The following is a 56,316-nucleotide window of genomic DNA, read 5'->3' on the forward strand; positions in this document are numbered from 1 at the left end:
TGTGCGGCGGCTGTCGCGGGATTTCTCTGCTGTTCCTGGTGGCTGCCGTACCATACGACGCCGCCGGCGGTAGCGGCCCCGATAACGATAACGGATGACAGAACAGCAAGCTGGGTGCGGCGGGTTTTCAGGTTTTCGTTCAGACTCATGAGCGCGGTACTCCATCATCTGAAAACACAATCCAGGCATACCCCTTCACCACCGGCATAAAGCTGGTTTTGCGAGAGCATGACGGCCCGGACCCCTTTACGCCAGAAGTCACGCTCACGCAGGCTCTGGGTAATACTGCCGGGATTGTTCATGCGGAAACGGACAACCCGCAGGTGGTTGCCCACAAACTGGCGCTCGGGTGTCAGACGGACGGATGTGGCTGGCGTGTACGCCGTCATGCGGCTGACGGGATACTCCACATAGTCGTCAGGCACCTGACCGTTCACCACGGCGCGGGACAGGGCAACCAGTGTTTTTTCATAGGTCTGCCCTTCTTCCCATGCCTTCGCGTCGTCGTTCTTACGCAATGGTGGTGACATGGGGGTAAAGCGCAGGGTCTTGCCGTTACCGGCCTGTGGTCTGACATTCAGGCTCAGCGATGAGCCGTGGTCAGTCTGTATAAACAGCGTGAAGTTCTGCGCAACAAGCGGCGACAAAATGAGTGCGCCGTCTTCCGTTGTGCTCTGGTCATAGGCTCCGGATGGCCCGCTGATGCTGGTAATCAGTTCCCCGTCGATAACAACCTTGCTGGGGTTGTTATTGCTGAGAGTGACATTAAAGGCGGCGTCGTTCTCAAACGGGATGGCGGCGGGGGCGGTAGCGGCCCGAAGGCCGCTGGTGAAGATTCCCGATGCCAGTAACACAGCAGCAGCTGCCGGTGAAATACGAAGTTTCATGGGCAGTCCTGTCAGTTGGTTGGGGGGTTCTGCTGAAGCTCCTCGAACGAATGAAGATGAACAATGCCGTTCTTGTAGCTGATTTTAAGACGGTAGGTTTTTGCCTGGTCCTTCAGGGGCGTGGTGATAGCACCATTGGTGGTGGCGGATTTCAGTGTGCCGCTGAACTCCACGGAGCCATCGGACATGACACGAATATCCTTCGTATCAAAGCGGGTGGTGATGCCCCCTTTCTTGATGCGTTCAGCTTCAATATCCAGTGCTTTCTTCAGTGCATCCCGTTCGGTGGAAGGGACAAAACCGAGCAGCATATTCTGGTTATTGTCGATATTTTCCGGACTCACATTCAGCCGCCAGTATATAAATGAAGAGGCGAACATGGTCATGCCGGAAGCATCAGCGCCGACAGCGTCAGAGGTAAAGGGTTGGTTATAAGTCATAGGCGTGGTGACCGTTTTCTGGGTGGTGGCGAAATGCCATGCCAGTGAACCTGTCAGCACATTCCCCATGCCACTGAGAACTAATAATGAGGCAAGACCAATAAACGCATAACTGAGTTGTTTATCGCGTTCGCCTTTTATTTTCATTTTCATGGGAATTACGCCCTCCAGTGTCGGAAACTTGAATCAGGTATCTGTCGGAAGGAAATTTTGAATAAGAGCGAAGGGAGATGCCAGTAACAGAAATTAAGTAACCAGAAGGACCCCTGCCCTTTTTTCAGGTATCTGACTAATGCCCACAACAGGCCCGCTATGATGGAAAGTTCCGTAGACATATTATTGAGCACGCCGAGAATAACCAACGGCGCGACAATAAGGAGTTCATCGAGGGGCAAACCAAAATAGCGGTCCTGCTGATTGAGAGTTTCCGGGAAGTAATATTTATCTTCTTCCCCATTCATCATCAGCTCGCAATAGCAAAGGCAATGCGGGTGAAGATAATACAAATAACCAGACCGAGGAAAACGAGGGGAGAGCGGACTTTAATATAGGTGAATAAGGCAATAATAATTTCGGCAATATAAAACCACTTCACAATTGACGAACCAGAACCGAACGTGGAGCTCACTGTTGCTTGTTGAGAGGCGAGCAGGTCAGTACCAGAGGCGAGTACCGGGTGAGCGACCATAAGTGAAATTAAAACCAACCCTCCGTTTTTGATGAATTTTTTTAACTGGCGATTTTCACGAGCCTTTCGAAATAAAGACGCTACCGCCCATCCCTTTTCGACATTAAGGGCATTACCTTGAGTGAACATGCTTGTTTCTCCGGATGTAAACAAAGTTGATGTGAGTAAGTGTTTGTTTACTCACGCGATATTGTCCCATGACCCTAAAAAAAAAAAACTGTGAACAATGTCACATAAATGTAAATAATTCGGATTTATCTGAATATGGTTGTGCGTAGGCTTTGCAATCAAGGTTGTTGTTGTGTTGCTAGTGAGATCTACACCTATGAAAGTTAAAGAGAAAATGTGGGAAGGTCGTGGGCGACCTCGAAAGTTCCGTCCTGGCGAAGCTGTGGAGTGGCGGCTGCGAGCGCCGGATAATTTGCTTATGGAATTACGAATATGTGCCCGGGCAGGGAAAAGAAGCGTTAATGATGAAATTATCGCAAGGTTGTTATTGTCACTTAATTACCATTCAGAGAAGCCAGTCATTAAAACTGCGGAGGGCGAACGCCTGATATCGCTGGCGGTGAAATTTGAGTTATGGCTGGGTGAATTACTCGATAGTGAGAAATGTCAGGGTGATACAGAAAATAAAACTGAATCACCTGAAGAGCGGCTGTGGATGTGGCGTGAAGGCGAGCGAGTATTGCTTCCGGGGAAAACGACCGGTTACAGCATGCGCATTCCTGACAATCTCGCAGAAGAAATACGAATAATGGCGAGAGTTCACAAGCGCAGTCTGAATGACGAAATGCTGACAAGGTTAATGAACACGTTGGGTTATTTTACTGAGCGGATACTTGACCAGAATGAGGATGGTCAGGCACTGAAAGTACTGTGTATGGAGTTTGAGGTGTTTTTAAAAGAGAAAATAGCAGCGGCTGAAAAAGAGGCGTTTCCATGGGATAAATCCAACCCATCCTGATTTATTGTGGCCGGTATCCTTCCGGCCCTTCGGTGTTACCCTTCATTATTAACGAAGTGTCGGGATTCCGCTTCGTCTTCTGCTGTATTTATGCTGTTTAACAGCATATCAAGGGTATCTTCCAGTTTAGCCTCGCCATCTTTTCCTGTCATTTTCAAGTACATCTCTGCGAGTAATGTTGCAATAAGTACTGTGCCCTCTCGTGAGCCGGCGGCTTTTCGTATAAGGTCTCTTTGATATCCTTCCAGATCGAATTGATGGCCATCATCACTATCTCTTTTATAAACTAATAATCCTAGACGTATTAGTTCATTGCACGTTGCTGAGATGTTTGCTTCCCCGGGGTTCGCGCCGTTCTGTAAATCCTGTTGAACGATATCACGGACCTCTCGCTCTATTTTATCTTTAAGGTAAATCCCTACTCTTCCCATATTAATGACCTTACTGAGATGGTGTCGGAACCGACACTAACTTAATTATTTTTAAAACTGGTGATACCGCAGGATACAGTGTCATCAACGTCCTGAGTCAGTGACCTCACTGGTTATACAGTAGTAGGTTTGTACACCAATATGTCTCACAGTGTGACACTGTACGATATTTAATACAATGATGTTCTTACACATCTACAATTGTACGATACATGTAATACATGTCGACACCAACAGGTATTCTAATCCTATGATGTGATAGTGTCGGTATGTGCGATAAAACACCTCCAAACATAAAGTTTGCTCCTTTTTTTTAGATGTATCCACCTGATTTATAAGTAAATATCTGCAAGACGAAGTCTTGCGTGGGGTGTGGTGTTTTAAATGGTTAGCAAAGAGCGGCTGGTAATAAGTGAGATTGTTCTTACATGATATATTCTGGCGTGCGGGTTCTCCGCTAAACAGGAGCGCTCACGCGCGTCTGTAGTGAATTATCTTGATAAAAACGATGGCGGCGGGTATTTTTTATTTGCCTGGTCTGTCGTCTGATTTAACACCTTTCCCGTGGGTATCCTGATAATGAATAAATTACCATTGCTACTGCTTCCTCTTGCATTATCCTGTGCTGCTGCTCCACAAATGTGTTTCGATCAGGCCGGGCATGACTTCAGGATCGATCCATTGTTGCTCATGGCTATATCCATTAAAGAGAGCCACCTCAGAGCTGATGCCGTCAATAAAGACAACCGGAATAAAACAGAAGATGTCTGCGGGATGCAGGTGAACAGTTCACATTATTCAAAACTGAACAGTTTTAATATTGACAGAAAAAGGTTACTGAGTGATCCATGTATTTGTGTCTACAGCGGTGCCTGGGTACTGGCGCACAACTTCAGGTCATATGGACGTAACTGGGACAGTGTCGGAATATATAATACAGGTCCGTCGCAGAAACTGATTGCACAGCGCAAAAAATATGCCGATGAGATAAAGAGTATTTACAGAATTTTGTTGGCGAGAAAATCACTGACAGAGCAGCCTGGTACAGTGGGGGAATACAGTACAGTGCCGGGTAATAAGGCCAGCATGCAAACACCAAATTAATGATATAAAAAACCCCGGCTAACCGGGGTGTTATTTTTCAGTCTTTGATTTTCGCCATCTCTTCCGCCAATTTCCAGAGTGCTCGATTTAATTTCACATCACCATCAATTCCGGTCACGGGTCTTGTTCGGGTCCGTTTTCCCTGAGCGGTAATACCGGGCAAACGCCCCTTAATTAGATTTTCCTGCACCCGGTTAAAAGTGGTCCAGATATCACTTTTGCGATCTTCAAAACGGCGCGGTTCCAGAATCTGGGTGGCGGTAACGGGCTGGCGTTCTTCGCCGTATTTATAGTCCAGGGCGGCGGCGGCAAACAGGCGTTGTTCGGCGGGATTAAGATTAATCGTTTTCATCTCCGCCATATTATCGCCAATGTCGTCAAATGTTTTCAGGACTTCAAATGCGCCCTCGATAACCTGACCAACAATATCCCCTTTATGCGGCACACGAATTTCTCCGAATGTATCTCCGCACACCATGCCATTCATGCATACAAATCTGAACATTCCCGGGATCATCTGATAACTTGACGAGCCATCATGGCTGTTAAGTAAAATAATTTCCGGGACTTCAGTTCCGGTAATTGTGTCACGACGGCGCAGACGTAACATATGTTTAGTATGTTCCTGCTTATCAATATTACGCACACGCGTCTGACAGGCAAAGAACGGCTCAAAGCCTTCTTCACGCAGTTTATTAAGCAGGGTAATAGTAGGAATATAGGTGTAGCGCTCGGAACGGGAATTATGTTTATCACCGCTAAATACACTCGGAACATATTTTTCAAGTTCATCATTCGTTAATGCACGGTCACGACGAATAACGTTTGCAGCGCGAAAACGGGAGGCCAGTGTGGTCATTTTATTTCTCCTTTCAAGTCGTTTAATGGCAGGTTTTCCCTGCCGTTATTAAATCTGAGGTTTATTTCGCTATGCCGGTTAGCACGGCCAGATATCCGCTTTCGGGTATCGCTGCCGCCAGTGGCCAGCCATTTTGCGTCCAGACGATCACCGTTTCGCCGCCGTCCTCACGAACAGCAATATGCAGATCGCCTTCCGGTGTCGGGACAAAAATACCCGGTTGTTTCTGCCCCTCGCTGTTGACCATCACGTACAAAAACAGGTCGGTCAGGTGAGGCATGGTGAATTTTTCCCCGCATCTTTCGGAAGATTCAGGAGCGGCGGTCTTGACGTTTTGTGTATGCATTCTGGTCTTATCCTCTTCTGGTGGTTAATCCATCTCTCGGTGAGTTCTCTCGCGGCAAAGGGCAAAGGAGCGACGGCGCTGGACGGAAAACAAGGGCGAGCACCGCGAGTGCATTTCACCCTTGTTTTCTGGCCGGAGACGGTGCTACGAAAAGCCCTCCGCGTGAGAGCTGGCCGGGGTGATGGCTCACCAGAGCAGCAGACAGAATGCATACACCCGACACGACGGAACGGCGTGGCGGCTTTAAAGCGACGGTTCACCGGCGCGGTGAAGGCGTGGGCCAACGGCCCGCAGCAGGGGTTGACCTTGCCGTTGCCATCAGACCCTAGCGAAAGCCCGAAACCCGCAAGGGATTCGGCGGAGACTGGCCGCTGCCGTGCAGCTGCCCGTCGGAGTGGGGCTGACGACCCGGCCGGAACGGACGGAGAGCCGAAGGGGGCCATTGCCCTGACGGGGTTATGATGGAAGAGAATAACCATCAGATACGGCCACCATGAGAACCGTCACAATCGGGAAAACATCAGGAAGGTAAAAACGGATATATGACCCATACCCGGAAAGACAACGCTGGGAACGGGAGAGAGCAGCGCGTCAGCGCTGCCCTTCTCCTGCCGTTCGCACCGCTGGTGCGCGAGTTTTTAACGGCGCTTCAGAACAGGTGCAGCCTTCAGGTCGGTCTGTTTTCAGGAGCCTGACCCCTTGCCTCCTGAAAGCCGCCCCGTCAGGAGCGGCGTGTTTCAGATCAGGCCAGGCCCAGTGCCGGGTAAACACTTGGCGTGTTGCCGTTACCGGAACCGTCACCATATCCTGCGTTAACGGTGGTCATGAACTGCTGCCAGTGCTCCAGCTTGAGCACCGGAACATGAGCAGGTTTTCCGCTGCGTAAGGCATTTACAAACTGGTTAGCCTGTGCAACTATTTGTGGGTCAAATGTCATGGTTTCATCTCCATGTGGGTTTTGATAGCCGGTTTGACTTTCGACGGAGAAACCGGCACGAGAAAGCAGGCGTAAGCCTGCTTTTTTAATGCCCGGAAAATGACGCACTCCCGGTCAAAACTTCTGTTTCTACCCGCGCCAGCACCTGTGCATGTGACAGGGTGCAGACGTCGCGGAACTCAAAAAAACGCCCTTCGGTTCGGACAAAAATGCTGGTGACATCCCCGGCGTACATCTCCATGGATTTGAACGACTCCCCTTTATTCGTCCGGCACCAGTCCATCGGCGGTAATACTTCAAGCTGATCGATGTAACGTTCCCCGGTGATTTCCAACACCGGAGTACGGTACTTTTCATTTTGCAGGTCGATAAGTTCGGCCACACTCATCACGGCCATATCGGGGTAGTTTTCCTGCAACGCGCCCAGGGTTTTCTGGCCCCATTCTGTGACCCATTCGCCGCCCAGCCACTGCGCGTGGCACCAGATATCGGCGGTGGTGGTGCGCACAAACGCCATCGGAACGGCATTCTGTGGGGCGGTGTCCTGGGGGGTGCAGTTCAGATTCTGTGACATGGTTGCTTCTCCTTTCAGGTTAAGCGGTGGCAGCCTCACGCCGCCACCGGGTAATAAATCAGTCTTCCGCAGCCAGTTGGGACATCAGGATGTTGTAATCCACCTGAGCGCGTTGTTCTTCTGCCAGTGTCAGCATGTAACCCCGTTTTGCCGCCGCACCGATAAACACAGGGCGGTCTTTCAGTGGCAACTGTGCCAGGTAGTCCAGTGCATTTCCCAGCAGGTGGGACTGATAAATCTCGTAGAACTGACCGCAGCGCCGACCCGCCTGTTTCTCCAGCCGCGCCAGTACCACATCCGCCCGGATCACGTCATGCGGATGGCAGGAATCGATATTGGTGATAAAACCGTCAGTGCGCAGGAGTGAGTTTTTACTGGTCATCATTTTTTCCTTCCGGTTCATGACTGACGAAACAGCGCAGCCACCGCGCCACGAATGAAAGATACGCAGGCATCCAGTCGGGTAAACCGTTCGCCATAATGTGCGTTTGCCTCTTCAGCGCAGGCCACGTTGCAGTGAGCTTCATCGAGAACCCGCACAATGTTTTTCCCCCATCTTTCGGAAGATTCAGGAGCGGCGGTCTTGACGTTGTGTGTGTTCATGCTGGTTTACTCCTCTGGTGGTTATGTCATCTCTCGGTGAGTTCTCTCGCGGCGAAGGGCAAAGGAGCGACGGCGCTGGACGGAAAACAAGGGCGAGCACAGCGAGTGCATTTCACCCTTGTTTTCTGGCCGGAGACGGTGCTACGAAAAGCCCTCCGCGTGAGGACGCGGCCGTGAGATACCCCACCGGGCACACAAACAGCATGAACACACCCGACACGACGGAACGGCGTGGCGACATTAAAGCGACGGTTCACCGGCGCGGTGAAGGCGTGGGCCAACGGCCCGCAGCTGGGGTTGACCTTGCCGTTGCCATCAGACCCTAGCGAAGCCCGAAACCCGTAAGGGATTCGGCGGAGACTGGCCGCTGCCGTGCAGCTGCCCGTCGGAGTGGGGCTGACGACCCGGCCGGAACGGACGGAGAGCCGAAGGGGGCCATTGCCCTGACGGGGTTATTTTTTGGGGTAATGGCACTCTGGTAGCAGTAGTAAAAAACGGTTACCCGGCATAAGCAAAAGTGCCGGAGCCAGAGCATCAGCAGCCCTCAGCAAGGTATGTGTCAGGGGAAAAATCGGAAACATCAGGAAAAGAGGCGAAGGGAGAAAGCGGGTGCGCCGCAGGCGCATCCCTCCTGCTCCGTACCCCGCAGGGGTACACCTTCTGTTGGTTTTGCGGTCGCACTCAGAAGGAGAAAGGGCTGCCAGTATGGTTAACTGACAGCCCTTCTGAAGGCGCTTGTGGCAATAGCCAGAACAACATCATCCCTGTAAAGGTGGGGATTGCTCCCCACCTCCGGGTTGCTACTTACTGGATTCGTAGGCAAGTACGGCAGCGACCTCCCGTTGTCCGTCCTTTAAACGAATTTCGCAGAGCGATTTTCGGGTGAGGTAGGTGAATATCAGCAGTGTGAGGCACACTATTAATACGCACCAGACAACGGTATTTCGCGGCAGTTTCATAGCCTTCTTCTCCTTGCGCAGAGCGCGGTAAGAAGCTATCCTGATGTTGTCGAGACATAGGATTGAGCCTCTGGGTGTACTGACCCCCAAAAGTTGGACTGAATAATCGAGGCATCTCAGAAAGAGTCCATGGTATACATGGGCTCTTTTTTGTTTCCTGTTAAAGCTAAATAACGTGTCCCGCAATCGAATTATCCATTTCGTTGCTTATTACTTCACCCGCTTCCCTGCTTCATCAATAACCTTTTCGCCATCTTCTTTCGTGAATGCACTTTGCTGAGGTTCCGGAATAATTTCCAGTACCACCTCTGAAGGTCTGCACAGGCGGGTTCCTGCAGGTGTGACAACAATTGGCCGGTTGATAAGAATTGGATATTGCAGCATTAATTCTATCAATTGCTCATCGGTAAACCTGTCTTCTGCAAGTTCCAGTTGCTCATAAGGCTCAACATTCTTACGCAGCAATGCACGTACCGTAATTCCCATATCTGAAATAAGTTTAATAAGCTCATCGCGGGTCGGGGGCGTATCGAGATAATAAATTATCGTCGGTTCGTTGCCGCTGTTACGGATCATCTCCAGCGTGTTGCGTGATGTGCCACAGGCCGGGTTGTGATAGATGGTAATGTTGCTCATATCAGTATCTCATTACAAAGTGACAGAGAGCCGCCACGCCAGCGCGGCCAGAGTGACAAACAGCACCGGCACAGTCATGACAATGCCGGTACGGAAGTAATATCCCCAGGTAATCTTTATATTTTTCTGGGCAAGCACATGCAGCCACAGCAGGGTTGCCAGACTGCCAATCGGGGTGATTTTCGGGCCTAAATCGCAGCCAATCACATTGGCATAAATCATTGCCTCTTTGACGACGCCGGTCGCCGTACTCCCGTCAATCGACAGCGCGCCAATCAGCACCGTCGGCATATTGTTCATCACTGATGAGAGAAATGCCGTCAGGAAGCCGGTGCCGAACGTCGCTGCCCATAACCCCTTGTCTGCCAGCAGATTCAGCACGCCAGACAGGTACTCCGTGAGCCCTGCATTGCGCAGGCCATAGACCACGAGGTACATGCCCAGCGAGAAAATGACGATCTGCCATGGCGCACCGCGCAGGACTTTCCCGGTGTTGATGGCATGGCCTCTTTTCGCCACCACAAACAGCACTGCTGCGCCAGCCGCCGCTATCGCACTGACCGGGATCCCCAGCGGCTCCAGAACAAAGAAACCGACAAGCAGCAATAACAGGACAATCCAGCCCGCCCTGAAGGTTGCCGGATCCTTGATCGCACTTGCAGGCGTCTTCAGCAGCGAAACGTCATACGTTGCCGGAATATCCCTGCGGAAGAAGAGATGCAGCATGATCAGCGTGACCGCAATCGCTGCCGCATCCACGGGGATCATAACGGAGGCGTACTGCGTAAAGCCCAGACCGAAGAAGTCCGCAGAGACGATATTCACCAGGTTAGAAACAATGAGCGGCAGGCTGGCCGTATCTGCAATAAACCCTGCAGCCATGACAAAGGCCAGTGTCGTGCCCTGGCTGAACCCCAGTGCGAGCAGCATCGCAATCACAATCGGCGTCAGGATCAGCGCGGTGCCGTCATTGGCAAACAACGCAGCAACAGCGGCACCGAGCAAGACTATCCAGGTGAAAAGCAGGTGACCACGTCCGTTACCCCAGCGGGAGACGTGCAGTGCGGCCCATTCAAAGAAGCCGGACTCATCGAGCAGCAGGCTGATGATGATGACCGCAATAAATGCCGCTGTCGCGTTCCAGACGATATTCCAGACAACGGGAATATCAGCGATATGGATGACACCGGTTCCCAGCGCCAGCACTGCCCCGATACTCGCGCTCCAGCCAATACTCAGGCCTCTGGGTTGCCAGATCACCAGTACCAGCGTCAGTAAAAATATACACCCTGCCAAAAGCATCTCAGACCCCATCATATATGATTTTGTAAATATGTTTTCCTGCTTCAGCAGGAGGTGCAGGCTGATTTGTCCAGCCATTCACGTACATCCTCGCGCAGACACTGCCAGGTCGTCGTGATTGTCTCTGCTGCCCACGCCGGTATATGGGGTGACAGACGATAGTGGATCCATTTGCCTTCCCGATGGTCAAGAACCAGCTCAGCCTCGCGAAGAATAGCCATATGTCGCGAAATTTTGGGCTGTGATTCGGAGGTGGCCGCGCAGATATCGCAGACGCACAGTTCACCGGACTCCCGGAGAAGCATGACGATGGCGAGCCGTGTCTCATCCGACAGGATTTTGAAAAGCTGGACAGGTTGTAGCATTTATCACTCCATTCCCTTTAGAATACACATATGGTAAATCATATATATTAACTTTGAAATCATCTGTTCTCTATGGAGGAGAAAAATGGAACAATTTCCTGCCCTGAACACCGAATGCTTTGATCAACACATCGCTGAACGCCTGCACCTGCAGGAGCCACCACGGATTCTGATCCTGTATGGCTCAGTAAGGGAACGCTCTTACAGCCGCTTTGCCGCGGAAGAAGCCGGTCGCCTGCTGACGGCGATGGGCGCGGAGGTAAAGCTCTTTAACCCTTCCGGTTTACCTCTGCCGGATGATGCACCGGACACGCACCCTAAGGTCACCGAACTACGCAGCCTGGTCAGATGGTGTGACGGGATGGTGTGGAGTTCACCGGAGCGGCATGGGGCAATGAGCGCGGTTATGAAGGCACAAATCGACTGGATACCCTTAAGTGAAGGCGTAGTTCGTCCTTCACAGGGTAAAACGCTTGCGGTAATGCAGGTTTGCGGCGGTTCGCAGTCCTTCAATGCCGTGAACCAGATGCGCATTCTGGGGCGCTGGATGCGTATGTTCACTATCCCCAACCAGTCCTCAGTGGCCAAAGCGTGGCAGGAATTCGATGAGAACGGACGTATGAAACCCTCTTCCTGGTATGACCGTATCGTCGACGTCACCGAGGAATTATTTAAGATCACCCTGCTCCTGAAAGGGCAGACTAATTATCTGGCTGACCGATACAGCGAACGTAAGGAAAGTCATCAGGCACTGTCCGCACGGGTAAATCAGGCCAAAATCTGACAGGGGAACATAGTAACCATGGTTGGCCTCTTCAGGATAACAGCCAGTGAGGCCGGCCATGCTCGTACCCTATCATATCTTTTACATCTCGGGCGCATCTGCCCCGCATGGGGTTGTGATATAATTCCCGCGCCATTGGATTCGTAAGGGATAACAGTGAAAGGCGCACATAAAAATCTTTCCTTTAATGGAAAAAGCTACTGTATGAAGCACCTCGCGCCTTTGACGTTTATGGCAGAAATCGCCAATATCCCTGACCCCGTACAGATAACAATCAACTACAGCAATCATGTCTTTTCTGACCAGAAAGGAAACGGACCGGAAATTCCACCGGATCGATTTTTCTGTGCTGACAGATATGCTGCCAGCCTTAACCTGCCGCAGATGCTTTCAACAAATCTGCTGACCTCCTACGTTGTTCCCCATATCAATAAGGGAAACAATGAGATGTATCATTATATGGAGGTTAATGACTATGCGATCTTCTTTGACTTGCGTAAGGACAACGGCCACCCGAACGGCTTAAAGCTTTATGTTGTATCAGCTTATGAAGTCAATCAGTGGGGACGACACTCCATACCAAAGAGTAGGCCCATGAAATTTGCATATGTCGCACATCTGCGACTGAATGGACAGACGGTTTACACGTCCAGAAAAGCAAAAAGGCGCTGATATCAGCGCCTTTTCACCAGAGTAGATCATCGATGTTATCCACTCTTGTTGGGTTCCGGTCTGTGTCTTTGGATATCCCGCTCTTAGGCTGGGGGAGATTACTCTCCGACATCAATACCCCATCAACATACCAGTGTTGAGTGGTTCCGGTCAGTATCGATGCCTGAATAGTAATAAACCTGACGTTTACCTGCAAGGTCACTGCTATTCATAGCTATTCATGACTTTTCAGCGTTACGGGAATACGCGTTAATAGCCCACTATTCGCAACCAAAGGCCTCAGAAACAGTTTTTACTGTTGAAACACAATTGGCCTTATGCGTAACGAAGAATCGCTCTCCGGGCTTCCTGTTGCGAATTAGAGGCATGTTTTCCTGCAAAAAAGATTTGTAAATTTTTTACGAAAAGCACTTTTTGCTCATTTTGAATGCTGTTCATTTCAGCCTGGCCGTGTCCGGAACATCAGAAACGCCCCGGAACAACAGGGCTGGTATCAATACAGCTGAGGGCCGTCAGGCCGCGTAACGCCCTTGTCAACATCAGACCGTCCAGGTGAAATCAGGATAACGTGGCTAAAGCCGCAACGGGTAGGTCTTCAGGCGGTATTCAACCGGGCTGAGGCCGTTAAATTTAAGGCTGATTCGCCGCGTGTTGTAGTAACGAATGTAATCCTCAAGAACAACCTTCAGCTCCTCAACATCGTTGAATTTACGGGTGTAGAAGCATTCTGATTTTAACGTCCCGAAAAAACACTCAGCGCAGGCATTGTCCAGACAGTTTCCTTTGCGGGACATGCTTTGCAGAACCCCAAACTCCCGCAACTGATACTGATACCACCGATGGCGGTACTGCCAGCCCTGATCTGAATGAAGTACTGGTTTGCTGTTTGCGTCCATTCTGGCAAATGCCTTAATCAACATGTCGTCAATCATCGGCATTGTCGGGCGTTCTGAGATACTGTAGGAAATGACTTCGTTATTGAAGAGATCGATGATCGGAGAAAGATAGAGTTTGCGGCCGTTGACGGCGAACTCGGTGACATCTGTGACCCATTTTTCGTTGGGCCGACTGGCTTTGAAGTTTCGTTGCAGGAGGTTGTCAGCAGCACACCCACGTTCGCCACGCCAGGAGGTATAGCGCTTTACTTTGATAACGGCTTTAAGATCAAGAGCATTCATCAGGCGTTGAACCACTTTGTGGTTGATCAGCCAGCCCTCTCTTCTGATCGCCAGCGTTACCCGTCGATAGCCATAGCGGCCCTGGTTTTCATCATATATCTCGCTGATTCGACGATTTATTTCATCATATTTTCCCGGAGAGCGTAGTGCTTTAAGATGATAGTAAAACGTGCTCCTGGGTATCCGGGCGGTACTCAGCAGCTGATCAAGCGGGTAATGCTGCCTTAGTTCGTCAACAACACGAACCTTATCTCTTACCGAACTAAGGCTTTCAGCTTTTGAAGATAAATTATCCGTAATTCAAGACGTTTGACCTTCCTTTCCAGTTCATGAATTCGCTGCTCTTTTGATCGTTCCTCTGCGGCTTCAATAAGTTCAGGGTGTTCAGCCATGTAAGATACCCTTTTTGTGCCTACCTTGAGTGAGCGAAGCCCTTCTTCACCCTGCTCTTTGTACACTTTTAACCATTTGGCGACAGATGATGCACCTGCAACATTGAATTTAGTCGCGGCCTGTGTCTGAGATATCTGACCAGATAGCACCGCTTTCACAGCTTCAATTCTGATTTCAGGATCGATGGATACACCCTTATCTCTGGGTTTTAGTCCCTCTTCACCATAAGCATCATAGGCTGCAACCCAGATTCTCACCTGGGTTCTGGGAACGTTGAAACGGGCTGAAGTTAAGCGATAGCCTTCATCGCTGGCAAGATAGTGCATAACGACTTCAAGGCGTTCTTCGAGGGTATATTTACGTCCGGGCATAGGACTCTCCAGTTTGAGAGTCCAACTAAATGGGTGCAGTGCAGGGTTAATGAAAATTAACTTAGGGGCTTAATTTTTTCTGCCTCACAACAAGCCGACGGTGAGGCAAAAAGCCTCAAGCGCCATGGTCATTATACCGCAGCGGCACACTTCCTGCCCAGGAATAACATGCTGAATTTGTGAGCAAATTTAATCCCGGGTTCACCTGCCGTTCCCCGACTTTCCTGCCCATACGTCATCCCCCATGCTGTCAGCGACGACGCTTCCATATTCTGAACAGCAAATACAATGTTATCGGGACTAAAATCCCTGCCAGGGTACCCAGTGCGGGAGAATAGGGCAGCAAAAAATATCTCGCTGCCACTCCCAGCAGACACATACCCGCTATCGCTAACATGAACACTGCAAAATCCCTGATGTTGTCTGCCATTGTCTCTTTCCTCTTAAAATCTGTCCGACTATGTTATCGGCATTTGGCCCCATTTACTTAATGTTCCCACGCATTGCCAGGTCGTCTTACTGCGATGCACGCGCAGGCCAGCCTGCATAAACGAAAAGGGCTTTTGCCTGGTGTGAACGGCTGGATACGCGTTGTGCGCGTTCCTGGGGGGTGTCCAGTTCATAGTGCTGGTTCATCGCCAGATCCACTGCCCCCGTCCGGTTCTGTGCAATGACCCGGTAATCAGCATACCCGCAATGGTCACCCAGAATGACCGTATAGCGTTTCATACCCGCCCCTCCCGGTGTACCAGTTTGTTCGGGACCATCCAGCGTTCATGCGCCCTGACTGCCGGGGAGGCTTCTTTCGCCAGCGCCTGAACCTCATACATCAACGCCCAGTGCGGCTGGTTGTCCCACTGCCACCGCTCAAGGGTTACCAGCGACGGGAAACGCTCACTCCAGCGAAAGAACATGTCATCGAGCACATTTTCGCTGATATCCGTTTGCCGCCAGCGCGAGAACCAGCTGCGCACCGTTTCCGGGGTCTGGAATGCCAGGTCAATTTCGGCCTGCCCGACCCTGGACTGATACGCCTGCTGTTCGCTTATCCGGGCTTTGCTGCGCTGGCGGGTATATTTCTGCTCCCGGAGGTCCAGTTTCTGACGGAACCGCTCATCCTCCTTAAAGCGGGTTTCCGGGAACAGTTCGTATGCCGCACTGACCGATAAGGGCAGATAACAGCAGGTTCCCCGGCTCTCGATCAGCGTATCGATGGCACTTATCCAGTTGGCCTTACGTCCACGCAACTCCCGCTCAGTGAGCGTGGCGGCGAAATAGTTTATTTCCTTCAGCCCGATACGTTTGCTGCCGGTGAGGTGTCGGAAAAAGGCATGTGCCCAGGCATGTTCAGGCAGGCGTTTCCCCTGCGAAAGGCGATGCTCCACCTCCCCTACCGCACGCAGTGCTGCGCGTCGGCCTTCATGCAACGGGATCAGTGCAAGATGAGCCGGGATCATAACGCCTCCTCCTGTGTCAGCATTGCCGCGACACTGGTCGCCGAACAGCGCATCCGTGCCAGCGCCGCCGTCTGTTGCAGCAGCACATTGAAATCGTGCGGTTCAAACACCGGGGTTGTCATGAGCAGTCTCACGCACTGACCGCAGGACGAAAGCAGCACCACCGACCAGGCAGGACTGATTTCCCCAGGACTACAGACACACAGGTGCCACTGTCCGTCAGGGGGTGTAAAACGACACTGCACCGGAAACAGCCCGCCGAACTCGGTCCGGTACTCAGCGTTAACCTGCCAGTGTTCGGGAGTCTCGAGGTGACGCATGATGGCGTGTGTCAGGGTGCGCCTGAAGTCATCGCCACGCTCACGCCATTCTTCGTATTCACAGGGCAGCATGGTTTTCAAATCATCAATATTGCGGCTGAACATGGTCTTCACTCCTTATTGCCGCCCCGCAGGGCGGCACAGCGTTATCAGGCGGCTTCTGCCGGGTTATGCGAATCGGTATCCGTCTGAGCCGGTGCGGCAATGGGCGCTGACAACCAGGTGGGCACCCAGCGGTTGCCGCTCATCTGGCTTTCGGCGTATTCAGCCGCATCCCCTTTCTTCATCTTCTCCGCGTTTCGCGCCGCCCCCGTGAGTCCTGCGTCCATGAGCGCGTCAACTATCTGCGCTTTGGAAAGTTGACCAAAGAATGTCACTGTTTGCGGTTGCCACCAGTCGCGCAGGTGGAAGTTCAGCTCAGTTTCCAGGTCGTTAAGCGGACTGCGGGAGGTGAAACCGTGCTCACGGGTCTGGACACCGTTCACACTGAATGCGGTACACAGCGCCATCAGGGACGTCAGCACAGCGCCGTCCAGGGTAAAGAAGGTGGTGAAATCTTTCTGCCAGCCTTCCGGCAGCAGCGCTTCCAGACGGTTTTTTTCCGCCATCAGCGCCCGCCAGGCGACACCCGTCTTACCGGACGGTGCGTTATCACACAGAGAATAGTGCGAGCAGGTCAGGCTGATTTGCAGGGGATGGCTCTGCGTGGAGCAGACCACAAAGACTTTCTGACACAACGACCAGACCAGCATGGCGACGGCTTTTTGCGGCTGCTGCATCAGGGCCGCCTGCACTGCCAGGGTACGCTCGGAGGACATTTTCGTGACCAGCGGCAGACTGACAGCATCGGCAGGATCGGGCTGACGGGTATACGTATGCACCTGAGACGGGGTTTTCTCTGCCTCTTCGCTGTTATCGCGCAGCAGGACGCCGCGCTGCACGGTCATGGCACCGTAAGACCAGGACACCACCACGCCCGTGGCGTCTTTCATCTCCTGTGTCCAGGCCCGGTCTGTCCCGGCACTTTCCATCGCCGCAATTTCCAGTTCAAGCGCTGCGGACTCATCACACTCAGATTCAAACGCTTCATACTGGTCCTGAAGTGAGGCCAGTCGTTCTTCCTCTTCTTCGCTGTATACCGGGTTGGGTTCATCCTGCAACACGTACACCTGCGCATCCTCACCGTGATAACGCACAGACTCCATACGCGCGAGACACCATGACCAGCCTTCGGTGGTTTTCAGGTCTTCGGCGGCCTGTGTCAGTTTTTCCAGTACACGGGTATCGAGCAGCACGGCGTCCACAAAACCCCCGTCATCAGCACTGAACAGGTCGCGGCGTATTTCGCCGTCGCGGAATGCGGCTTCCCCGACGAAGCGGAATTTTGCGCAGTCTGTGGTGACTTCGCTCTCGGTGATCAGGCTGCGGATATCGCGGACCTCGGGCTTATTGTTCCAGCCTTTCTGACGGGCAGCCTCGAGCACCTGCACCTGACGGGCCGGGTCACTCTCGAGCGCCAGGGCATGGCAGTGTTCGGTGGTCAGTTCGTCGCTGGCCAGCGCTTCAAGAATGACGGGGGCAAGGTCAGCGAGCTTTAACATGCGCTGCACATGACGGGGGCCATAGCCCAGTAAATCACCAATCTGCGCGGGTGTTTTTCCCTCAGCAGCCAGGGTACGGAAGCCGACGATTTGCTCTGCCGGGTGCATATCCCGACGCTGTCCGTTCTCGGTCATTGAGGCGACGACTGCCAGATCATCAGGAACACGCTTCACGGCGACAGGCTGGTCGGGTGAAAACGTGCCGATGTCGGCAAGATGCAGCATCGCGGTCAGTCGGCGGCCCCCGGCGGCGACACCGAAATGTCCGTCATCGAGTGCGTGAACCACCAGGTTCTGCAACAGTCCGACCGCCGCAATGGAGTCAGCCAGTTCACGGATACTGTCTGCCGCATAGGGGATGGTGCGCACATTCAGCGGGGAACGGACCAGGGCTGACAGGGGAAGATATTCAATCTGCACGGCTTCAAGGGCCGCTTTCAGGGCCACTGCCCCCGCTTTATCCGCGCGGGTCGCGCTGGCTTTTCGGGTGCTTTTTGCTTTAGACTCGGTTACTGACATAGTTAATACCTCTCAGGTTTGATGATTGTCTGGCCCTGCGGAGTTAGCGCTCCGACAGGGCACCTTCTTACTGCTTTTTCACACCATAACGTTCGATATAGCGATTCAGCATCGCGCCACCGTCAGCCTCAAAATTCCAGTTACGCCAGATGAGCGGTCCGGTACTTTCCCGCACCACAAGGCGAAAATGCGTCCCCTGATCGTCTTCAATCGCCACATTGTGATACCGCGCCGCCACGTCCTGCGCCTGTTTGCGGGTAAATACCCCATCAGGAAGACGCCCTGTTTCTGGTTCTGAAGCACACATAAAACCTTCCTTCTTTCTTTTCAGCCCATATCTTCTGTTAGATTCCGGAGCCGCGGTGTTGACGTTTCGTTGTGACCGGCTCTGTTTATCGTCAGGTGATCCACATCTCCCGTTGAGTTCCTTCGCCGCAAGGGCGTCGGAAACACCGGCGGGGTTGGCTGTCCAGGGCGCCGCCTGCGGCGTGCATTTCACCCTGGACTGACGAAACCGACTGTGTTGACTTCAGCCCCGGCGAAAGGGACTTAACGGGAGAAGCACCGGGAAGGATGAGCAGGACACAACTGCAACGACGCTGAGCGACGGCGAATCGTCGTTGCCCCTCAGAGCGACGGTGGCTTTATCGCCGGCGTGGTGAAGGCGTGGGCCATCGGCCCGCAGCAGGGGTTGACCTGGCCGTTGCCATCAGACCCTAGCGAAGCCCGAACCCCGCCAGGGATTCGGCCGGAGACTGGCCGCTGCCGTGCAGCTGCCCGTCGGAGTAGGGCTGACGACCCGGCCGGAACGGACGGAGAGCCGAAGGGGGCCATTGCCCTGCTGTGTTTTTCATTACCATCACAAGGGAAGCGTCATCGTTGAATGAAAAAGATGAAGAAAGGAAACAGGAAAATGAAAGGGAAGAGAAACAGCCACAGTGGCACGACGGAACAGCGTCAGGGCTCTCATCAACTGTTCACTGACCAGGTTATCACGCGCAGGAGGATGGGCGGCGCGTCAGCGCCGTTCTTCCCGGCGCCGCAGGCGCGCGGTCTTTTCCGGGCTGAACGTGCAGAGGTTGCCCGACCCAACCTCCGCACCGGGCGAGAATATCAGTCTGCAACCAGACGTATAATCACCGTTGAAACATCCGTACAGGTAAACGTCCCTCGCGGTAGCGGCTCCCAGATATCTGACTGCGCTTTCAGTGCACTTTCCTGCCGGGGGCCGTTCAGACAAACGGCGGTCAGTACGCCGCCCGGTGCCAGCAGGGTGAAGGCATGCCGGATATGCTTAATATCCTGGGCGTGTCCGAATGGCGGATTCATGATAATTCGGGTGTAACGCTTCCCGGGGACATATTGCAGGAAATCACAGCACGTCACCGCCACACCTTCAAATTCATTTCTGAGGTACTGACACAGCCCGGCATTGAGCTCAACAGCGTCACTCATTGCCCCCGGAGCCACAGCCCGCACCGCCCTCAGAATGGCGCCGGTTCCGGCGTTCGGCTCGAGAATAATGTCACTGTCACCGATCCCCGCGAGTGAGACCAGACGGGCACAAACCGGATCGGGAGAAACAAACAGCTGTGCGCTGGCGTGTACCTCTGCCACCGGGGCGCGTCCCTCGATCCGTCCGCGCATCATTTCAATACGTTGTTTCAGAGCGCTATGCATTTTTCATCTTCTCCGCAGCTCCCCGGCCCTGAGCCGGGGAGCCGTTATTTACAGGGCAGGAATTTCGACGATTTTCAGATCAGTGATGTACACATTTGACAGGCTGTAAGCGTTATCCATTGCCCGGCGGAAACGATACGCGCCGTGGGTATCACCGGCCGCCACGGCGCGGACGCTTTTATAATCCCGGTGTTTTTCAGCCCACTGGGCCTTTGTCATCGTGATAAATCCGTCACCCGGGTAGTTAACGATCGGGGGGCGTTTTGTCGCTGATGTTGCGGCGGTCGCCTCTTCCTGCGAAGGCGCCTGATAATCGGTAATACGGTCAATGGTCAGGTTCATTGTTCTGTCGGGATACCCCATAAAGGTGTACCCCGGCGTGACCACTGAAGTGACTTCACCCCGACTTTTATTCACGCGGATAATGGTCAGCCATTCCCCACGGCTGAGCACCCTGCCGCCTGGACGAAAATCCTGAGTGCGTGTGAACACCCCGCCGTTTTCCTCCAGCATCGCGCGCTCGTAGCTCAGGCGGTTGCGGTAATGTGCTGCCCAGCGCTGTTGGTGGCGGATCGTGCGTTCATGCCAGGATACGGCAATATCGCGGGCCTGCTGCGCCGTGATAATGTCCTCTTTCATTGCCGAATAGAGGCCCATATACCCCTCATACTGGCTTTTATCGGCCGGACGTGGATACTTCTCCAGAGGAAAAGAGCAGGAGATATGCTCGTAATTACTCACCGCCATCGCCATGTTTAAATCGAGGTTCTCAGAGCGCCAGAGTTTCAGGCGTTTTTCGCTATCATTGATGGTCTTTTCTGACTTACGCAGGTCTGCCTCAATTTTTTTAATACGACGATAGCGCACATCTGAACGCTCTTTATAACGGGCATGCCGGATAGATGCAGCCGCCCTGTCCTCCCAGTATCCAGCCCGCTCAAACAGCATGACGGCGCGTTTCATCCCGTTTTCAATTTTCTTCGCATCATTTCGTGCACGGCGTTCGCTGTGATGGCCCACAAGGATGGGTTGCCCGAAAGGGATGGCAGAAGAGAGCGCATCCACTGCATTCAGTGTCTGCTGTGATTCGGTGGCGCGTTTTTCGCTGTAGCCGCTGAAGCGTTCCGCGCGTTCTTCCTGGCGCTCAAACAGGGTACTGTCCTCATCCTCAATATCCCCGGCCAGAGACATCAATAAATCTTCACGCCCGGGCGTCCAGGCCGGGGCAACGAAAAGATCCTGCTTCGGTGCCCACTTAAAGCCCGCCGCGCTGACCCGGGCATAAGTCTCTTTATCGAGACGGCGAGAAGTATAAAGACGCAGTTTGTTATCGTCCGGGGAATAGGTCGCCCGGTATGTCAGCCCGTGGTTTTCATCAGATGCATTTGTAGGCTTCGTTGTCGCGCCCTGGACGTTTTGTTGTGACATGTTTTGATTCTCCTTATGGGGTTAAAGTGATGCTTTTGTGAGTATTCGCCGTCGCACACTGGCCCGGACCACATTCAGGCGCGCTGGCAAGGCCGCCGCAGGCGTTCATTTCAGCCTTGTCAGAAGGAGCGACGGAATGTGGTCAAATGCACAGCGACGGTCGGAATAACTCACGGAAGCTCACCCACCACGACGGAGGTGAAACAGGGCACAAACGCGGGACGGCGTGGGCGACAGCGACAGCCGTTCCGCCCCTCAGAGCGCAGGCGATTTATCGCCAGCGTGGTGAAGGCGTGGGCCGCAGGCCCGCAGCAGGGGTTGACCTGGCCGTTGCCATCAGACCCTGGCGCAAGCCTGAAACCCGCAGGGGTTCGGTGGAGACTGGCGGCGGATTTTCCGCCGCCTGCCGGAGCGGGGCTGACGACCCGGCCGGAACGGACGGAGAGCCGAAGGGGGCCAGAAAGGAGGGAAGTGCGTATTTTCAGGTCACAACGCCGTTTGCTGAACAACATGATCCGGAAATAACCACTGTTATCTTCAGCGCCCTGCCCACTAAAAAACCGGTTGAAACGGCGATGTCATGGCTTATTTTTAACTCACCCGTCTGGCTGATAAAAACAGTAAAACCACAGTTTATCGTCATTAAAACCTGCTATTTAAGCGGCTTACTGGGTCCTTTCATCAGTGAATGATTGCTCTGCACATACGCCATGACTGCCATATCGAAGCCTGTTACCCCTGTACCGTTCAGTCCCCGCCTGCATCCACTATGAGGGGTAACATTGCCGTCTGCGCCGCAGGCGCATCACGCCTTGTTACCCGCAGGCGCCCGCCTGCCGGGGTTTTAGCGCGGGCTGACAGATGACATGGCCACTCACCACCTTACGGGTAAATAGCCGGGTTTCCCCGGCATATTTTCAGGCCGCAAGCCGTGCTTTTAGCGTCTGCACATCGTTCATCGTGTGTTTATGCTGGTCAGACGTATTACGCCCGTTATCCCAGAATATGCCCTCTTCACGTATCAGATCGCGTTCCAGTTTTTTCAGCAGACGTTCAAGAACCGATGCCGGGACGCTGATACATCTCCCGTCGTCTTCCCGCAGCGTCATAAGGACCTCACGGATACCCTTATTTGTGACCCCTTCTTCTCTGTAACACTCCATATCCACTGAGCCGATCGTTTCCAGAAGGAGCATAACTTCCTCATCAGTGGGTTTATCGTGGTGGCAGGCAGTGTATACGCCTTCTTCCGTCCAGATTAACAGCGCCAGCGGCTCATCCGGGGTGAACATTCTTTCCAGTTCCAGGCATAATTCTTCGCGGGTTCCAAACATCGTTATTCTCTCTTATGGGTTTGTCATGCCGGGCAACGCCCGGCGTCCTGATTCAGTCCTGGAATGCTTCATCCAGCACAAGCGCCTCCCGATAAGCCTCCAGAAACAGCGCGTTAATACGTCGCAGTGTCTGTGACGCCATTCTCTCTGCCAGGCTCGCGGCGTCATAGCGGTACTGCGATTCCATCCGGTTCAACGTCGTGCGGAGATCACACATACCGTTTGAAAGCGCGGCCACGTCGGCGCGCAACGTCTCCAGCCCGGGGTAATTCATGCTGCCTCCGGTAAAAACGTGCCGTCGTTAGCTGCCGGCATTCTGACGGCACGTTGTACCTGTGCCAGCCGGCTCACTCCGGCTGCGTGGTACTGCTCCATCAGCTCGATACCGATATACCGGCGGCCGGTTTCGGCGGCGGCGACACAGGTGGAGCCGGAGCCGGCGAACGGATCAAGGACAATGCCGCCCGGCCGGGTAAATGACTCAATCAGGGGATACAGACTGGCGACGGGTTTTTCCGTCGGATGGTGGCGGTTGCCGGTATATTTCCACGGGATCACATCGGATATCGGGTTGTCCGGCGTCTGCGGGCGGCCTTTCGCCAGCAGGTACGCATTTTCGTGGGTATAGCCGACAAACGTTGATTTCGATGCGTAGGTTTTGGCGAACACCAGGTGTCCGACCATGCGGAAACCGGCGGCTTTCCAGGCGCTGATAAACATGTCGGCGCGGTTCCAGCCGTAGAAGCTGACCATCAGGCTGTCGTTTTTAAGCACGCGGTACATCTCATTACATGCCGGTTGCAGCCATTCACTGCTATTGTCCCCGGCCAGCGTGCGGCCAGTGCGGTCTTTGTAGCCGACCAGGTATGGCGGATCGGTCAGAATAAAATCCACTGCCCGTGCCGGAAAACGGGACATTACCTGCACGCAGTCACCCAGAATAAAACGCGACATAACCTTTCTCCTCTCTGATAGACGGCACCCTGTTGCGCCGTGCCGCCACAAAAACCCGGCGGAAAGCGGAGGACACAAGGGCGTCACCGGAAGCCGCAGCGCAGACATAAACGGGCTGAATGCGCCGTTTATGGCGAGAACGGGTGAGGATGACGGCGGTCAGCGAACCCTTGTGGCCGCAGCGGCCGGGTTAGCGTGAAGGCACGGCGTTCACCACTGGCCGTGAAGCGATCAGCGCCACGGCATAAACAGCGGAGGAAACCGACTTCCTTCTGGATTCATCAGGCCCGGAGAGGGCCGTGAATGGTGGTATAAAACAGGGAGGTCAGGACTTCGGGGTGACACGATGGCCGGTCAGAACTAAACAAACGTCCGTGACGGCCTGACGATATCGGGCGAAACGACTTTCAGCTCTGGCTGTTATCCCGGTGAGTTTTTTCATCGAACGCCAGCATGGCTCCCAGGCATAACAGAACGGCATAGCTCACCTGAAGAAGGATTTTTACGATAAGCGGCAAACTATCAAATACCAGCAGTGGCACAATCATCAGGACACTGGCGATAATCATTGCCCTTCCCGTTTTTTTCATCTGTTCACGCAGCTGGTTATCCGGTACACCGCTCTTCCTGAGCAAACCGGTAACGATTGTCTCAACCACGTTCCTGAACTGAGCCATATTTTACCCTCCGGGGAATTTTGTGCCTGTATTCAGAGCGCTGACCAGAACCAGATGTTTGATAAGATCTGCGGGCCTGAAGACGGAGTTGGGTGATTTTTGTCACTTCTCTGCCTTGCCTGAGTGAGGTATGGCCAGCCTGCATTTTCCATCGCAACAGGTTTTCTAAATAATCATAGCGGAGCGCAGCGACATCCGTTTCTCATGTTCCTTCTGCAGTGCTCATCTATCCTTAGAAGACCACTGTGCGGAGGCAATATGTGCGGAAGATTCACGCAGTACAACACACGCGAAGAATATCTTAGCTGGCTTGCTGACGAGTCCGAGCGGGATATCCCCTACGATCCAGAACCCCTCGGCCGATACAATGTCGCACCCGGTACGAAAGTTCTGCTGCTCAATGAACGGGATAACATTCTGCATCTCGATCCGGTGGTCTGGTCTTTTGCGCCAGCGTGGTGGGGTAAACAACCCCTCATCAATGCACGGGTTGAAACTGCCGCAACGAGCAGGATGTTTAAACCGTTATGGACACATGGACGGGCAATCGTTTTTGCTGATGCCTGGTATGAATGGAAAAATGAAGGAGGAACTAAACAACCTTACCTGATATATCGAGAGGACCGGCATCCACTTCTCTTCGCCGCTATTGGCCATCCCCCGTTTGAGCGAGGAGATGAACACGAAGGTTTTGTTATTGTCACCGCAGCCGCCGATAAAGGTCTCATTGATATTCATGATCGTCGTCCTCTGACACTGACGCCATCAGCCGCCAGACGCTGGCTACGGCAGGAGACGACAAGCCAGGAAGCAGAAGAAATAGCGCGGGAAGGAAGTGTGCCGGTAGATGAGTTTACGTGGCATGCCGTCACTCGGGCTGTGGGTAATGTCAAAAATCAGGGGGCCGGGCTGATTGAGCCGATCGATAAATCGCCATAGCGGATCTACAAGGAATCACACAGAGTTATCCCCTGAAAATGTGGATAAGTCATCCAACTATTTTTCACGACAAAACAGGAAACTACCAGAAAGAGGGGGCATAACGCTTGCAACCGTGAAGAAACAGTAAATAATACTGTATATAAAAACAGTTATATTTACCGGAGTTCGTTTATGTTGCGCTTCATTCCTTCAGCCACAACCCCAGACATTGTCAGGCTTCCGCTCTTTACAGAGCGTTGTGCTGCCGGCTTCCCCTCTCCTGCTCAGGATTATGTTGAAGCAGAACTTGATTTGAATGAGTACTGCATTCGCAGAAAAGGATCGACTTTCTTTGTCCGGGCAATTGGCAGCTCAATGACAGATATCGGGCTTAATGATGGTGATTTGATGGTTGTGGACAAGGCGGAACGGGCACAACACGGTGATATTGTTATTGCGGAAATAGAGGGGGAATTTACGGTAAAACGTCTGTTACTCAAACCCCGGCCAGCCCTGCAGGCGATGAATCCCGCCTTTCCCACCTTATACCCCGACCCGGAACAACTTGAGATTTTCGGCGTAGTGATGGCCTTTGTGCACAAAACGCGGAGTGGTGACTGATGTTTGCCCTGGCGGATGTGAACGCATTCTATGCCAGTTGTGAAAAGGTCTTCCGGCCAGACCTGCGAGGGAAACCGGTAGCCGTGCTCAGCAATAACGACGGGTGTGTGATTGCCCGCTCGGCTGAAGCGAAGCGGCTAGGGATAAAAATGGGGATGCCGTGGTTCCAGCTCAGGCAGATGCAACTGCCGGAAAAGCTTCATATCTTTTCGAGTAATTATGAGCTCTATGCGAGCATGAGCAACCGAGTCATGTCTCATCTGGAGGAACTGGCTCCTCGCGTCGAACAGTACAGTATCGATGAAATGTTCCTGGATATTCGCGGCATCGACAACTGTATTGATTTTGAAGATTTCGGCAGGCAGCTGCGTGAGCATGTCAAAAATGGTACCGGACTGACCATAGGGGTCGGAATGGGAATTTCAAAGACTTTAGCAAAATCAGCACAATGGGGTTCTAAAGAGTGGCCACAGTTTCATGGTGTGCTGGCGCTGTCCCCTGGAAACAGACAGAGAACGGCTAAATTGCTTTCTCTTCAGCCCGTCGGGGAAGTCTGGGGCGTGGGCAATCGGCTGACTAAAAAACTACATGCCATGGGGATCACCACGGCCCTTCAACTGGCGCAGAGCAGTCCGGCCTTTATCCGACGGAACTTCAGCGTCGTTCTCGAGAGGACAGTTCGGGAGCTGAATGGCGAGCCGTGTATTTCGCTTGAAGAGACTCCGCCCCCAAAACAACAAATCGTGTGCAGCCGCTCGTTCGGAGAACGGATCACAACTTACGATGCACTGCGGCAGGCGATATGTCAGTACGCTGAGCGGGCAGCTGAAAAATTACGGGGTGAACGCCAGTATTGTCGACACATCGCAGTGTTTGTAAAAACGTCACCCTTTGCTGTTAACGAAACCTATTACGGTAACGTAGCGAGCGAAAAGCTGATGAATCCAACTCGAGATACCCGTGACATTATTGCCGCTGCCGTGAAGTCGCTCGACAGGATTTGGCTCGATGGATACCGTTATGCTAAGGCTGGCGTGATGCTGAATGATTTCACACCGACGGGTGTGTCTCAACTCAACCTGTTTGATGAGATACTACCACGTGCTCACAGTGAGCAGCTGATGAAAGCGCTGGATTCGATTAATCATTCAGGACTGGGAAAGGTCTGGTTCGCAGGGCGTGGTATCGCCCCTGAGTGGCAGATGAAACGAGAAATGCTTTCACCTGCCTATACAACGCGGTGGTCTGAAATTCCGGTGGCGGCTATCCGATGATCGGTGCCGACATTTCGCAAACGTAATATCTCATTTCAAATAACTCACATCTCATTTAGCAAATTCCCGAATTGTCCCGGTTGCCGGTTGGGACCGTGGTCCCAGTTAACAGGTTGGGACCGTGGTCCCAGTTAGCAGGTTGGGACCGTAGTCCCAGTTAGCAGGTTGGGACCGTGGTCCCAGTTAGCAGGTTGGGACCGTGGTCCCAGTTAGCAGGTTGGCACCGTGGTCCCAGTTAGCAGGTTGGGACCGTGGTCCCAGTTAGCAGGTTGGGACCGTGGTCCCAGTTAGCAGGTTGGGACCGTGGTCCCAGTTAGCAGGTTGGAACAGTGGTCCCAGTTAGAGGAAGTTATGGAAACTACTTACTGGAAGATTCAAGTTCAAGCAGAACTGCTTCGATACGCTCCACAATATCTACAGATAGCACAGAGGTATCTAAGCTGAGAATAAACTGGTTGCCTTTAACTGTGCTTACAGCACCAGGTGCATATTGCCGTTTGGTTGTTTGTGACCGGGTTGAACCTGGTGTTGTTTTTGCAGCATTCAATTCATTAATAATTTCTTCCGTATCCAGTCTTTCACCGGCCGCTTTGCGTTGCGAAAGTCGTTCAATATGAGTCAGTAGTTCAGCTTCATGACTAGCAAAAAATTTCGATAACACATCTCCGGACCTTGCAGATAATTCACCTGGATGGGAGAACAGAGCCACTAGTTCTCTCGGTAATTTCGCTGTATTCATGCAGCGGGAAATGATTTTACGGGAAATATTTTCTGCCTCAGAAAGAGCAGAAATATTGCCACTAAATTCGTTATTCAGCCGTTTGATATAACGATGACCACGTTCATAAGCACTGGTAGGTCGATAATCATTCCCTAGCTTACTTAACGAATCCATCTGTTCATCATCCAGGTCGCCCACCAGAACCCGGAAATCACAAGCGGTGAGTATTGCTGTCATTCGGCGTCTGCTGCCATCAGCAACTTCTATGACATCTGCAACTTTTCTACCGAACGCCGGATTTTGTTGCCCTGAAACAAGGAAGGAAGGAACCAGGTCATCCAGTGACTCCTCCGTCAGTAGCGACTGGTCACGTTCATTATTGGCCCAGACTTTTGATTCCGATTCAATTTTGTCTCCAGGAATTGTTTCCAGCGTGAATCTGACATTACGCCCACATACCGGTAAGGTAATCGTATTACCTCTGGCCATCGCACTGACTCGCGTAATCAGAGAATCAACGACCGGAGCCGCGGGCGTCTCAGAGGCATACTGGTGCGCGGGAGATGTGACCACTTTTGGAATAACTGGCGCACGTTTCATTATCTGACCTCCCAGTGAGGTTTAATCAGGCGATCAAATATCTCCGTACATACCGGTTCCCAGATGGCCAGTGCATTTCTCCATGCTCCAGTTGATGAGCGTTGGTCGATAGCCTGTTCAAACACAGTACGCATACGAATTTGCCCTTTTCCCACTTCATCCGTCTCACGAACCACGTTTTTTAAAACCATGCTGCCCCATGCATCGCGAATTTGTTCTTCCATCCACGGAGACTGAGATCCATTATTATTGCTGTACTTGGTCAACAGGATACGCACATCAGGTTCAAACCCTTTCAGGTCAACGTTCTTAAGCAAGTCACGTAGCATGTCGAAAAATTGTAGTGCGGAAGTGTAATCAAACAGCTCTGCTGGCGTAGGAACTATCAGAACATCTGCAGCACAAACCACATTGATTGTCCCGATACCCAGGTTCGGTGCGCTGTCGATAACAACGACATCATAATCATGCGCGACCGTCTCGATGGCAAGACGCAACATCATATGGGGATCTGTTGGAAGTTTCCCTTCGTCGTAACGTCCCATCATTTCTGTTTCAATCCGATGAAGCGCCAGGCAGGAAGGAATGATATCGAGGCCCGGCCAGCATGTTGGTTTCACCGCATAGCTGGCATCGTCGCGTTCACCGAGATAGAACGGCAGTAACGTATCGTCTGCATGAATATGAAGATCCGGCACCCAGCCGTGATACATCGATGCGGTCCCCTGTGGGTCATTCCCTTCAACTAACAAAACTCGCAGACCTTTTAATGCAAGGTGTTGTGCAAGGTGGACAGAAACCGAGGTTTTATACACTCCACCTTTATGTGCCGCTACACCTACAACAGGAGGAAGGGTATTTTCTGGTCGACGCAGACGTGTATTAAAGACGTCACGCATATGATTGATTTGCTCAATCGTGTATCCGGCACGTTGCTCTACACGACCGCGCATCTCCAGGTCAGGGTGAGGAAGCCTGCCACTTTTCTCTGCATCACGAATTGCCTGTGATGATACTCCCACCAGATCTGACGCCTCTCCAATGCGCCAACGACGCGTAATTTTACGAGCTTCCGGACTGTCATCATTAAACTGAGCAACGGCGATCGCCCTTGTCATTTCATGTCCAGCGAAAATGCACTGGTCGAGAGTATCCATTAATCCCATGTCATAAGTCCTTTGTCGTTTAACTTTGCAATAATTAATTAAATCTTGGAATTTAATGCAAAGCAACAGAAATAACGCAAAGCTTCCGAATTATTGCAAAGTGGTCGTTTATAAACCGTAGAAAGAAGGTGTTATTTGTCAGAAAAATCATGCGTAAAGGCGCAGCGCTAGCCGCAGTCTTTGACTAGCGAAGTCTGTCAAAGCGAGGAAGCGCAATATCATCGATATTGAAAAGAGCACGGTCACTCAATCTGTTCATATATCACCGTCAAACTTTAGCTGTTTCCCATAGAGGTTGTTTTATGCTCACAATATCCTCTTTCTTTAGGTGTTTCCCATAATCTTCCTCTTCACCCCGCCAACTTTAGCCATTTCCCATAGTTATGCGTGTATCCACAGCCTTTTTTTAAAGAGTTTTATTCTTTTTTTCTTTTTAAAAGCTTTTTAGACCACCCAGAAGTCTTTAACCACGGGCCCTGTGGAGCATGTAGTGTGGGAAACAGCCTAGGTTATTATGGGGAAGACATGAAGATGATGTGGGAAACAGATAAAGTTATTGTGGGAAACAGCCAAAGTATGTATGGGAAACACCTGAAGTTAATTTCAGCTTCACAAATTTGTGGGAAATAGCTAAAGAAGACCTTGACGGTCGGCGGGTATCTGCCACTATGGGAAGAGGAAAAACATCCCATAACTGGCATGGACACCTGCAAAATGACGCATATCGCCGAATCGAAGCCCCATAATGCCTTAAAAATTTCTCAGTCTAATGAGCTGACAGAAGCTGCATACTATCTGCCATTGCAGGCAAAACGGGTGCTGTGGCTTTGTCTGATGCAGACCTACTATCAACAGGAACACCCTGGTGTTTTTACTGTGAAGGTTGCAGATTACCAGCGCTATTTTAAGGTCAGCCAAGCAACGGCCAGTACCGATGTCCGTAAAGGCATCGATGAACTGGGGAACCGTCAGGTCACCTTTTTCCCGTCAGAAGGGGAATATGAGGAAGTCCGTCGCCCCTGGCTTGCTGAAGCAGGTCTGAAACGTGGCAGGGGACAGTGGAACATCGAGATCAACCCGAAGGTCATGCCGTATCTGACAGGGCTGACCAGCCAGTTCACCACTTATACATTACTGGATTGTGGGCGGATCAATTCCGTTCGCGTGATACGTTTGTATGAAAGTCTTTGCCAGTACCGTTCTTCGGGGATCTGGATCACATCAGCGGCCTGGCTTGCCGACCGTTATGAACTTCCGGACTCTCAGCGCGCTAACTTTGCCGAGATGAAGCGTACCTTTTTGCTGCCTGCCATTGAGAAAATCAACTCGCTGACACCGATAAAAGTCTCAATGAAAGAAGAGGATAACGGAAAACTTCTCTTTTCTATTCTTGCACGCCCCCTCCAGTTGCCGCCCCTTGAGGGCTAGCCCGCAACTTCAGGTCTTTCCCATACACACTATATTCGTGCATAATTTGCCCGCCACACCTCCATATGGTTATAATTAAAATACCATCCGGAGGTGCACATGAAAGTTTTTACCCCCACAACACCGGCTCACGAACCAGACAATTTGTGGAAATATGTCGGACTGAACGTGTCCGACAGTCTCATGCTGGTTGATGAGATTGATAAAGGGCTGGAAGGCGAAGTGGCCAGCCGCATCGTCTCCTGGGCGCACATCACCCAGGCCGATTTACGCCGTATGACCGGGATCCCCGGCACCACGTTTAACCGTAACAGCAAGACCCGTTTCAGCCCGGCACAAAGCGAACGTCTGGTACGATTCATCCGCGTGCTGGATAAGGCGGTGGATTTGTTTGAAGGCGATAAAGTGGCGGCACAGCAATGGCTCAATGAACCCAGCCGCGCGCTGGGCTGGAAAAAACCCGCCGATTTACTGGCTTCTGAATCCGGTGCCTGGGAAGTGATGAAACTGATCGCCCGGATTGAGCACGGGGTGTACTCCTGAAACTCTGGCGTCTGACCAAAACCCGTTACCTGATGACCACCTGGACCGGTCAGGGCGCCAAAGAAGCGGGTGGCCGCTGGAACAGTGTGGGCACCGCCATGGTGTACACCTCGGAAGCCGCCTCGTTGACCATGCTCGAGACTCTGGTGCATCTGCATGCCGCAAATCTGCTCGATTCCTTCACTCTGCTGTCAGTTGACGTACCGGATGAGCTTATTCAGATCATTGAAAGAGAAAACCTGCCGCCGAGCTGGGCGGCGTCCGAAGCCCCTTCGGCACTGGCTGACATTGGCGATCAGTGGGTACGAAGTGGTGAAGCGTTAGCCCTGCGCATTCCCAGCGCGCTGTCACCAGTTGAATATAATTACCTGCTTAATCCGGCTCATGCTGCATACGCGAGTATTGTCCGGGACGCCGTCACCGTGGATTTCCGCTTTGATGAGCGCCTGAAATAATCCACGTTTCGCTGAACCTCCTGATGCTCAGCGGTTATCGCGCAGCAGCTGCAGGGCATCACCCACCGGCAGGGTGAACATTACGTTCTGACTGGCGGCCACATCAAGCGCAAACACCTTCGTATATACCTCGGTACTCTCATACTTTTCATGCCCCATCAGAGACTGCAGCACCTTTGGTGGGGTGTGGCCATAGAGCAGGTGCATCGCAAAACTGTGGCGAAACGTGTGCGGGGAGATCTCCACCGTGAAGGTGACACCATCACGCGAAGCCTCATTCACTGCCCCTTTCAACCAGTTCCTCACCGTCCGGTCCGTGACACTCCACACCGGCATGGCGCGTTTTTCCCCCGTTAGCGTATCGATATCAAACTTCTCTTTCGTACTCGCAAACAGATTGCGCATCTCACGGACATAATCCGCATCAGACAGCACCACCACCCGGTTGGCTGATTTGCCTTTCTGTGGGCGCCCACCGCCGGTACGTCGCTGCTTGGCGGTGCGGATCACCACATGCGGAATGTCATCATTCAGTCTGAAATCCCGCCTCCTTAACGCCAGCGCTTCATTAATCCGCGCGCCGGTGTTCCACAGGGTGTTGATGAGTCCGTGCTGTGTCCAGTCCGGCAGATAGTGGAGCAGGGCAGCCACTTCCGGTGCCAGCAGATATTTCGGCAGTTCGGTGTAGTGCAGGGCCATACGCCGCAGGGCGATCGCGCGACCGTAATCCAGGGACGGACCACCGGGCTGAAGCGGGGCATTCATCGTGACAGGATGTAAAGACATAACACCTCATGGCAAAGGTTGCGCTACGTAAATTCTGCAGGGGTTTGCCCCACAAAAACGAAAAGAATTCACGTAGCGCAATCTGGTGAAAATATGCCGCTATTTTCGCCCCCGGGGCACCGCTTCGCCACTGAAAAAACTCGCGGCGACCGGATCGGCAGTTTTCCTAGTTTTGTAAATATACCAGAAAACGGAAAAATAAAAATAGCGGGCAGGATCGCAAAAGGATCCTGTGACGATCCTTTTTGCCTGGATGATGGGGTAAAGATGAGGGGATGGCACAACATCCTGGGGAATGCCGCGAAAATCCCCGGGGCGGCCGCGGTTGCCGGAAATGACAGAAACCGGAAATATCAGATCCCCGGAAACAGCAGCTTGTATTAACTGCTATGAATTATATCCGGTAGTCTCATGTCCCGTGTTGTGACGCAGGTTCAGTCATCGTGGAAATGAAAAAAACCTGCTGTAAATCGGGTAATACAACATGTGGAGTGAAAAGAAGAAATCTCACGAATACATCCGTGGCATAAAGGAATAGTGCATCCCGGGACAGATTAGTTTAAGGGTGGGTAAACGCAATTTTTACCGGCACGTTTCGCCTGATACAGTGACCTATCGGCTGCAGCGATAATTTCTTCCATGGTTCCATAATCCTCCGAACGGGCTATTCCACAGCTAAAGGTAACTGACAGGATTTGCTCACGCCATTTCTTGCAACTGATGGTATCTCGCCAGTTATCAATAATTTCATAGCATTCGGAAAATGTAATATCCTCAAAAATAGCAACCAGCTCTTCACCACCAAATCGATAAAGAGAATGTGTTCCTTGTAAATGGTCTAATCCTGCCTGACTTACCTGCTGTAAAACAATATCTCCCATTTGATGCCCGAATGTATCATTAATTTTTTTGAAATTATCTAAATCAATCATCGCCAGATGAAAACAAGATTTCGATTCAGTCAGTTTACGTATTTTTTCATCAAAAACCCGTCGCGAACCGACATTTGTTAATGCATCAATACTGGCAGTGTGGACAGCTTGCTTAAGTGTCTCATTCTTTTTGATGAGTCCAAGGCAAAGACCTTCAAGGTTACTCGGGAATTCTTTACTCTCATGGTCATTAATATTAGCATATAAAACATTAATCCATTTTTTAAAATAAACCCTGAAAGTTAATGCCATTAAAATATAGCACCCAATACAGCCAAGGATAATATACGTGAGGAATTTATAGGAGTTATTTAATAAATTATTATATTCCGTAAGATCAACATCTGTAAATGCAATCCAGTCCGGGTTTTGATATGTCTGATAAAAAACAACTTTTTTCTTTATATTATCGGTAAAATATCCGCGAAATCCTTTTGCCTCTTTAATCCATGCAACAGGGACAGTTGTAAAAAAGATGTTTTTAACATCCGGTGACATGATAACTGTACCATCCATGGCCGCAACTTTGAAATGGCCACCGTAAGGGGTGATCAATCCCTTCATATTATTACTCATAGAAATGAAATTCAGATCAAAAGAAATGTTCCCTATAAATTCAGAATGACTGCCAAAGAGATTCATACTGGCACATATCACTCTTCGCGAGTTGTTATTCGCGGAAGTATTATTAGCGGATAAGTAAGGCTGTGAATAAAAAACCTGATCTTTTAAACCCTCTCTATGGTACCACGGCCGCTTGCTGGGCTTATAATTTATCAATTTCATTGGCGGATAAACTTTGTAATTATCCCTGTCATCAGAAATAAGTACACTGGCAAGAGATTTATTCGAATCAACTAAAAATGGCATCAGTAAATCGAGTTCTGATTTTCCCGGTAAAATATAATCAGCTATATCATGCTTATTCATCAAACCAGATAAAGAATTTATTAGAGTATTTGTTTTTAAAACGGGCACTTCGATATAATGATGTGCGCTATTTGAAGTGAACCTGAATAACGTTTCGTTAAAATGGTTTTTTGTATTTGTTTTTATATAAAAAAACGAATACATAGATATAAACACAAAAGGAGCAAGAACCACAGTAACCATTATTGTCAGAGCTTTTTTTGAACTAAGTGTCAGCATGTTTTAATGTTCTTAATAATTATGTAAAAATTCTCACAAAATAAGGTTAATAACCTGATCTGTAAATCATAACTCTATTTCACGCCTGTTAATATTTAACAAGCACTGTTAACAAGTTCGTTATTTAAGTTATAATTACTATTTATAGAGCATTGAATATCTGAATGAAGTATTATCGGTGATCCCGCTAATATTGCAAGTTTATATTAATGTAATGAGCATCTATAAATACATATTCTCAAGTATATAATGTGTTAAATATGTTATGAAACCACTCTGTTCCAGGACAGTATTAAAGGGATCCTCTTGTCGTGTATTACACGTTTTCGACACTCTCAATCGGCTAAAAAATAGTATCAGAAATGCGGAGCATGTGAATCTATGCCAGACTAACCAGAAAATATAAGAAGGGACGACCAGTCTGGAAGGATAACGGGGAAATGAGTACTCGGCAAAGCTATGATTACATACTGAAAAACCGGTATAGTAGCAATGAACGCCATCCCCACGAAGTTTAGCTGATTTTTTCACCTGTGACGTTAATTATGAACATCTTCAAAAGTCGACATTCCTGTAGTGATATTACTCCAGAGGCGGGATTATGACTTTTAATACGGCCTGAGCTATCCTGAATTGCAGTGAATGCTGGCGGAATGCAATGTTAGCCTCGGCCACGCAGCCCTTTACCACCGGGTTCAGAGTTGTCCCTCCTCAAATGGATAAACGTCTCCACTGGTAATGGAGTATTTTGCTGACAACATCGGGACGAAACTTATACTTGCAACAGTGTCATAGCGCTTTACTGGAGGGTCAGAAAGTACAGAAGTATTACACACTGACACTATCCATTGGTCAGTGCCTTTAAAATTCACTTTAAATTAAACATGCATAAACAAATTAAAATAATTATACTAATAAAGTAGTATTCACCAGATAGACAAAAAGGGCAATATGCAAACAATAAATAAACGTTCCTATAACAAAATACTTTCATTTTTATATGAAAGTAGAACGTTTAATACGATTTTAGCAAGCAGTGTAGCTATAGTTCCTTACTCTATATTTAGAGGTTTAATTATTGCTGCATCAGCAATTGCTGAAATGTGTGGCCAGGCTGATACATTTACACTCCTCGGAAAAATAGACTCAACTTTACTTATATTCATTCCATTCTTATTGAATATATATTCATCTATATACTGGTCAACAAAAAATAAATTACCCATAACGCAATGCACTTCAGCAGGATTAATTACATTTTTAATTGTAAGTGCAATAACCAATCCTGATATTTCATTTATTACAGAAACCACTATTCCAAATGCTTTTATTTGTTCAATTTTTGCAAATATTTCCCTGGAAAAATCCATTTTATACTTTGAAAGGAATGTAAAGAAAATATCTCTTAACCTGGCTAACATTAAATTTGTATTGCTGATAATATCCTGGGTGGTTTTTTCTTTATTAATGTACCTGTTCGTTTTCTTTAAAACGTCTTTATTATTCTCTTATTTAAGCCATGAGATATATCCATCTGACTTTAAACATGGACTATACAATGAAATCATCAGAGATTTCATATGGTTTTTCGGCATTCACGCCCACCATTTGTTTCAGCAAATCAATACGGATGCCTATCTACATACAAAAACGGCATTTGAGCTATGGCATACTCAGGGAGTTCCGCTACCAATACTGAGCACTACTTTTTATGAAACATGGTGTTCTTGTGGCGGTTCAGGGATGTCTTTATGTCTTGTGATATGTCTTTTTGTTAAAAGAAGGAAACATGCAGCCCTTATCAGATCTTCATTACCCCTTTCTCTTCTGAATATTAATGAGCCTCTTATTTTTGGGTTACCCATAGTTCTTAATCCAGTACTGTTCATCCCTTTTATCATTGTCCCCGCTCTTTCTTACTGTATTGCATACGTAGCAACCGCATTGGGGCTGGTGCCTCATATCAGTGTCATGGTTGGATGGTCAACACCACCATTATTAAATATATGGTTAGCTACTGAAGGTTCTGTTGGCGCTGTCTTGCTTCAATTTTGTATTATTTTAATCGGCGTTTTAATCTACTATCCTTTCTTTTCGAAGTTAGAAAAAAACAACTGTCGTACAGAAAACTTTGATGCTGTTACTCCAGAAAAATTAGTTTCTCATGCAACGGAACGTTTCACAGCAAAAAACAGCACTGATAGATTAATCAGTGAAAATCAAAAAAAAGAATCCTTCAGAGAAATTGAAAGACTAAAAAGAAGTGGTGATTTCGTTCTCTTTTTCCAACCTCAGGTTAATATCATAACCAATAAGATTGTCGGAGTGGAAGTTTTGCTAAGGCATAAATCTAAAAAAGGTAAAATAACTCCACCTTATTTTTTAGAGCACTATGAAAACTTGAATATGTTATCTGATGTGGATTTTTGGGTTTTGTCAAATACTCTTAAACACATCCAGGAAAACATGATTTCATTCAAAGGGCTCACTGTTTCCATAAATATCACACCAAATACACTTTCTGATAATGCGTTTAAAATATTTCTTTCAGGGATAGCTAATAAATCGTTCCCTGAAGGTTGCTTTATAGAGTTTGAAATTACTGAAAATGAGAATTTAAGTACGCAAGCGATTAATATATTCGATGAGCTAAGAAAAAATAACATTAAAATTGCACTTGATGACTTTGGAACAGGATATTCTTCTATCTCTCATCTAAACGAACATAATTTTGATAAAATCAAATTAGACCGCGCACTTGTATTGCAGATGAAGACAGAACATGGTGTGAAATTTTTCAATAAAGTTGTTGAATTATGCCATGTAACTCATGAACATTTAGTCGTTGAGGGTATTGAAACAAAAGAGGAACTTTTAATTGCGCAGAAAGCAGGAGTTGAACTTGTGCAGGGTTATTATTTTCACAAACCTATGTCAGGTTCGCAGCTTAATATTATTCTTTTACAACAAAATATAGAGAAAATGAGCACTAAACTCCATTAATGCTAAAATGTTACATTTTATTACACGTAACCGCATGCGATAATATACGCTCAACGAGCGCGTAGTATATCTTTATATGCGGTTGCGTTTAAAATATACTAACACCAATACCTTTTCCGCTGAACCAGGGGTGAACATTGAAAGTTAATAAACGGTTTTTAAAATGTAGTTTTATAATGCTGGCGGTAACATCTCTGGCTGGCTGTGTCAGTCCTGCTCAACGCATGGCTGATTGTGAAAAGCAAGGGATCAGCCGTGACACTTGCTATCAGGTTGAACAACAACGTCAAATGAATGCAGACAATGCGGCACGGGCAGCATCACAACAGGCTTTACTGGAAGATTCCATAAATGAAAGTTTAAAGTCTCAGCATCCCCATAAAAACAAATAGCCCTGACAGGTCATAAATAACGAACGGATAACTATTCTGACCGGGCACTCCAGACTAACGTCTGGAAGTGCCGGGTTAAAGGCTTTGATAAATCATAACTCACAATACTCTTGAGGATTTTTTCTTTTTCTACTGACTGTCATAAAGTTAAATATAACATCCTCATCTCCCGTAACCATATATATCAAACGCAAAGTACTCAGAACTCATTCCTCTTATGCCAGTGGCAGGGAAAGAGTGTGGGAGCTGGTCTGCAGGAAATACATTAATAAAAACTGCGAATTATTGTCTCCTGCATACCTTACGAACTGGAAAGAGTTACCTGTCGCCATATCTAATAAGTTAATGCACACTTATTAACCATTATTGCAATGGTCCAATTTAATCGTACTATTAATGGCTTTGTTGAATAAATCGGATTTAGATAAAGGCGCCTCCCGTCACTGACTTTCTCAGGCAATCCGCACACTTTCTGGCATCCCTGCACGCATCATTTTGTTTATGGCTCGGATAATGGCCATAGCCTCACCAACCTGCGCATCGTAGTCACGCAGCGTCAGGTGCCCACCGAACAGTTGTTTAACCCGGTACATCGCCGTTTCGGTCACCGATCGCCGGTTATAAGCCGTGTTCCATTTCCGGTAAGCATTGCTCCCGGTAAGCCTCTGCCTCGCCACCGCCTGATTTCTGTCCGCATACTCCGCCGGCCACTAACCCGCCCGGGTTCGTGGCGTGATAAGCGCCTTGATTTTTTTCGCCGCAGCTCGTCATGGCAAAGTTTTGTGTCATAAGCGCCAACGGCAGAAGCGACCTTAACTTTCCGAGGGGTCTGACGAATAAGTCCCGGGAATGCCTCTGTGTCAGTCACATTATTCAGAGACAGGTCAGCGCAGATAACCTCATGAGTACCGGCGTCAACAGCAAGGTGCAGTTTCCTCCTGACCCGGCGCTTTTCCTGACCGTGTTTTTTCACCTTCCACTTGTAGTGCACGGTATGTTGATGAGCACATGCCCAGCCTGGTGGTTACGGCGCTTGAAAATATTTGACGTTGCTATAATCTAGTGTACTAGAAGATATCAGTTGAGAGCAAGATGACAAAATCGCGTAGCGTTGGTATGGAGCTGTCTTTTGCGCTCTATGGGGCGGCTAACCGCATGGCCCGGATGCACAAGCCCTTCCTGGAGCCGTTAGGTCTGACGTTCCCGCAATACCTTGTGATGCTTGAACTGTTGAACGGCTCGCCGGTGTCGGTAGGCTCGCTTGGCGCCTGTCTCGACATGGACACGGGAACTATCACCCCGCTTGTCAAACGCCTCGAAACCGCTGGGTTTGTTACCCGTACTCGTGACCCGAATGATGAACGACGCGTGCTGGTCGATGTGACCTCTCATGCACAGAGCATTCGGGAAGACATCCTGAGCGTGAGTCAGAAGATCAAAAGTGCCTGTAAACTCGACGAAGCGGGTCTGATCGCATTGCGCGATACCCTGCGCGATCTCAGTCGACCACGTCAGGATTAAAAAGACCAACTTCAACATTTTTGCGTCATTTTATCTAGCGCACTATAGTCTTGTTGGCTAGAAAACTGCAGGCAAAATGGTTTCAAACACTGTCCAGATAAAGGAAGCCGTTATGACTATGAATCTTGTGCCCCCCGAAACATCATCCAAGACACTGTCGTTTAAAGAGACTGCCCGCGCGCGCCGCTCTATTCGCGGTTTTCTCGACAAACCCATGCCGCTAAGCATTATCCGTGAGGTACTGGAGGACGCCCAGAGCGCACCGTCTAACTGCAATACGCAGCCCTGGAATACCCACATCGTTCGCGGCGAGAAGCTCAGGCAGCTTTCAAAGATTTTGCACGCCAAAAACGACGCAGGCGAGTTCTCCCCGGACTTCTCTTTCGACCAGAACCACTTTTACGGCGAATATCGTAAGCGTAACGATGCGCTGGGTAAGGCCTATTACGACGCCATGAACGTTATGCGCGAGGACAAAGAAGGCCGGCATCGCGTGGGGGCAATGAACTACTCGTTCTTCAACGCTCCGCAGGTCGCGTTCCTGTTCATGCCCTCATTTGGCGACAACGTCCGCGTTGCGGGTGATATCGGTATGTATGGCCAGACCTTCCTGCTGTCGCTCGCGGCACGCGGTCTCGGTGGCATCCCCCAGACCGCGCTCGGCTTTTTTGCAGGCCCGATCCGCGAATTCCTCGGCGTTTCTGACGAGTTCAAACTGCTGTTTGGTATCTCTTTCGGCTACCCGGACGAGTCAGCGCCCGGCAACCGAATCTACATGGATCGCGTGCCAGTCGACTCCAGCGTGACGTTCCACGACTGACGTTTTACCCCCCGAACCGCAATTGATCACAACGAGGATAACATCATGAAGATTGGCATACTGGGCACAGGCAACATCGGTAAAACCCTGGTGATGAAACTCAGCGCGGCAGGTCATGACGTTAAGGTCGCCAATTCGCGCGGCCCTGACACTATTAAAGGCGATATCCTGAGCCACGGCGCGCAGGCCGTTACTTCTGCTGAAGCCGTGACGGATGTTGACGTGGTGATCCTGTCGACACCGCTTGGCGCCATTACGAAGATAGCCCCGCTGTTCGCCTGCGTACCTGCCAGCACCGTGGTCATCGACACTTCTAACTATTACCCCAAACGTGACGGCGAAATCGCCGACATCGAAGCCGGGCAAACCGAGAGCGAGTGGGTTGCCGGGCAGCTTGGTCGCCCCATCGCCAAGGCGTGGAACGCCATCACCTCTGCTTCCTTCGCCCAGAAGGGCGTCACTAATGGAACGCCAGGACGGATCGCCATTCCCGTGGCGGCCGACGGCGAGCGGGAACGCGGTGTGGCGATGAAGCTAGTCGACGAGACCGGGCTTGACGCGGTTTATTCGGGACCGCTCAGCGAGTCATGGCGTCAGCAGCCCGGAGCGCCAGTCTACTGCACGGACCTGACGCAGGATGAACTGCCCGTTGCCCTGGCCGCCACCGAGCGGGCCCGCCTGCCGAATCGCCGCGATCTGGCGATCGAGGCAATCATGGAGCGGGTTGGCGACAGCACCACAAACCCCGACGCTGACTATGCTTTGCGTCTGACGCGCGCGCTCTTTATGTGATGAATAAGGTACTCTACTCATGACAACGAATCAGAAACCCATCGTACTTGTTCTGGGGGCTACCGGAACTATCGGCAGCCATATCGTCAACGAACTGGACGGCGAAGATGTTCATCTTCGTATCGCTTCGCGTAAGCAAGACAAGGTAGAGCAGCTGCGTCGGGAAGGAAAAGATGGCGTTTATCTCGATCTTGATAAACCAGAGACCTTCGCGCTCGCCATGGCAGGGGTTGATCGCATCTTTCTTTTAACCGGCTATAGCGTCGCCATGCTCACCCAGAGCAAAACCCTGGTGGATGCTGCCAAAAAGGCGGGTGTGAGCCATATCGTTCATGTGGGGGTGTTCGCTGAATGGGATACCACCGACGCCCACTTTGTATGGCACCAGATGATAGAAAAGTATATCGAGGCGAGTGGTATTGCCTGGACACATCTCCATCCGAATATGTTCATGAATGTCTTCACCGGCTTTTATCTCCCCAAAAATCTCACCTACACGACTTACTGGGGGGATCGCAGGGTAGGCTATGTTGCACCCGAGGACATTGCTGCCGTAGCAGAAAAAGTACTCCTTGACGGACCTGCACGTCACGCTGGTCAGCATTACTGGCTGAGCGTGGAAAGCTTTAACGGGGAAGAAATCGCCGCGCTTTTAAGCGAAGTGACCGGGCTTGAAATCAGGTGTGAAGACAAGGGGCTTGAGGGATTCCGTCAGCTGATTGAGTCGCGTATTGCCGAAGGTGCTGAAAGCTGGTACGCCAGTGCAAACATCGATTTTGTCACCCAGATGCTCGATGGCAGAATGTCCTATATGTCGATGGTTCAGAACGATATTCCCTATATCCTCGGAAGGCCGGCGAAAACACTGCGGGAATATTTGACTGAAAATAAAACCATGCTCATTGCCTCAGCAAAAGGCACCCAATAATAAAGGGTAAGTGCTCGTGAGAGGCCGGGTTTTCTTCATGAGCACTCTTTTGCCAGCTTTGTTGAGTTAAAAATTTTTTCAGCAGATCTGCTGACCGGAAGCAGACACACGTCAGACGCCGGATAGATTCCGTTTTCCAAGCGGACCCCAGGTTGTTCAGTACAGGACAATGACTGATTTCTTGATACCGTGAGCGTGGAGGGCAGTCATTGCGTGACGTAATTTTCATTCAAAGAGTTCAGCATGAGGGCACTGTTGCAAAGATCGTGACAGTGAAGCCTCTGGTGTTGCTGAAAGGCTTTAAATGTCAAACACTCTGCTCACCAGACGCATTTCGCCCAGGGGATGGCCAAAGTAAAATGACTCAGCCTGTCCTTTACGCAGGGCTCGCATGACTTCTATGCCCTTAATCGTGGCGTACGCCGTTTTCATCGATTTGAACCCCAGTGTGGCATTGATTATCCATTTCAGTTTGCCGGGGTCACACTCAATCACGTTGTTCCGGTACTTTATCTGTCGGTGCTCCACATCCGGCGAACATTTTCCTTCGCGCTTCAGCAACGCCAGCGCCCGCGCGTATGTCGGGGCTTTATCGGTATTAATCAGCCGGGGAATTTGCCCGCGCTTCGTCTTATTCAGGAGCTTTCCCATAAAGCGGTATGCGGCTTTACTGTTGCGGCGTGGCGAGAGATAAAAATCGAGGGTACAGCCTCTGCTGTCGACTGCGCAGTACAGATAAGCCCACTTGCCGTTCACTTTGATGTAGCTTTCATCCAGATGCCATGAGCAAAAACCGGAAGGCTGACGCCAGTATCAGCGGAGACGTTTTTCCATTTCGGGTGCATAACGCTGAACCCAGCGATAAATAGTGGTGTGATCAACATTCACGCCGCGTTCGGCCAGCATCCCCTGCAGCTCACGATAGCTGATGCCATATTTGCAGTACCAGCGTACTGCCCAGAGGATGATGTCTCGCTGAAAATGCCGGCCTTTAAATACGTACATGAGTAGCGTGTTGACTGCTGAAGTGGGGGATAAGTTTATCAATGCGTCGATCTTTGCAACAGTGCCGCCGCGCTGCGAGCTTTGCCAGTTCTGCATGAATAAACAGGCTGCAACGTTCGGATAGGGTTCGGTATAGATCTGGCTGCGACCTTGCCATTTCCCTTGTTGCGGTGAAAATTTCAGAATTGTTGTCACAGCTGCCGGCCTGCTCCATCAATGCGACCAAATCGTCCCCCAAAGTTGTATTTGGATAACGAGGCAGGTCCAGTGGATTAAGCGTCGCTTTTCACACTCCGGCATGCACCGCCACTTCGGTCATCGTCAGGCCTTGTATCCACTTGAACAGCAGACTAGGCTGAATGCCATGCAAGTGGGCGACATGTGATACCGACATTCCCGACTCCATCGACTGCTGAATAATTGCGATCTTTTCCTGAGGCGTTTTAAACCGATGAACTTCTTGACCCAATAGTATTCAGGTCATCACAAAATTAACAGAATTGGTTATGTGACAAATAAATTAGCAAGATTTAAACATACAAAAAATTATTACAATATGCAACCATGTATTTTATCTATAAATATCAATGATATTGTTATTTATGAGGCAGTGAATATTGTTAAACCTATGTGGTTTTGTGTAGCTTTATCTTTAATAGTCTACATTTAGTAATATGGGCGTGACATTTTATCATCCCGTTAATTTTTTATCATGAAAATGAGTTTCAGTTCTAAAAATTTATAATGGGGAATTAAAATGACTAACTATCAAACAGCCCATCGTGAGCACGATGATGTCGTTGCATATAAATCGACAAGAAATATTATCCGGCTAAGTGTCATCAGTTGGGGTGCTGTTTTTGCTGGGGTTATTATTTCCATGCTGGTTTATTTAGCGTTAATAATTCTTGGAACATCGATTGGACTAAGTACAATTGATCCTTTAAAAGAACAGAACCCGCTGGAGGGCATAGGTATCGGTGCTGCTATCTGGACGGGTTTAAGCATGTTGATTGCCATTGCCGCAGGTGGATTTATTAGCGGTTGGCTTGCAAGACGTGAAGGCTCGCTTCATGGCGTGCTGATGTTTGGCGTTAATACTCTGATTTGTGTCTGGTTTATGTTTGTTATTGCCAATGGCGCGATGACCGGCGCACTAAGTGTATTGGGTTCTGGTATTCAAGCGGCAGGAAGCGGTATTTCAGCTGCGGCACCAGGAATTACTGAGCAAGTTAAAAAAGGATTAGACGAAAATAATATAAACCTGGGAAGTTTACAAAATGAACTTGAAACAACGCTTGCCCAAACGGGTAATCCAGATTCATCAGCAACCGCGCCACAGAATAACGGTGCGGCAAATAACACTGGTGCCAATGATATTGCTGGTTTTCTTAAAGGAATTTCTGAAAGAGATGACAGCACATTTCAACCTGCAGACCGTGAAGCACTGAAAAATATTATTATTAAACGCACCGGTAAAACCGATGCAGAAGCCGATCAGATTGTCGCACAAACGGAAAAAAGCTATCAGGATGCCCGCGCGAAATATGAAGAATTAAAAAAACAGGCTGAACAAAAAGCACGTGAAGCGGGAGAAAAAGCGGCAAAAGCAACCGCAAGAGCAAGCTGGTTTGCCTTCTTTATGTTAATTGTCGAAGCCGTACTGGCAGGCGCAATGGGCAAAATGGGTAGCCATACAAAATGGCATTCCGTACGCGAAGAATATTCCCGATAAGTTATCTCACTCTTACTTCTTCACATTCACAGGTGCGTGGTATAGCCACTTTATGCCACGTTACCCTGGCTTTGCTTTAATTTGCCGGACCACACGTGCAGGACAGTGGAATGAATATTTTTAATAGCTTTTGGCAAGGCGGCTTTGAAGGTGCTGATCATACAACGAAGTTTGGTACCACAGTATCAATGAACGAAACCACAGGGCATTACATTCGGGCCCGGCAAGATTATCAGGCACTTAAAGCTTTTAATATTTCTACCGTCAGGGAAAGTGTGGGTTGGCGTTTGGCTGAAGGTGAGCAGGGATATGATTTTACCTCTGTTGCGACACGCATGGCGGCCGCTCAGGATGTGGGGATTCAGGTGTGCTGGACGATTTGCCATTACGGCTGGCCTGAAGATTCAGATATTTTTTCGCAGGATTTTATTCCTCGCTTTGCTCGCTTTTGCGGTGCGCTGGCTCAGTTTTTACGGCCCTTTTATACGCACTCCCCCGTTTACTCACCGATGAATGAAATTTCGTTTTTCAGTTGGGGGATGTCGGTAGGGGTATTTCCGTGCTCAACGCCTCCATGCGAATTTACCGGAATACAAAGTAAACGCCAATTGGTGCGGGCAACACTTGCGGCGTGTGATGCCATATGGTCCGCCGATCCCCGGGCCAGAATAATGCACTGTGACCCCATCGTATTTATTGCCAATGAAGATGACAGCCCCGAGGGGCGAGACCATGTGGCGCGCCAGCGGATGGCGCAATACCAGGCCTGGGATATGTTGTCGGGCGTTCTCGAACCGGAGCTTGGAGGCGCATCGCGCTATCTGGATTTGATTGGCGCAAATTATTACCACGACAATCAGTGGGATAGCGCGAGCAACCGTCGTCTGTATTGGCACCTTGGTGACCCACGGCGGCGGCGGCTGCACGACATGTTGCATGAGCTACATCAACGCTATCAACGCCCCATTTTGCTAGCCGAGACCAGCCATGTAGGAAGTGGGCGCGGGGCATGGATTAGCCAAATTGCATCGGAAATTGCACAGGCACAGCTCAATGATGTCGACCTGCTGGGAATATGTCTTTATCCCGTCGTCGACAGGCCTGACTGGGAAGATCATACCCAATGGAATCACTGCGGATTATGGGATCTCGACCGCGATGGCGCCGATCCATGTGCTCGAATACTGGATACCGTTTATGCCACTGCTCTCTTGCGAGCTCAGCATATGCTGCATCTTTTCCACAGGCTAACAGGCGCGACAGAACGTGCCAGGGTAAACAGAATCATCATGAAAAACATTGTTATTTTTAGCCACTTACGATGGGATTTTGTCTTTCAGCGCCCCCAGCATTTAATGACCCGTCTGGCGCAGCACTATCACATCTATTTTATTGAAGAGCCCATATTCTCATCCGAGACAGCGGGTTTGCATCTTAGCGAACCGGCACCGAATGTGACTGTCGTTCGGCCACACACGCCTCTGGAGTTGCAAGGGTTTCACGACGGCCAGATTGCCTATATGCAGCCGCTACTGGCGGATTTGTTAGATGAAAATGACAGCCCGATTGTCTGGTTTTATACGCCGATGGCTCTGCCACTGTTGACCGTATTTACGCCGTCTTTGGTGGTCTATGACTGTATGGATGAACTCTCCGCTTTTGAAAAAGCGCCCCGACAGCTTTTACAACGCGAGTCGGCATTGCTTACGCGGGCAGATATTGTCTTTACCGGCGGGCCGAGTCTGTATCGCGCAAAAGTAGGCAGACACCACAATGTTCACTGCTTCCCGAGTAGCGTTGATGCCATTCACTTTGAACAGGCGCTCGACAGAACCAATCACCACCCACTCCAGGATTCGCTGCCACACCCACGTCTGGGTTATTGCGGTGTGATTGATGAACGCATGGACCTGGAGTTGCTCGCGGCCCTTGCCGATGCTCATCCTGAGTGGCAACTCGTTATGGTTGGCCCGGTGGTGAAAATCGACCCCCAGAAGCTGCCGCAAAGAGACAATATTCACTATCTGAGCATGCAGCCTTATCAGGCGTTGCCACAATTTCTTGCCGGATGGGATGTCTGTTTGATGCCGTTTGCGATTAACGCATCCACACGTTTTATCAGCCCAACGAAAGTGCTGGAGTATATGGCCGCCCGTTTGCCCGTAGTCAGTACGGCGATTACTGACGTCGTGGAACCTTACGGGCACGTGGTGGCTATCGCGCAGAGTCATGAAAGCTTTATTCACGCGTGTGAAGAGGCTTTAGACATGCGTCCCGACGCCAGGGTTATTCAAAGTGAAGAGATGAAAACCATTGTTTGCGCAACGTCCTGGGATGCTACCGCCCAGACTATGCACGGTCTTATCCAGAAAGAACTCCGGCTTGTGCAACAGGAAAAGTGCATGTACGAGCCTGCGGCGAATACCGATATTGCTTCGCCATTGAAAAAGGGTTTACGCCTGATGCCTGCGCCTGTGACAACCGCTTCCCCGGTGCGTTGCTTGATTCTGGGGGCCGGGCCAACGGGATTAAGCGCTGCCTATCATTATGGTCGCGATGCACTGTTGCTGGAGCGCAACGCATCGGTGGGCGGTTGGTGCCGTTCTGTCGAAGATAACGGATTTACCTTCGATTATGCGGGTCACATTATGTTTTCAAATGATCCGTACGTTCTTGATCTTTATAAAATGTTGTTGGGCGATAATATTCACTGGCAAGAACGTGAAGCCTGGGTTTATACCGATGGGGTGTTTACGCGTTACCCATTCCAGGGGGCACTTTATGGCTTACCGACGGATATCATTAAAGAATGCATTCTGGGTGCCATAGACGCCAGATACGGGACGCCTGGGGAAACACATAATCTCAGGCCAGATCATATCGTGTCGGACTGCTGTGCCGACGGTGCGGTGCCTGCTTTCACCTCTGCCAGCGGGGCTAAACAAAGCTGTCGCAATGATAGTTTCGAGGCGTTCATTTACCAGACCTGGGGTGAGGGCATCGCGAAGCATTTTGCTATTCCCTATAACAAAAAACTCTGGAAAGTCCCGCTTGCTGAAATGGAAACCTCGTGGCTTGGCGGGCGTGTGCCACTTCCCGATCTCGGGCAAATTATCGAGGGTGCGATTGAACCAGCGGGCAAACCCATGGGGCCAAATGCGCGTTTTGGCTATCCGTTAAAAGGGGGCTTCCAGGCTTTAATGTCGGGGTTCCTGCCGCATATCAAAGCGACGGTAGAAACCGACGCTGAAATGACGCAAATATTTCCCCATCAGCACATCGCCGTACTCGCCGATGGCAGGCAGTACAGGTACGAACAGATGATTAGCACCATGCCGCTGCCCGAACTGATTGGCCTGATGGGTGAAGACGTTCCGGCGGAAGTCAGAGCCGCAGCAAAAGGGCTACAGCATGTTTCGGTGCGATGCGTCAATTTAGGAATAGGGCGTGCCAATTTAACTGATAAGCACTGGATCTATTTTGCCGGTAATACCATATTTCACCGAATTTTTGTGCAGGGCAACGCAAGCCCAGACTGTAGTCCGGCAGAGGGATGCGGGCTAACCTGTGAAATCACCTATTCCGCGAGCAAGCCTTTGCCGCTTGAGGGGCAGGCGCTGATCAACAGATGTGTCAATGAGTGCATCGCGGTGGGGATCTTTACCGCACAGGATGCAGTCATCACAGCGAATGAAATCGACATTCCTTATGCCTATGTCATTTACGACCATCAGCGAAAAGCCAACGTTGAGACGGTGCGAAGCTGGTTGCTCAAACAAGATATCACTCTGGCGGGGCGGTACAGCGAGTGGGAGTACTACAATTCAGACCACGCGTTTATTGCTGGGAAAATGGCAGCCGAGAAGGTCAAAATGCATGAATTTCGTCAGTCAGGAGGTTTAACTTAAAAACAGATTGTTATAAATATGTTGTATGCACATATTTTCACATAAAATATGTGCATACATTTGATTGTAAAGGAATTACTAATTGGTTAAGGCTCTGTTGATTAAATAGAACTTTTACTGTGTTGCAGGATCAAATCACGTACCCATGACAATGCAGGTAACTCCGAGGCAAAGCAAAAGTTCAAAATTATCAACTGGCCCACCTACAACAAAGCCCTCATCAACCGTGACTCCCTCACTTTCTGGCTGAATGACGAGGCTATTCAGGCCTGGTATGATTTAGCAACACCTTCATCCCGGGGAAGACCTCAGCGTTATTCTGACCTTGCCATGACCGCTGTTCTGGTGATTAAACGTGTATTCCGGCTAACCCTGAGAGCTGCGCAGGGATTTATCGATTCCATATTTGCCCTAAGGAGCGTTCCTCTGCGCAGCCCTGATTACACCAGCGTCAGCAAACGGGCAAAGTCGGTTAATGTCAGTTTCAAAACGTCGACCCGAGGCGAAATTACGCTCCGGGTGATTGATTCCATCGGGCTGAAGGTCTTCGGTGAAGGTGAATGGAAAGTCAGAAAGCACGGCAAAGAGCGTCGTCGTATCTGGCGAAAGCTGCATCTGGCTGTTGACAGCAAAACACATAAAATCATCTGTGCAGACCTGTCGCTAAACAACGCCTCGGACTCAGAAACCTTCCCGTGCCATATCCGGCGGACCCACCGAAAAATCAGGTCAGCCGCTGCGGATGGCGCTTATGATACCCGGTTATGTCACGATGAACTGCGACGTAAGAAAATCAGCGCGCTTATCCCACCCCGAAAGGGAGCGGGTTACTGGCTTGGTGAGTACGCAGACCGTAACCGTGCGGTTGCAAATCAACGGCTGACCGGGAGTAAGGCGCGATGGAAATGGACAACAGATTACAACTATCGCTTGATAGCGGAAACGGCGATGTACAGGGTAAAACAGCTATTAGACGGTTCACTGACGCTGCGTGACTACGATGGTCAGGTTGCAGAGGCTATGGCCATGGTACGTGCACTGAACAAAATGAGGATGGCAGGTATGCCAGAAAGCGTGCGTATTGCCTGAAAAACCGAGCAGCTATAGATCCGCTCGCCCGGGATCTTATTTATTTAACAAAGCCCATTAGCGGAAACTTACTGAAATGGTTGTCGTATTCATTCCGTCACTTGTTGCGTTGCTTGAAGCAAAAGGGAAAGAGGTCGGCCGTGAACTGCTCATGCATTAGATTGAGACGATAAGAGTTGATGCTACCGCTATTGAATTACCGACAGAAATTGCCAGAGTCAGGGCAATAAGCCGGGACTATCAAGATATTGATGCGGAGCATGTTGATCCGAGGGACGACCCACTAAAAATAATTACAGATTGCCAATTCTATAAAAGATATCAGCGTAAATTAATGATGAATGCGATTATTTTTAATGTGTGATTTAAGCTTCACTTACCAGCATATGTTGAGTAATTTACATGGCAGCAAATTTAATTGAAATCATAACTCAGTGTTTCATATTCAAGGTGTGATTTTGATGAGCCATCATTTTATTCATATGAGCTCAAATAGAGATATTGTAGCTGGCGGGATCTATGAAAAAAAGACCAGGATATAAACCTGGCCAAGCAGAGAGTCATTATGTTGACATATCCTTATGTTTTATATGAATCCTCAACATCATTTTTATTGTAGCACTCAATCATTTCACTGCCAGAAAGAGTTGGGGAACGTTATTAAAATTTATTTTTGCCGATAAAAATTAGCCCGGCATGGTGTAACTTTTTCTGTATATCATTCACTGCAATCTAAAGGATGTCATTTTAAGACTTTTCCGTCACGTTACCTTCCCCTTGATTTTCACACTATAAAAGAATCATTTTAATCATTTTTTTCAAAAAGTTACATAGATTCAATCTATCAGAGCCGGCTGTAATCGTTACACTGAACGAGAACCCTGCTCACCTTTTTTTTCGTGATGAATAGTCAGACCCCAAAATTATGCCATGATTAATATTGTTAAAAATAGAATGAATATTCTATTGCCCCTTCCCACAGCCAGAGAGATTTATTATGACGATTAGAACACTCGAAGATTTATTCATTCATGATCTTTCTGATGTTTACAGTGCCGAAAAACAAATCATCCGCGCCCTGCCTAAAATGGCACGCGCAGCCACAGATGAGAAGCTTATTGCCGCCTTTAATCTGCATCTGGAAGAAACTCGCGGGCAAATTGAGCGCCTTGATGAGTTAGTTGAAAACACCGGAGGTGTACGAATCAAACGCATGAAATGCCACGCACTGGAAGGTCTCGTCGAAGAAGCGCAGGAAATCATTGATTCTGTCGAAGCTGGTCCAATTCGGGATGCCGGGCTGATAGGGGCCGCCCAAAAAGTGGAACACTACGAAATCGCCACCTACGGCACACTCCACGCCCTGGCTGTAAAACTGGGATATAAAAAAGCCGCGAAACTGCTTGCAGAAACACTGCAAGAAGAAAAAGCCACGGATGAAAAATTAACCGTCATTGCCGAACAGTCTTAATGCCGCTATCAAGCCCTGTTTTCAATGATCTGAATATTAAGCCGTTTACGATACGAAATTTCACTAATTCAAGAGGTGCCTTATGACACACGAAGAGAACTACCTTGACTGGGTAAGAGATGCTTATGCCATGGAAAAACAGGCAGAAAGTATGCTGGAAAAAATGGCCAGCCGTATTGATCATTACCCCGATCTGAAAACCCGAATTGAACAACATATTGATGAGACGCGACAGCAACAGACTCTCCTTCAGTCTGTCATTGATCGTTATGACACCTCCAGTTCGGTGATTAAAGATGCGGTGGGAAAACTGACTGCAATGGGACAGGCTATGGGTGGCATGCTGGCGGAAGACGAAATCGTTAAAGGCGCGATCAGTGGATTCGTGTTTGAAAACATGGAAATTGCCAGCTATACCTCGCTAATTGCAGCCGCGGAAGTGGTGGGAGACATCGAGGGTGTCCGGATTTTTACTCAGATCCGTGACCAGGAAGTGGCCATGGCTGAGTGGTTGCTGTCCCATCTTCCGGACGTGACTGAACAGTTCATGGTGCGTTCAGCTGCACCGGGTGTGGAAGCAAAAAAATAAGATTTTCATGACGGGAGACCGGACTAAGAACCGGCCCTGAGACTTTCCCTTAAGTGGAGTGAGCTATGTTCAGACACGTTAAACAGTTGCAATATACCGTTCGGGTTGCGGGTCCTAATCCCGGTCTTGCCAATCTTTTGCTTGAACAGTTTGGAGGCCCGCAGGGTGAACTTGCGGCAGCCTGCCGGTATTTTACTCAGGGACTGGGCGACGAAGATCCGGGTCGCAAAGATATGCTAATGGATATCGCCACGGAAGAATTAAGCCACCTGGAAATTATCGGCTCTCTGGTTGGTATGCTCAATAAAGGGGCGAAAGGCTCGCTGGCGGAAGGAACGGAAAAGGAAGGCGAACTGTACCGCACCATCACGGGTAACGGTAATGACAGCCATCTGACTTCGCTACTGTACGGGGGCGGACCGGCATTAACAAATTCTGCCGGCGTGCCATGGACCGCAGCGTATGTGGACACTATCGGTGAGGTTACCGCTGATTTACGCTCCAATATCGCCGCTGAAGCCCGTGCCAAAATCCTCTATGAGCGACTGATTAATCTGACGGACGATGTGGGGGTGAAGGATGCGCTGGGCTTTTTAATGACCCGTGAAGTGGCGCACCAGATATCTTTTGAAAAAGCCTTGTATGCCATCAGAAATAACTTCCCGCCGGGGAAACTGCCTCCAGTCGAAAAATACGCCACCGTGTATTACAACATGTCAGAAGGCAACGATATGCGCGGGAGCTGGAATTCTGACGAGAACTTTACCTTCGTGGCGAATCCCGAACCTGCTGTCGATGGCGGTGATGGCTCAGCCAGCGTGACGCTTTCTGCCGCTCAAAAAGTGAATCTGGACAATCTGGCTAATCGTACGGCTTCCGACCCCGAAGTGAATCCGGTTACCGGCACCGATCTCGGTAGCGTCCCTCCCATCGAGAATGAAGTGGCGAAGATAAAAACAGCGAAACACAAAACCACGAAAAAATAATATCAGGCGACCTTTCGGTCGCCTTCACTTTTAAGACCATTCTCGTACTGACATTCATATCTGCGCAAAACTCGACCAGCTTTACCTTACAGAATGAAGAGCTCATTTTGTTAAACGAGGCCGTCAAATGGAAGCCAACACATTTATTAAAAGCTGGGGCAGTGAATTTATAGAAGACGGCGTTGTGCGCTTTCGCCTTTGGGCTCCCGGACAGGCAAGCATCTCGCTGAGAATGGATGTCGAAACGCGGGCTGAGAACCGCGAAGGATGGCTGGTTCGAACTTGAAGTGGCAGGGATCTTGCCGGGTGCAGAATATCATTTCGTGCTTGCTGACGGCAGGGAAGTGCCTGACCCTGCCTCCCGAGCACAGAAAAGTGATGTTAAAGGACCATCGCTGGTTATCGACCCCGAACAATACGCGTGGCGAAACGCCCAGTGGCAGGGGCGCCCGTGGGAAGAAAGCGTCATTTATGAACTCCATTTCGGCACCTTTACCCCGCAAGGCACTTTCAGTGCGGCAAGGGAAAAGCTGCCTTATCTGGCCGAACTGGGTATCACCATGATTGAGGTGATGCCGGTTTCCCAATTCGGTGGTAATCGTGGCTGGGGTTATGATGGCGTATTGCGGTATGCCCCGCATTCTGCCTACGGTACGCCTGAAGAATTCAAAGCATTTATCGATGCTGCCCACGGTTTGGGTCTGTCAGTGGTGCTGGATATTGTTCTTAACCACTTCGGCCCTGAAGGTAATTATTTGCCGCTGTTCGCGCCGGAATTTTTCCACAAAAAAAGGATGACGCCGTGGGAGCCGGGTATTGCCTATGACGTGGATGCGGTGCGGCGGTATATCGTTAAAGCTCCGCTCTACTGGCTGAAAGAATATCACCTCGACGGTCTGCGCTTTGATACGATAGACCATATCGATGACGCATCAGATAACATGTACTGAATGAGATTGCGCAGCGTATCCGCGCCGAAATCACCAGCCGGCAAATTCACCTGACGACCGAAGACAGTCGCAATGTGATTTTCCTTCACCCCCGTGAAGAAGATGGCTCAGTGCCGTTGTTTACGACGGAATGGAACGATGATTTACATAATGCGGCGCACGTTTTTGCCACCGGGGAAACGCACGCGTATTACGAGGATTTTGCCGTTAACCCGTAGAAACATGTTGCCAGGGCGCTGGCAGAGGGTTTTGCCTGGCAGGGTATGACATTACCGATTTTAACGAGATTGACCCCGCTCTTGGGGGGCGGGAGGGCTTTGACTGCCTGGCTCATACGCCCAAGGAGCATGGGCTGGGTCTGATTCTTGATATTGTGCCAAACCATATGGCGTCATCGCTGGAAAATACCTGGTGGCGCGACGTGCTAGAGCATGGCAAAAATTCCTGCTTTGCCAGACACTTTGATATCGACTGGACACGCCGGTTGACGTTACCGTTTCTTGGCAACACGTTTGAAAAACTGCTGGAAAACGATGAAATTGGCATCAGGGCAGACCCGCAAACCCGCTTTCTTTTACGCCGATAATTTTTACCCGCTGACGCGTGACAGTTATCGGGGCCGTGAGGCAACGATTTTAAATCTGAATGATAAAAAAGCCATTACTAATTTGCATAAACTTCAGCCATACCGCTTTACCGAAGCCCCGGAAATGTGGGCTATCTGCATCGGGCAGTGTCGTCAGATGAACCAGACAAAAGTCATCTTTCTTAATGATGGCACGGCGCCACGCGGCGTGGATACCTGGATGTTGTATCAGGCGCTGGCCGGGGTCTGGCCTGCCACGCTGGCTCTGGACGATGAAACAGCGCTTCATGCCCTGGAAGCCCGTTTTGTTGAATTTGTCCAAAAGGCATTAAGAGAGGCCAAGTTGCACATGGACTGGGTCGATAATAATGAAGCATATGAAAATGTAGTGCTGGACTACGTCCGACATTTGCTCAGCCCGGAAAATGAGGCGTTTCTTCAGATCTTTAGTGACGGGCTAGAGCCGTTTATGCGCGCTGGACTGGTGAACAGCCTGACTCTGGCAGTTATCAAATTTGCGGCTCCTGGCGTGCCGGATATCTATCAGGGGAGTGAGACCCTGAGCTTCAGTCTTGTCGATCCCGATAATCTCCGGGAACCCGATTTCGCCCTGCTGGAGCACATGCTTGCAGGAGATGCGTTGCCGAATTTCAACGCAGAAGAGGACTGGCTTGACGGAAAAGTGAAGTTGCAAACCACAGCCTGCATGCTGGGCTTACGTCAGGGCAAGCCAGATTTGTTTCGTAAGGGCGATTATCTGCCGCTTTCAGCAATCGGGAAACGGGCGAATAACGTGATTGGGTTTGCCCGGCTGAACGACAGTGATGCATTCATTATGATTGCCCCGCGGCTGGTTTTTGAGGCGCTGCATGGCGGCCTCACTTTGCCTCCGACGGCCTGTGGGCGCAGACGGAAATCCCTTTATCTAAACCCCTGGCGAACCGGCGGTATCGGGATATTTTGCGCGAAAAGGAGGTGCTTCTTATGGATAGTATCGACCTAAATTCCTTCAACTCTGGCGTACCTGTGTTGTTAATACTGATTAAGGATCCCGAAAGCTAAAAAGTTATTGCTACTTTTTATGGATTTTAGTTTATTAAGGAAAGGCTAATGAAGCTCGTAAAAAATTTTAACATCCTGGCCGGGAACGGTCAGCTACCAGGGGCTAATTTCGATGGAGAGGGGGCGATTTTTGCGTCTTTCTCGGCACATGCCCGGCGGGTGGAGCTGTGTCTTTTTGACACCGATGGACAGACAGAATTGGCAAGATTCGTGCTGCCGGAAATATATCCATAAGGTTTAGCGCGCCCCGGAAAATAAACCATATGGTTAACTATCATAGAAATCATTTACTTATTTAACAGATAATAGTCAAATTATTTCAGCCCCGAAAAAATCTCAATTTTTTATGTGTAAAATTTTTTCTTCGCCAGTCTCTGGTCATTCTCACTCACGATTAATTACCCCAGATGTTCACCA

58 protein-coding genes and 8 pseudogenes (1 of these 66 only partly in view) are annotated in these 56,316 nt (G+C 50.0%); 29 read left to right on the top strand and 37 right to left on the bottom strand.

Annotated elements, in window-relative coordinates:
* Positions 1-145 precede the first annotated feature (145 nt).
* The 4 genes and pseudogenes from traK to AB1E22_RS00020 form a co-directional block, all read right to left on the bottom strand.
* Positions 146-887, bottom strand: a pseudogene (gene traK, locus AB1E22_RS00005) (type-F conjugative transfer system secretin TraK).
* An 11-nt stretch (positions 888-898) separates the two neighbouring features.
* Positions 899-1,480, bottom strand: a complete 582-nt coding sequence (locus AB1E22_RS00010) for a TraE/TraK family type IV conjugative transfer system protein (protein WP_367593504.1) — start codon at positions 1,478-1,480, stop codon at positions 899-901.
* 5 nt (positions 1,481-1,485) lie between these two features.
* Positions 1,486-1,788, bottom strand: a complete 303-nt coding sequence (gene traL, locus AB1E22_RS00015) for a type IV conjugative transfer system protein TraL (RefSeq protein WP_367593505.1) — start codon at positions 1,786-1,788, stop codon at positions 1,486-1,488.
* A gap of 2 nt (positions 1,789-1,790) precedes the next feature.
* Positions 1,791-2,144, bottom strand: coding sequence for a type IV conjugative transfer system pilin TraA (locus AB1E22_RS00020; protein WP_367593506.1), 354 nt, complete (start codon positions 2,142-2,144; stop codon positions 1,791-1,793).
* A gap of 196 nt (positions 2,145-2,340) precedes the next feature.
* On the opposite strand from AB1E22_RS00020, the gene AB1E22_RS00025 reads away from it, so the two are divergent.
* The gene (locus AB1E22_RS00025; protein ID WP_367593507.1) at positions 2,341-2,982 is read left to right on the top strand and encodes an Arc family DNA-binding protein; all 642 of its coding nucleotides are present in this window, start codon (positions 2,341-2,343) and stop codon (positions 2,980-2,982) included.
* Positions 2,983-3,017: 35 nt separating this feature from the next.
* On the opposite strand, the gene AB1E22_RS00030 is transcribed toward AB1E22_RS00025, so the two are convergent.
* Complete coding sequence (locus AB1E22_RS00030) at positions 3,018-3,413, bottom strand: relaxosome protein TraM (RefSeq protein ID WP_367593508.1); 396 nt, start codon at positions 3,411-3,413, stop codon at positions 3,018-3,020.
* Between the two features lie 579 nt (positions 3,414-3,992).
* On the opposite strand from AB1E22_RS00030, the gene AB1E22_RS00035 reads away from it, so the two are divergent.
* On the top strand, positions 3,993-4,517 hold the full coding sequence (locus AB1E22_RS00035; RefSeq protein WP_367593509.1) for a lytic transglycosylase domain-containing protein: 525 nt from the start codon (positions 3,993-3,995) through the stop codon (positions 4,515-4,517).
* A gap of 37 nt (positions 4,518-4,554) precedes the next feature.
* Here the strand turns inward: AB1E22_RS00035 and AB1E22_RS00040 are convergent, their stop codons facing one another.
* Complete coding sequence (locus AB1E22_RS00040) at positions 4,555-5,376, bottom strand: DUF932 domain-containing protein (RefSeq protein ID WP_367593510.1); 822 nt, start codon at positions 5,374-5,376, stop codon at positions 4,555-4,557.
* Positions 5,377-5,437: 61 nt separating this feature from the next.
* Positions 5,438-5,722 (bottom strand): hypothetical protein, encoded by a 285-nt coding sequence (locus AB1E22_RS00045; protein WP_367593511.1) that lies wholly within the window; start codon positions 5,720-5,722, stop codon positions 5,438-5,440.
* Positions 5,723-5,928: 206 nt separating this feature from the next.
* Between AB1E22_RS00045 and AB1E22_RS00050 the strand changes: the two genes are divergently transcribed.
* The gene (locus AB1E22_RS00050; RefSeq protein ID WP_367593512.1) at positions 5,929-6,051 is read left to right on the top strand and encodes a hypothetical protein; all 123 of its coding nucleotides are present in this window, start codon (positions 5,929-5,931) and stop codon (positions 6,049-6,051) included.
* Between the two features lie 470 nt (positions 6,052-6,521).
* On the opposite strand, the pseudogene AB1E22_RS00055 reads toward AB1E22_RS00050, so the two are convergent.
* The 4 genes and pseudogenes from AB1E22_RS00055 to AB1E22_RS00070 all read right to left on the bottom strand — a co-directional run.
* Positions 6,522-6,659, bottom strand: a pseudogene (locus AB1E22_RS00055) (succinate dehydrogenase flavoprotein subunit); the annotation flags it as partial.
* Positions 6,660-6,744: 85 nt separating this feature from the next.
* The gene (locus AB1E22_RS00060; protein WP_367593513.1) at positions 6,745-7,233 is read right to left on the bottom strand and encodes a hypothetical protein; all 489 of its coding nucleotides are present in this window, start codon (positions 7,231-7,233) and stop codon (positions 6,745-6,747) included.
* 58 nt (positions 7,234-7,291) lie between these two features.
* Positions 7,292-7,618 carry a hypothetical protein gene (locus AB1E22_RS00065; RefSeq protein WP_437178359.1) on the bottom strand — a complete coding sequence of 109 codons (327 nt, stop codon included), beginning with the start codon at positions 7,616-7,618 and terminating at the stop codon, positions 7,292-7,294.
* 14 nt (positions 7,619-7,632) lie between these two features.
* Complete coding sequence (locus AB1E22_RS00070; protein WP_367593515.1) at positions 7,633-7,836, bottom strand: hypothetical protein; 204 nt, start codon at positions 7,834-7,836, stop codon at positions 7,633-7,635.
* Between the two features lie 203 nt (positions 7,837-8,039).
* Between AB1E22_RS00070 and AB1E22_RS00075 the strand changes: the two genes are divergently transcribed.
* Complete coding sequence (locus tag AB1E22_RS00075) at positions 8,040-8,162, top strand: hypothetical protein (RefSeq protein ID WP_281630611.1); 123 nt, start codon at positions 8,040-8,042, stop codon at positions 8,160-8,162.
* Between the two features lie 474 nt (positions 8,163-8,636).
* On the opposite strand, the gene AB1E22_RS00080 is transcribed toward AB1E22_RS00075, so the two are convergent.
* The 5 genes and pseudogenes from AB1E22_RS00080 to AB1E22_RS00100 form a co-directional block, all read right to left on the bottom strand.
* Positions 8,637-8,756 carry a type I toxin-antitoxin system Hok family toxin gene (locus AB1E22_RS00080; RefSeq protein WP_225760212.1) on the bottom strand — a complete coding sequence of 40 codons (120 nt, stop codon included), beginning with the start codon at positions 8,754-8,756 and terminating at the stop codon, positions 8,637-8,639.
* Positions 8,704-8,910 (bottom strand): annotated as a pseudogene (locus AB1E22_RS00085) (DUF5431 family protein); the annotation flags it as partial. The gene AB1E22_RS00080 and the pseudogene AB1E22_RS00085, both read right to left, overlap by 53 nt.
* A 95-nt stretch (positions 8,911-9,005) precedes the next feature.
* Complete coding sequence (arsC, locus tag AB1E22_RS00090) at positions 9,006-9,431, bottom strand: glutaredoxin-dependent arsenate reductase (protein WP_367593516.1); 426 nt, start codon at positions 9,429-9,431, stop codon at positions 9,006-9,008.
* Between the two features lie 12 nt (positions 9,432-9,443).
* A complete protein-coding gene (locus AB1E22_RS00095; protein ID WP_367593517.1) occupies positions 9,444-10,733 on the bottom strand; it encodes an arsenic transporter in 1,290 nt (429 codons plus the stop codon).
* A gap of 44 nt (positions 10,734-10,777) precedes the next feature.
* Positions 10,778-11,098 carry a transcriptional regulator gene (locus AB1E22_RS00100; protein WP_367593518.1) on the bottom strand — a complete coding sequence of 107 codons (321 nt, stop codon included), beginning with the start codon at positions 11,096-11,098 and terminating at the stop codon, positions 10,778-10,780.
* Between the two features lie 85 nt (positions 11,099-11,183).
* On the opposite strand from AB1E22_RS00100, the gene arsH reads away from it, so the two are divergent.
* Positions 11,184-11,882 (top strand): arsenical resistance protein ArsH, encoded by a 699-nt coding sequence (gene arsH / locus AB1E22_RS00105; RefSeq protein WP_367593519.1) that lies wholly within the window; start codon positions 11,184-11,186, stop codon positions 11,880-11,882.
* A 156-nt stretch (positions 11,883-12,038) separates the two neighbouring features.
* Complete coding sequence (locus tag AB1E22_RS00110) at positions 12,039-12,554, top strand: hypothetical protein (protein WP_032664851.1); 516 nt, start codon at positions 12,039-12,041, stop codon at positions 12,552-12,554.
* A gap of 572 nt (positions 12,555-13,126) precedes the next feature.
* Here AB1E22_RS00110 and AB1E22_RS00115 read toward each other — a convergent pair.
* The 8 genes from AB1E22_RS00115 to AB1E22_RS00150 all read right to left on the bottom strand — a co-directional run bounded on the left by AB1E22_RS00115 (position 13,127) and on the right by AB1E22_RS00150 (position 21,501).
* A protein-coding gene (locus tag AB1E22_RS00115) for an IS3 family transposase (protein WP_367593520.1) occupies positions 13,127-14,496 on the bottom strand; the annotation gives its coding sequence in 2 pieces (ribosomal slippage) (positions 13,127-14,013 and positions 14,013-14,496; 1,371 coding nt in all).
* Between the two features lie 516 nt (positions 14,497-15,012).
* On the bottom strand, positions 15,013-15,225 hold the full coding sequence (locus tag AB1E22_RS00120; RefSeq protein WP_367593521.1) for a hypothetical protein: 213 nt from the start codon (positions 15,223-15,225) through the stop codon (positions 15,013-15,015).
* Positions 15,222-15,953 (bottom strand): plasmid SOS inhibition protein A, encoded by a 732-nt coding sequence (locus AB1E22_RS00125; RefSeq protein WP_367593522.1) that lies wholly within the window; start codon positions 15,951-15,953, stop codon positions 15,222-15,224. Before AB1E22_RS00125 ends, AB1E22_RS00120 begins: the two co-directional genes overlap by 4 nt.
* Positions 15,950-16,378: a conjugation system SOS inhibitor PsiB gene (gene psiB / locus AB1E22_RS00130; RefSeq protein ID WP_367593523.1), complete on the bottom strand. Its 429-nt coding sequence runs from the start codon at positions 16,376-16,378 to the stop codon at positions 15,950-15,952. Before psiB ends, AB1E22_RS00125 begins: the two co-directional genes overlap by 4 nt.
* 44 nt (positions 16,379-16,422) lie before the next feature.
* The gene (locus AB1E22_RS00135; protein ID WP_367593524.1) at positions 16,423-18,393 is read right to left on the bottom strand and encodes a ParB/RepB/Spo0J family partition protein; all 1,971 of its coding nucleotides are present in this window, start codon (positions 18,391-18,393) and stop codon (positions 16,423-16,425) included.
* A 67-nt stretch (positions 18,394-18,460) separates the two neighbouring features.
* Positions 18,461-18,700 (bottom strand): DUF905 domain-containing protein, encoded by a 240-nt coding sequence (locus AB1E22_RS00140; protein ID WP_367593525.1) that lies wholly within the window; start codon positions 18,698-18,700, stop codon positions 18,461-18,463.
* Positions 18,701-19,506: 806 nt separating this feature from the next.
* Positions 19,507-20,073: a class I SAM-dependent methyltransferase gene (locus AB1E22_RS00145; RefSeq protein ID WP_367593526.1), complete on the bottom strand. Its 567-nt coding sequence runs from the start codon at positions 20,071-20,073 to the stop codon at positions 19,507-19,509.
* A 48-nt stretch (positions 20,074-20,121) separates the two neighbouring features.
* The gene (locus AB1E22_RS00150; RefSeq protein ID WP_367593527.1) at positions 20,122-21,501 is read right to left on the bottom strand and encodes a DUF3560 domain-containing protein; all 1,380 of its coding nucleotides are present in this window, start codon (positions 21,499-21,501) and stop codon (positions 20,122-20,124) included.
* A gap of 146 nt (positions 21,502-21,647) precedes the next feature.
* On the opposite strand from AB1E22_RS00150, the gene AB1E22_RS00155 reads away from it, so the two are divergent.
* A complete protein-coding gene (locus tag AB1E22_RS00155) occupies positions 21,648-22,193 on the top strand; it encodes a hypothetical protein (protein WP_367593528.1) in 546 nt (181 codons plus the stop codon).
* 225 nt (positions 22,194-22,418) lie between these two features.
* On the opposite strand, the gene AB1E22_RS00160 is transcribed toward AB1E22_RS00155, so the two are convergent.
* The 4 genes from AB1E22_RS00160 to AB1E22_RS00175 form a co-directional block, all read right to left on the bottom strand.
* Positions 22,419-22,835, bottom strand: coding sequence for a DUF1380 family protein (locus tag AB1E22_RS00160; RefSeq protein ID WP_367593529.1), 417 nt, complete (start codon positions 22,833-22,835; stop codon positions 22,419-22,421).
* 52 nt (positions 22,836-22,887) lie between these two features.
* Positions 22,888-23,109, bottom strand: a complete 222-nt coding sequence (locus AB1E22_RS00165) for a hypothetical protein (protein WP_034500233.1) — start codon at positions 23,107-23,109, stop codon at positions 22,888-22,890.
* Positions 23,106-23,789, bottom strand: a complete 684-nt coding sequence (locus AB1E22_RS00170) for a DNA methylase (protein WP_367593530.1) — start codon at positions 23,787-23,789, stop codon at positions 23,106-23,108. Before AB1E22_RS00170 ends, AB1E22_RS00165 begins: the two co-directional genes overlap by 4 nt.
* Positions 23,790-24,196: 407 nt before the next feature.
* The gene (locus AB1E22_RS00175) at positions 24,197-24,466 is read right to left on the bottom strand and encodes a hypothetical protein (RefSeq protein ID WP_367593531.1); all 270 of its coding nucleotides are present in this window, start codon (positions 24,464-24,466) and stop codon (positions 24,197-24,199) included.
* A gap of 258 nt (positions 24,467-24,724) precedes the next feature.
* Here AB1E22_RS00175 and AB1E22_RS00180 point away from each other — a divergent pair, with 258 nt between their 5' ends.
* The 3 genes from AB1E22_RS00180 to AB1E22_RS00190 all read left to right on the top strand — a co-directional run bounded on the left by AB1E22_RS00180 (position 24,725) and on the right by AB1E22_RS00190 (position 27,282).
* Positions 24,725-25,405, top strand: a complete 681-nt coding sequence (locus AB1E22_RS00180) for an SOS response-associated peptidase family protein (protein ID WP_367593532.1) — start codon at positions 24,725-24,727, stop codon at positions 25,403-25,405.
* Between the two features lie 174 nt (positions 25,406-25,579).
* Positions 25,580-26,008 carry a translesion error-prone DNA polymerase V autoproteolytic subunit gene (umuD, locus tag AB1E22_RS00185; RefSeq protein WP_437178360.1) on the top strand — a complete coding sequence of 143 codons (429 nt, stop codon included), beginning with the start codon at positions 25,580-25,582 and terminating at the stop codon, positions 26,006-26,008.
* Positions 26,008-27,282 (top strand): Y-family DNA polymerase, encoded by a 1,275-nt coding sequence (locus tag AB1E22_RS00190; RefSeq protein WP_367593533.1) that lies wholly within the window; start codon positions 26,008-26,010, stop codon positions 27,280-27,282. The genes umuD and AB1E22_RS00190 overlap by 1 nt, the downstream gene beginning before the upstream one ends.
* A gap of 358 nt (positions 27,283-27,640) precedes the next feature.
* Here AB1E22_RS00190 and AB1E22_RS00195 read toward each other — a convergent pair whose 3' ends face one another.
* Positions 27,641-28,603 carry a ParB/RepB/Spo0J family plasmid partition protein gene (locus AB1E22_RS00195; protein ID WP_367593534.1) on the bottom strand — a complete coding sequence of 321 codons (963 nt, stop codon included), beginning with the start codon at positions 28,601-28,603 and terminating at the stop codon, positions 27,641-27,643.
* Positions 28,603-29,769: a plasmid-partitioning protein SopA gene (sopA, locus tag AB1E22_RS00200; protein ID WP_367593535.1), complete on the bottom strand. Its 1,167-nt coding sequence runs from the start codon at positions 29,767-29,769 to the stop codon at positions 28,603-28,605. Before sopA ends, AB1E22_RS00195 begins: the two co-directional genes overlap by 1 nt.
* A gap of 699 nt (positions 29,770-30,468) precedes the next feature.
* Here sopA and AB1E22_RS00205 point away from each other — a divergent pair.
* The 3 genes from AB1E22_RS00205 to AB1E22_RS00215 all read left to right on the top strand — a co-directional run bounded on the left by AB1E22_RS00205 (position 30,469) and on the right by AB1E22_RS00215 (position 32,195).
* On the top strand, positions 30,469-31,197 hold the full coding sequence (locus AB1E22_RS00205; protein WP_437178362.1) for a replication initiation protein: 729 nt from the start codon (positions 30,469-30,471) through the stop codon (positions 31,195-31,197).
* 99 nt (positions 31,198-31,296) lie between these two features.
* A complete protein-coding gene (gene parS, locus AB1E22_RS00210; protein WP_367593537.1) occupies positions 31,297-31,740 on the top strand; it encodes a type II RES/Xre toxin-antitoxin system antitoxin in 444 nt (147 codons plus the stop codon).
* Positions 31,737-32,195 carry an RES family NAD+ phosphorylase gene (locus tag AB1E22_RS00215; protein WP_367593598.1) on the top strand — a complete coding sequence of 153 codons (459 nt, stop codon included), beginning with the start codon at positions 31,737-31,739 and terminating at the stop codon, positions 32,193-32,195. The genes parS and AB1E22_RS00215 overlap by 4 nt, the downstream gene beginning before the upstream one ends.
* A gap of 27 nt (positions 32,196-32,222) precedes the next feature.
* On the opposite strand, the gene AB1E22_RS00220 is transcribed toward AB1E22_RS00215, so the two are convergent.
* Positions 32,223-32,981, bottom strand: coding sequence for a tyrosine-type recombinase/integrase (locus tag AB1E22_RS00220; protein WP_367593538.1), 759 nt, complete (start codon positions 32,979-32,981; stop codon positions 32,223-32,225).
* A gap of 93 nt (positions 32,982-33,074) precedes the next feature.
* Here AB1E22_RS00220 and AB1E22_RS00225 point away from each other — a divergent pair, with 93 nt between their 5' ends.
* Positions 33,075-33,365: a hypothetical protein gene (locus AB1E22_RS00225; protein WP_367593539.1), complete on the top strand. Its 291-nt coding sequence runs from the start codon at positions 33,075-33,077 to the stop codon at positions 33,363-33,365.
* A gap of 170 nt (positions 33,366-33,535) precedes the next feature.
* Here the strand turns inward: AB1E22_RS00225 and AB1E22_RS00230 are convergent, their stop codons facing one another.
* Positions 33,536-35,062, bottom strand: coding sequence for a sensor domain-containing diguanylate cyclase (locus tag AB1E22_RS00230; protein WP_367593540.1), 1,527 nt, complete (start codon positions 35,060-35,062; stop codon positions 33,536-33,538).
* Positions 35,063-36,013: 951 nt separating this feature from the next.
* Here AB1E22_RS00230 and AB1E22_RS00235 point away from each other — a divergent pair.
* A complete protein-coding gene (locus tag AB1E22_RS00235) occupies positions 36,014-38,065 on the top strand; it encodes an EAL domain-containing protein (protein WP_367593541.1) in 2,052 nt (683 codons plus the stop codon).
* Positions 38,066-38,202: 137 nt separating this feature from the next.
* Positions 38,203-38,457, top strand: coding sequence for a hypothetical protein (locus AB1E22_RS21785; protein ID WP_437178361.1), 255 nt, complete (start codon positions 38,203-38,205; stop codon positions 38,455-38,457).
* A 452-nt stretch (positions 38,458-38,909) separates the two neighbouring features.
* Here the strand turns inward: AB1E22_RS21785 and AB1E22_RS00245 are convergent, their stop codons facing one another.
* Complete coding sequence (locus AB1E22_RS00245; RefSeq protein WP_367593542.1) at positions 38,910-39,065, bottom strand: hypothetical protein; 156 nt, start codon at positions 39,063-39,065, stop codon at positions 38,910-38,912.
* The gene (locus AB1E22_RS00250; protein ID WP_367593543.1) at positions 39,062-39,448 is read right to left on the bottom strand and encodes a transposase; all 387 of its coding nucleotides are present in this window, start codon (positions 39,446-39,448) and stop codon (positions 39,062-39,064) included. Before AB1E22_RS00250 ends, AB1E22_RS00245 begins: the two co-directional genes overlap by 4 nt.
* A 101-nt stretch (positions 39,449-39,549) precedes the next feature.
* Here AB1E22_RS00250 and AB1E22_RS00255 point away from each other — a divergent pair, with 101 nt between their 5' ends.
* The 4 genes from AB1E22_RS00255 (at position 39,550) to AB1E22_RS00270 (ending at position 42,518) form a co-directional block, all read left to right on the top strand.
* A complete protein-coding gene (locus AB1E22_RS00255) occupies positions 39,550-39,978 on the top strand; it encodes a MarR family winged helix-turn-helix transcriptional regulator (protein ID WP_367593544.1) in 429 nt (142 codons plus the stop codon).
* A 112-nt stretch (positions 39,979-40,090) separates the two neighbouring features.
* Positions 40,091-40,798: a nitroreductase gene (locus AB1E22_RS00260; protein WP_367593545.1), complete on the top strand. Its 708-nt coding sequence runs from the start codon at positions 40,091-40,093 to the stop codon at positions 40,796-40,798.
* A 45-nt stretch (positions 40,799-40,843) separates the two neighbouring features.
* Positions 40,844-41,590: an NADPH-dependent F420 reductase gene (locus AB1E22_RS00265; RefSeq protein ID WP_367593546.1), complete on the top strand. Its 747-nt coding sequence runs from the start codon at positions 40,844-40,846 to the stop codon at positions 41,588-41,590.
* 19 nt (positions 41,591-41,609) lie between these two features.
* Positions 41,610-42,518 (top strand): NmrA family NAD(P)-binding protein, encoded by a 909-nt coding sequence (locus AB1E22_RS00270; RefSeq protein ID WP_367593547.1) that lies wholly within the window; start codon positions 41,610-41,612, stop codon positions 42,516-42,518.
* A gap of 300 nt (positions 42,519-42,818) precedes the next feature.
* On the opposite strand, the pseudogene AB1E22_RS00275 reads toward AB1E22_RS00270, so the two are convergent.
* Positions 42,819-43,523, bottom strand: a pseudogene (locus AB1E22_RS00275) (IS6 family transposase).
* A 334-nt stretch (positions 43,524-43,857) separates the two neighbouring features.
* Positions 43,858-43,998: pseudogene (locus AB1E22_RS00280) on the bottom strand (transposase); the annotation flags it as partial.
* 282 nt (positions 43,999-44,280) lie between these two features.
* On the opposite strand from AB1E22_RS00280, the gene AB1E22_RS00285 reads away from it, so the two are divergent.
* The 9 genes and pseudogenes from AB1E22_RS00285 to AB1E22_RS00325 all read left to right on the top strand — a co-directional run bounded on the left by AB1E22_RS00285 (position 44,281) and on the right by AB1E22_RS00325 (position 56,133).
* Positions 44,281-45,258: a hypothetical protein gene (locus tag AB1E22_RS00285; protein ID WP_367593548.1), complete on the top strand. Its 978-nt coding sequence runs from the start codon at positions 44,281-44,283 to the stop codon at positions 45,256-45,258.
* A 110-nt stretch (positions 45,259-45,368) separates the two neighbouring features.
* A complete protein-coding gene (locus tag AB1E22_RS00290) occupies positions 45,369-49,166 on the top strand; it encodes an NAD(P)-binding protein (protein ID WP_367593549.1) in 3,798 nt (1,265 codons plus the stop codon).
* Between the two features lie 122 nt (positions 49,167-49,288).
* A pseudogene (locus AB1E22_RS00295) lies at positions 49,289-50,255 on the top strand (IS5 family transposase).
* A gap of 997 nt (positions 50,256-51,252) precedes the next feature.
* Entirely contained in the window at positions 51,253-51,726 is a 474-nt protein-coding gene (locus AB1E22_RS00300) for a YciE/YciF ferroxidase family protein (protein ID WP_367593550.1), read from the top strand.
* 82 nt (positions 51,727-51,808) lie between these two features.
* On the top strand, positions 51,809-52,315 hold the full coding sequence (locus AB1E22_RS00305; protein ID WP_367593551.1) for a ferritin-like domain-containing protein: 507 nt from the start codon (positions 51,809-51,811) through the stop codon (positions 52,313-52,315).
* Between the two features lie 65 nt (positions 52,316-52,380).
* Positions 52,381-53,301 carry a manganese catalase family protein gene (locus tag AB1E22_RS00310; RefSeq protein ID WP_367593552.1) on the top strand — a complete coding sequence of 307 codons (921 nt, stop codon included), beginning with the start codon at positions 52,381-52,383 and terminating at the stop codon, positions 53,299-53,301.
* A 127-nt stretch (positions 53,302-53,428) separates the two neighbouring features.
* A pseudogene (locus AB1E22_RS00315) lies at positions 53,429-54,466 on the top strand (alpha-amylase family glycosyl hydrolase); the annotation flags it as partial.
* A gap of 44 nt (positions 54,467-54,510) precedes the next feature.
* Positions 54,511-55,899, top strand: a pseudogene (locus AB1E22_RS00320) (alpha-amylase family glycosyl hydrolase); the annotation flags it as partial.
* A 48-nt stretch (positions 55,900-55,947) separates the two neighbouring features.
* A complete protein-coding gene (locus AB1E22_RS00325) occupies positions 55,948-56,133 on the top strand; it encodes a hypothetical protein (RefSeq protein WP_367593602.1) in 186 nt (61 codons plus the stop codon).
* A gap of 164 nt (positions 56,134-56,297) precedes the next feature.
* Here the strand turns inward: AB1E22_RS00325 and AB1E22_RS00330 are convergent, their stop codons facing one another.
* Positions 56,298-56,316: the 3' portion of an SDR family oxidoreductase gene (locus tag AB1E22_RS00330; protein WP_367593599.1), read on the bottom strand. Its footprint extends 857 nt past the window's final position; 19 of the gene's 876 nt are visible here — the last part of the coding sequence; its start codon lies beyond the right edge, outside the window; it ends in the stop codon at positions 56,298-56,300.

The organism is Buttiauxella gaviniae (assembly GCF_040786275.1).
GTDB lineage: Bacteria > Pseudomonadota > Gammaproteobacteria > Enterobacterales > Enterobacteriaceae > Buttiauxella > Buttiauxella gaviniae_A.

Coding starts and splice junctions, on each gene's coding strand:
- umuD (WP_437178360.1), top strand. CDS start 25,580: ATGTTGCGCTTCATTCCTTCAGCCACAACCCCAGACATTGTCAGGCTT.
- AB1E22_RS00145 (WP_367593526.1), bottom strand. CDS start 20,073: ATGCATAGCGCTCTGAAACAACGTATTGAAATGATGCGCGGACGGATC.
- AB1E22_RS00135 (WP_367593524.1), bottom strand. CDS start 18,393: ATGTCAGTAACCGAGTCTAAAGCAAAAAGCACCCGAAAAGCCAGCGCG.
- AB1E22_RS00300 (WP_367593550.1), top strand. CDS start 51,253: ATGACGATTAGAACACTCGAAGATTTATTCATTCATGATCTTTCTGAT.
- AB1E22_RS00045 (WP_367593511.1), bottom strand. CDS start 5,722: ATGCATACACAAAACGTCAAGACCGCCGCTCCTGAATCTTCCGAAAGA.
- AB1E22_RS00175 (WP_367593531.1), bottom strand. CDS start 24,466: ATGGCTCAGTTCAGGAACGTGGTTGAGACAATCGTTACCGGTTTGCTC.
- AB1E22_RS00220 (WP_367593538.1), bottom strand. CDS start 32,981: ATGTCTTTACATCCTGTCACGATGAATGCCCCGCTTCAGCCCGGTGGT.
- psiB (WP_367593523.1), bottom strand. CDS start 16,378: ATGTTCAGCCGCAATATTGATGATTTGAAAACCATGCTGCCCTGTGAA.
- AB1E22_RS00180 (WP_367593532.1), top strand. CDS start 24,725: ATGTGCGGAAGATTCACGCAGTACAACACACGCGAAGAATATCTTAGC.
- AB1E22_RS00040 (WP_367593510.1), bottom strand. CDS start 5,376: ATGACCACACTGGCCTCCCGTTTTCGCGCTGCAAACGTTATTCGTCGT.
- parS (WP_367593537.1), top strand. CDS start 31,297: ATGAAAGTTTTTACCCCCACAACACCGGCTCACGAACCAGACAATTTG.
- AB1E22_RS00225 (WP_367593539.1), top strand. CDS start 33,075: ATGCCGCTATTTTCGCCCCCGGGGCACCGCTTCGCCACTGAAAAAACT.
- AB1E22_RS00310 (WP_367593552.1), top strand. CDS start 52,381: ATGTTCAGACACGTTAAACAGTTGCAATATACCGTTCGGGTTGCGGGT.
- AB1E22_RS00155 (WP_367593528.1), top strand. CDS start 21,648: ATGCACAGCGACGGTCGGAATAACTCACGGAAGCTCACCCACCACGAC.
- AB1E22_RS00290 (WP_367593549.1), top strand. CDS start 45,369: ATGAATATTTTTAATAGCTTTTGGCAAGGCGGCTTTGAAGGTGCTGAT.
- AB1E22_RS00160 (WP_367593529.1), bottom strand. CDS start 22,835: ATGTTTGGAACCCGCGAAGAATTATGCCTGGAACTGGAAAGAATGTTC.
- AB1E22_RS00165 (WP_034500233.1), bottom strand. CDS start 23,109: ATGAATTACCCCGGGCTGGAGACGTTGCGCGCCGACGTGGCCGCGCTT.
- AB1E22_RS00285 (WP_367593548.1), top strand. CDS start 44,281: ATGACTAACTATCAAACAGCCCATCGTGAGCACGATGATGTCGTTGCA.
- arsH (WP_367593519.1), top strand. CDS start 11,184: ATGGAACAATTTCCTGCCCTGAACACCGAATGCTTTGATCAACACATC.
- AB1E22_RS00060 (WP_367593513.1), bottom strand. CDS start 7,233: ATGTCACAGAATCTGAACTGCACCCCCCAGGACACCGCCCCACAGAAT.
- AB1E22_RS00035 (WP_367593509.1), top strand. CDS start 3,993: ATGAATAAATTACCATTGCTACTGCTTCCTCTTGCATTATCCTGTGCT.
- arsC (WP_367593516.1), bottom strand. CDS start 9,431: ATGAGCAACATTACCATCTATCACAACCCGGCCTGTGGCACATCACGC.
- AB1E22_RS00100 (WP_367593518.1), bottom strand. CDS start 11,098: ATGCTACAACCTGTCCAGCTTTTCAAAATCCTGTCGGATGAGACACGG.
- AB1E22_RS00235 (WP_367593541.1), top strand. CDS start 36,014: ATGCAAACAATAAATAAACGTTCCTATAACAAAATACTTTCATTTTTA.
- AB1E22_RS00205 (WP_437178362.1), top strand. CDS start 30,469: ATGGACACCTGCAAAATGACGCATATCGCCGAATCGAAGCCCCATAAT.
- AB1E22_RS00020 (WP_367593506.1), bottom strand. CDS start 2,144: ATGTTCACTCAAGGTAATGCCCTTAATGTCGAAAAGGGATGGGCGGTA.
- AB1E22_RS00030 (WP_367593508.1), bottom strand. CDS start 3,413: ATGGGAAGAGTAGGGATTTACCTTAAAGATAAAATAGAGCGAGAGGTC.
- sopA (WP_367593535.1), bottom strand. CDS start 29,769: ATGGGATTAATGGATACTCTCGACCAGTGCATTTTCGCTGGACATGAA.
- AB1E22_RS00070 (WP_367593515.1), bottom strand. CDS start 7,836: ATGAACACACACAACGTCAAGACCGCCGCTCCTGAATCTTCCGAAAGA.
- AB1E22_RS00065 (WP_437178359.1), bottom strand. CDS start 7,618: ATGATGACCAGTAAAAACTCACTCCTGCGCACTGACGGTTTTATCACC.
- AB1E22_RS00025 (WP_367593507.1), top strand. CDS start 2,341: ATGAAAGTTAAAGAGAAAATGTGGGAAGGTCGTGGGCGACCTCGAAAG.
- AB1E22_RS00230 (WP_367593540.1), bottom strand. CDS start 35,062: ATGCTGACACTTAGTTCAAAAAAAGCTCTGACAATAATGGTTACTGTG.
- AB1E22_RS00305 (WP_367593551.1), top strand. CDS start 51,809: ATGACACACGAAGAGAACTACCTTGACTGGGTAAGAGATGCTTATGCC.
- AB1E22_RS00190 (WP_367593533.1), top strand. CDS start 26,008: ATGTTTGCCCTGGCGGATGTGAACGCATTCTATGCCAGTTGTGAAAAG.
- AB1E22_RS00050 (WP_367593512.1), top strand. CDS start 5,929: ATGCATACACCCGACACGACGGAACGGCGTGGCGGCTTTAAAGCGACG.
- AB1E22_RS00170 (WP_367593530.1), bottom strand. CDS start 23,789: ATGTCGCGTTTTATTCTGGGTGACTGCGTGCAGGTAATGTCCCGTTTT.
- AB1E22_RS00075 (WP_281630611.1), top strand. CDS start 8,040: ATGAACACACCCGACACGACGGAACGGCGTGGCGACATTAAAGCGACG.
- AB1E22_RS00095 (WP_367593517.1), bottom strand. CDS start 10,733: ATGCTTTTGGCAGGGTGTATATTTTTACTGACGCTGGTACTGGTGATC.
- AB1E22_RS00010 (WP_367593504.1), bottom strand. CDS start 1,480: ATGAAAATGAAAATAAAAGGCGAACGCGATAAACAACTCAGTTATGCG.
- AB1E22_RS00265 (WP_367593546.1), top strand. CDS start 40,844: ATGAAGATTGGCATACTGGGCACAGGCAACATCGGTAAAACCCTGGTG.
- AB1E22_RS00195 (WP_367593534.1), bottom strand. CDS start 28,603: ATGAAACGTGCGCCAGTTATTCCAAAAGTGGTCACATCTCCCGCGCAC.
- AB1E22_RS00260 (WP_367593545.1), top strand. CDS start 40,091: ATGACTATGAATCTTGTGCCCCCCGAAACATCATCCAAGACACTGTCG.
- AB1E22_RS00255 (WP_367593544.1), top strand. CDS start 39,550: ATGACAAAATCGCGTAGCGTTGGTATGGAGCTGTCTTTTGCGCTCTAT.
- AB1E22_RS00325 (WP_367593602.1), top strand. CDS start 55,948: ATGAAGCTCGTAAAAAATTTTAACATCCTGGCCGGGAACGGTCAGCTA.
- AB1E22_RS00140 (WP_367593525.1), bottom strand. CDS start 18,700: ATGTGTGCTTCAGAACCAGAAACAGGGCGTCTTCCTGATGGGGTATTT.
- AB1E22_RS00270 (WP_367593547.1), top strand. CDS start 41,610: ATGACAACGAATCAGAAACCCATCGTACTTGTTCTGGGGGCTACCGGA.
- AB1E22_RS00120 (WP_367593521.1), bottom strand. CDS start 15,225: ATGAAACGCTATACGGTCATTCTGGGTGACCATTGCGGGTATGCTGAT.
- AB1E22_RS00125 (WP_367593522.1), bottom strand. CDS start 15,953: ATGATCCCGGCTCATCTTGCACTGATCCCGTTGCATGAAGGCCGACGC.
- AB1E22_RS00150 (WP_367593527.1), bottom strand. CDS start 21,501: ATGTCACAACAAAACGTCCAGGGCGCGACAACGAAGCCTACAAATGCA.
- traL (WP_367593505.1), bottom strand. CDS start 1,788: ATGAATGGGGAAGAAGATAAATATTACTTCCCGGAAACTCTCAATCAG.